We start from the raw sequence: 57671 nt of genomic DNA on the forward strand, positions 1-57671 counted from the left end.
ACAGTCAGAGGACTCGCCGCTGGCGCATGGCGAGCAGGGGGTTGCCCCATTCGGGGTGGCGAGTAGGACATTTTGCGCACAAAATGTCCGTCATGCCGCCAGTCGCGGCGGCATAGGTTAGTTTAAAATCGAATCTACTGCATATGAAGTCCAGAATATGATGCCCATAGTGTGATGCCCATATTATGATACCCTTTACCCTGTGTTTGTATGCTTCACAACAACAATCTGCTTTGTCAATGAACGATGAATGTAGACCGTAAATCGTTGCTTACAATTTAAACGAAAAGAACTCCACAACTGTTGTAGATCAATGGTATGGGGGAGAACAACAACTGCCCTTTCAAGCAAAACATCCTGTAACCAACGGCCAACATTGAAGTACAGTTCAGATAATCCTTTTTTGCTGGTGTTTCTTCCGTACGGCAAATCCATGACAAGATAAGGAAATGGTGTGGTGAGTGTTAATGCATTTTGCACAAAAAGTTCATACTGTTGAATACCATAATGAAGAAGATTCTGTTCACATTTAGTAATCATTCGAGGGTCAAGATCATACCCTTTTACCTGAAACCCCATCAATCCTGCTTCGATAAGAAACCCACCTGTCCCACAAAAAGGATCAACAAGTATTGCATGATGTCCATAGGGAATTTGGGTAAGATTGACAACAGCTCGTGCTAGTTTTGGATGTAAGGAGACAGGAGAAAAACCTGGACGGAGATGTGCCTTCCGTTCCGCAAATCCCTTGCTCCCTTCATGAATAAGGACAGTAACCCATACAAAAGTTTCACTGCCAAAAGTGCCATTTCCAAAGGTTTCATCCATAAATAAAACAAATGCTGTTTGTGGATTGCGTAGTTGGACAGGAGCATGATTAAGGGATTTCCAAAATAACTTCCCGAGTTCAGATACAGATATCGATACTGAAGAAGGCGAAGAAAGATTGCTTCCTTGTTTCTTTTCCTTATCCCCTAGTCGTATACAACGGACAGAGAATGATTTCCCCTGATAAGGATTGTTGTTCCAGACAGAAAGATTTTTTTCTAAAGTGGAGAGTGGACAGGAAAAAAGTATCTGATAAACTGCTTTGGTATAAGCTAAACGCGAAAAGGTCTGAGATGAAATTTGCTTGTTCACCTTACTCCAAAGATAACATCCCCTCACGTTTACTTGTTCAGGACTACAGACTGCTTCAATTTCAGCCTTTGCAAGTTCTCGTTGTTCTCCGGAGAGGTGAAAGATCGTATTCATGGAATTCACGAAATTCATGGAGTGTAATACTTATTGTTGACGGTATTTACGGAAAAAACCCATAAGGACAAAGGCCTCTCGTTTTGTCAGCAATCCTTTGTTAATCAAGCGTTTCCATACTCGTTGCTGTGATGCTTGTTTATCTTCACTTTCAAAACGCAATTGATGAAGACACTCGTCAATATAGTTAAGGAGTACCTCTTTCTCTTTCTTTGATGCAAATGGATGCGGAGAAGCTTTCGAACTGTGAAGAGATGTATGAAGAAACAGCTCATAGAAAAGAATACCTGCTGCATGACTAATGTTAAGGGCAGCGTAATCGCTGGTCGTAGGAATAGTAACCATAAAATCACACGCTCTAATCTCTGCAAGGGTTAGCCCATTTCCCTCTCTGCCAAAGAGAATACCAATGTTTTGGGTCGCTGCAAGTTTGGCAATACGTTCTGCCATCTGTTGTGGTGTTAATGGATGTCGTGAAAGATTATAGGAAGTTCCACGAATAGCGGTCGTACCAACAAGATAGTCAAAGCTCTTGAGAACAGTTTTATCAGTTCGTGTCGCTTTCTTGAGAAGATCCTTTGCATGTTTTGCTCGACAAAAAGCCTCATCACACAAGTAATCACATTTTGGTTCAATCAGTACTAATGAAGACAAGTTAAAGTTTTTCATAGCACGAGCAATAGCACCAATATTGCCTGGTTCCTCTGGTTCGAGAAGGATAACCGTAATCATACAGTAGGAGTAGAATTTCTCTTTATAAGAATTACGCAAATTAAGGTTTTGTTGAGTAAACACACGCTTATAGCTTCTCCGCTTTCTTCCAGACATAATCGAAATAGTGTTCAAGAGCTTTCGTTAGCTCTCGAGATTCAATAATAAGTGAAACTCGATCCAAGAGATCTTTAGGATTAACAATCATTTGACACGATTCCTTACCGTCAATAATCCCTAACCGTAATTCTGTTACTGGATAATATCTCACGTGAACACCAAGTTTCTTAACTTCTCGGATTAGTTTTAGATTTCCCTTCTCTTTCTGCGTAGCTAACATGTAAATGTTCACACCTCTCTGAATACACTTTTTAATTTCTCTCTGGACAGAAGCTGGTACATAGTCAAATGTAAGCATATCTTTAACGTACTTATTCGCTGCTTGAAACCGATGAATAACTAGGGGATGAGTTTCTTTTCTCCCTCGGTAAACAGTTATTAATTCTTCTGTTTTAGGTTGACTTTTTTTCCATACTCGTGCTGATATTTTTTTAGGAAGCATTATCTCAAATTGTTCTAGTTCTTCCTTTTTAAAACGTAGATAACTTTTGAGAGCTAATCCTGGTTCTACCGCTTTAAATATTTTAGGTCTTACTTCTAGAATTGAGACAAAGTTCTTATTTGATAATTTATACAAGGTATCATAAATCTTACTTTGTGGAACACTACTTAATTTAGCAAGCTTGCTTCCGGTTAGAGAACTATAATCTAAGAGTGTTAAATATACTTTAATCTCATACTCGCTTAAGCCGATCTTTTTTAGTTCTTCATTCATTTTAACTAAGATCAGTGAAATTAACCACTAATAGTGGTAAGTCATATTTAAATTTTTCTTTTATTTACCTCCATTTATGCAAGAAAAACCTAAAGCACCCGTAGGGATAAAATATGCACTCAGCGTGTCACAATCTGTTCTTTTTACAGATTTGAGCCTTCAAGGTAATTTAAGGAATTATTTCAAAAGAACGATGGACATAGATTATGGGCCAATCTATATTTCTGTTGATGCTGGAGCAATAAGCTGGAATTATGATTCTGATAACCTCTTTCTCAAGAAAATGAACGCACGTGAAGACACACAGCTTTCTATAATTCGATTCATTGATACAATGAATAGAACATCGCGCTTACTCAACTCCGTTTCAATGGTTTTATCTCATTCAAGCCGTCGTTTAAATGTCCCCCAGGATTTAATTCAAGATTTAGAAACCTATTGGGAGACGTACAAATTACACATGACTTCGCTCTTCACCTTTTGGAATATAGAGAATCTTCTTATTCAAGAGCTGAAGAAGAGAATGCATGAACATAAGGATGATGTAAACAAGATTTTTAATACTATCTTTCAACCAAATGAAGCTAATGCATTTGTTTGGGAAAAGTGGCATTTGAAAAGAGTAGTAGATAGGTTTACAAAAAAAGAATTACTAAAAGAAGCAATGCAAAATCATCTCAGAACATTTAGCTTCATTCTAACACCTTTTAATTTAGGAGAGTTTCCAGATATTAATCAGCAATTAAAACGTGTTGAAGAAGTAAAAGATCTGCAACAGAGTCTTCTACCTGAAAAATACCTCATACCTCTTCAGTTAAATCTTCCAGATGAGCTAAAGGTATGGGGTAATCTCGCTCAGCAAATGACATTCTGGAGGACAGAACGTCTTGATATCTTATCATTATGCGACTCCAGAATGAAAGAGCTGTATCAACAAACAGCAGATTTTCTTAAAATTACAAAAGAGCATTTGTTTTCTATGACCAGTAGAGAGATATTGGAGTCATTACAACATCAAAAAGTAGTTATTAGTATCGAAGAAAGCCAGCGAAGAAGAAATGCATTTTGTTTAGTGCTTTATAATGGGATTATTGATTTCTATACACCGACATTAAAAGAAAATAATAGACAAGAAATTTTAAAAGTTGGAGAAACTATTAACGGGACGTGTGTTTCTCAGGGAAACGTCAAAGGAAAAGTCCGAATCTTAGATGACCCTGAACGATTTGAAGAGCTGAGGCCAGGAGAAATACTTGTTGCTACAATGACAAGACCTGAAATGGGAGTTGCTTTAGAAAAAGCTGCTGCGTTTGTAACGAATCAAGGAGGATTACTTTGTCATGCAGCTATTCTTTCAAGAGAGATGAAAAAACCGTGTGTTGTTGGTACGAATAATGCAACGCAAATTCTTAAAGATGGAACATTTATAGAAGTCAATGCAACTAAGGGGATTATTAAAGTCCTTGAAATTCTGTAATTCAGCGTTGCAGCACAATACTATTCCCTGTTTGCATAACAAGGGTGCTCTTGGTAACGTTGCGTAACTGTTCCATAATCTGATGCTTTTCCTCTCTGGATTTCCCTTCAATAAAGCTTTGCAACAATTTAATCTTAATAAGATGACGTTTACGGAGCTGCTTGATCATCTCACTAATTTGTGCCTGCGTAATTCCTTGTTTGCCAATTCTTACCGTTGGTTCCAGTGTATGGATGTTCTGCTCGACCATGGTTAAAAGAACTGAAATCCTCCTCGTTCTTGATCATGACCCAGTTTTCTGCGATGGTGGAGCTCCTTAATATGCTTTACCTTTTTATGGAGGATTTTCTTAAAGTCAGTGCTTACCTCTTCAAGGATCAATGAAACATGATCTCCACCCAGGAAGTGTGGCAGGATAACATAGTCAGCCCCGGCCTCATAGAGGAGAAGCGCTTCATCAACTTGTTGTGCAGTCACAAAAACCACTACCTCAGGATGAAGAGACTTTGCCTGGCGGATCAAAAGCATATTGGCGTGCATATCAGTTGCCGTTGAAATCAGTAACTTTACTTGCTTGAGATGAATCCGGTGGAGAATTTCAGGGTCTGCAACATCACCATACAGACAAGGAACTTTTTTTGCGACCAAATGGCGAATAACCTCTGGATTAAAATCGACAATTAGGGTTGCTTTGCGCAAACTTTTGAGCTTTTGAAAAAGTGCATAACCAATGCGATGGTATCCAACAAGGACTACTTCCCTTGTTCCTTTTTGTGGAAGATACTCAAGTTCTTTTTCTAAAAAAGCAATTTTATCAAAGTACCGTAAGATCGGAGAAAAAAACAGATACAGTTGTTGGTCATACTTTACGGCATAGGTAGTAATCACAATAGTAACTATAGCAAGCAAGGTAACGAGAGTGAAAAGGCCATCATCCACAACACCTAAACCTTTTCCGAGTGCAACCAAGATCAGAGAAAACTCTGAGATCTGACAGAGTGCAATACCGCTCAAAAAGGCAGTACGCTTTTTGTATCCAAAAAGAATCGTCAGTATAAAAATAAGCAATGGCTTAAAGAGGACTATAATTGCGGTGAAAATCAAAAATGGGATAATTAATGAAGAGATAGAGCCTAAGTTAAGCTGCATTCCTAACGAGACAAAAAATAAAATAGTAAAAAAGTCTCTTAATGGTGTTATTCTCCCAATTATTTCATAACTATACGGAAGGGTTCCCAAGGCAAGCCCGGCCAAAAATGCACCAATCGCAATCGAAAACCCAAGAAAGTTCGCGAGGAGAGAGAACAAAAAGCACATCGAAAGAGCAATCAGAAATAAGAGCTCAGGAGTTCGAGCAGCGAACCGAAACAAGGGAGGAAAAAGAATCATGCTACATAAAGAAACAATAGCAAATAAGAAAGCTGCCTTCAAGAGCGCAACCAAAAAAATAAAAGAGCTAAAGGTTGAAAGTGTTGTCAAAAAAGAAAGCACAAAGATAACGATGATATCTTCGACAAGCAAGATGCCTACCACAATACGAGAATGCAATGCATCAAGTTCTCGCTTATCTGAGAAGAGCTTAACAACAACCATGGTTGAACTGAAGGAAAGAGCAAGTCCGAGATAGAGTGCCTCAATTGATGAAAAACCAAAATAAGGAGCAAGCAACCATACCAGCAGATACATAATTCCTGTTTTGATAATGCCTCCAAGAACCGTAACAAGACTCACATCTCGCAGCAGTTTCAGGTTAATCTCAAGACCAACAATAAAAAGTAAAAAAGCAATGCCAATTTCTGAAAGTGTAGCAATCAAGGTTGGATTAGTAAGTACAGGAAAGCCTAATTGGGAGATATACCCTGCAATACTCCAAGAGAAATGTGGAGCAAGAAAAAGTCCAGCAAGAACATACGCAGGAATAAGGGGTTGTTTGAGAAGACGTGCAAGAAGGGCAATGAGTGAGGCAACAATAATCAACAGTGCAATATCAAAAAAAATATTTTCCATGATCTACCTCTTTTTATACTTTTTTATCTCTTTCTCCTTCTCACGATTTCGACATCTTGATGACGAGGGACTGAAGTAGCAATAGCTTTTATAGCTTTTGGTATCCAGGGTAAAAAATCACTGGCAATAAAGCCATAACCTAGTTCTTCTTTCAACAGATCGCCAATCCATCCGTTGAGATATGCTGCACAACAAGCGCTTGAGAAAGGATCATTTGTTCGACAGAGAAAACCTGCGCATATCCCTGCAAGGACATCACCAGTACCACCAACCGTCATTCCCGGATTACCGGTATGATTGTAGCAAATGTTGTTACTTGAGACAATAGTATCCACTGATCCTTTCAGTAAAAGAACATTTGTTCCAAGCAATTCTTGAAATTTTTTTTGCATGAAAATGGTTGCATAGGCCTCTTGAGAAACATACTGCTCAAGAATCCCTGAATGGTTGAGGAGGATTTGTAATTCTGCAGCATGAGGAGTGAGAATTGCATGCTTGATTTCTTGGAGGGAAACAACTTTAAGAGCATCTGCATCAATAACAAGGGATTTGTTGCGTATGACTAGTTCTCTTACTACCTTTGTCACAAACCGTTGTGTCTCTAGATGTAATCCTAATCCAGGGCCAATAAGGACAACATCGTGCTTTTCGCTCAATTGAAGAATACGGTACACATGATCTGTCGTGAGATGAGGCCAGTTAAGTTTAACAGTTATGAGATCAGGCGTTAAGGTGTTCATGGCCCAGGCAACCTTGCTCGGACTGGCTACGGTAACAATATCAATACCAACACGAAGCGCACTTAAACTTTTGACAGCAAGACTCCCGAGTGCAATGGCACCAATATACTGTTCTGATCCACCAACCACAAGAACGCGGCCAAAATCCCCTTTATGAGCTGTTTTTTTTCTGCGAAGCAATTGCTTGAGAAATCGCTGAGCCTCTTTATGAGTAATGACCTTTTTTCCCATGAAAGAGCATCCAGCATAACGAAGTTAAAAATCTTTCGCTAGATCACAGAAAAACAACGTCAAAAAAGCTGGTTATTGTGATCAAGAAAAATCTTTGTGCTGCCAAATTTATTCTTCATAAATACTTTGTATTCTTCACTGACTGGATCAATGTATTTTTTAGGAAGTAATTCCTCAGTGCTTGGCCTAGCTGAAGAGCCCCCAGTACCGGGAAGGCTGGTTTGAGGATGTGCATTTTCAAGGAGTAGAGGATTATGATGTTGGGGTAGACGTGCAGTTGGTCGATGATCTAATCCACTCATAACAGGGATATTTTCACGAGTAGTAGTAGGAAGAGGGACGAACTTCTCGGCCATTACCGCCTGCTCTAAATCTTTGGGCTTCTGTGGAGAGCTATCTACCTGTTTAACGGTTGTAATACTCGGTTTCTCAGCGGATTTTTCATCAGATGCCTGCTGCGGTGCTTCATCAGCCATGACGCTGAACATAAGAGGGGGTTTATAAACCTATTGACAAAAGAAGGGATTCTGTTGACAAGATATGTTCACTGCCAGCATAAACCGTTCTGAGAAGAGAAAAAATGCCCATGGGCGGTCATACAGGCGTTCAAATTTTGTAAAAATTATGCCCATCCCGTATTTGTAGGGTCTCTTCCTCGAGGAGGTCCTCGGTCGATAGAAGCATAGCTAAACTGTTTTTTGTACTTTCCCAGATGAATCTCATGGGTATAACCATCTTTAAGCGCATACCAACAGAGAATCTGGAAATCTGGACTTTTTTTATCAAGCAGAATGTCATGACTGTAGATCATTTTTACTTTTTTCTCGAGGGGATCAAGCTGAAGCATCAAGACATAGGTCATTTGGCCAATCACATACTTTAGTCGGGCTGTAGTTGTCATGTGCTTGATGGTTCGCTCGATAATCTCTGGAGAGACACCTTTCATTGATGTTTCGCCGAGAGCGACAAGTCCAGGAAGATTTACTGCATGTCTCACGATTTCCTGAAGTGCATCGCCCTTGAAATAGAGGGTAATACTAAAGGTTTCACGCAAAAATGCACGAACAAAGAGGTTATGAGAATATTTTTTATTGAATTCTTCAATAAAAGACTTAAAGGTAGGAAGGTTTTCGTACACATTCGTTGAGAGGTTCCCTACTTCTTGATCAATCTCATAGGCAACGCTCACTAGAATACGCAAATCATCGTAAAATTCATTTATTTCTGCAGCAGAGAATTTCTTGAGGAGCATACTACACTCATATTCCTCGCCACTATATTAATTTTCTGGTGATTTTCTGATATAATGCTGTTTTTGGTTATGCAGCCAGTCGCTCAATGCCACTTCCAAACGATCCTTCAAGACGATCATCAAGTGAAGCAGGTTGTTGAACAACACGGGATCTGGGAGAATGTAATCGTGGAACGGTCCTTCTGTGAGCGGTATAAGGAATTGTTGAGGATGAACTATCTAGATAGATGGGAAGTAAAATAACACCATACACGACTGGTTGATTGGTACTTTTCGGTTGTCCATCCTGATTCCTCCCTTGATGGTTTTGACTATTAAAATTATGCTTTGCTGGATCAGAGGATGGATTTCCTAGAACAAGAACATAGTTAGGTTGTCCGTCAGGTTCATAATGCTGTGTCCTTGAATGGACCGTATTATAGGCTGCTGATCCCGGGCTCGAAGTAGGCTCATACAGTGGTAATCCTCTCGAGTTATGCTCATAAGGCATTTGAGGAGAAGCAACATACGAAGAGCCAAAACTAGCTTCAAGGTTGCCATAGGTTGGTGAGGGAGAATGTTGGGAAGCATGTACAAGAGCATGGGCTATCAAATCGCTCATGTTTCCTCTTACCTGTGTTGTTCCTGGTTGAAGAGGAGAGAGGACATCAGAACAACACGTTTGTCTGTTTGAAGGGGGAAATAAGCTCTGATAGACAGGATGCATAGTTTACCTCGCTTTACCGTAAGAGTATTAGGATACTCTTTAGGTCATCTTAGTCATAACTGTGCTATCAACGTAAGGCTAGTTTATAAATAAGAGTGAGGAAGAAACACTAAAAGTGCGACAAAAAAGTCATAGTCCCCCATTTATAAGTATTCATAGAATTCACGATGAATTCTAGGACAAATCAGGAATTACTTAGCAACTTGCTTTGCATACAAGGGTGCTTCCACAGGCTGTGGATCTTTGTGCATATGTTGAACCCAGACAACATCGTCAACAATCCGAGAAACTGATACACGATTAGAATTCTCTGGAACGACTCTATCGAACATCCCTTCGAGTCCATTTTTATGCCCATGTTTATCTAAAAGGGATTGAAAGATACGATATTCGTTACATGCAACATTAAGTTTTCCGATGAGTTCTACTGTGTCTCCCTCTGCAATCTCACTCCATCTTGTTTCGTCTCCTGTTCCTACATGATAATATCTCTCCGGGGAGAAGGCGTATGTTCTACCCTCAAACTCGTATTCACCAGGAAGAGGACGAATGAGAAAATCCCGCATATCACGAGGAGAACCATTGGGATAAGCACCTCGTGGGGCTTCTACTTTTTCGACAACCGTACCTTTGACACGAAACTCATCACTGTAGTGAGGATGATCAGGAGCACTCGATAAAGAATAAACAAGTCCTGTCAAAGCTCCTACGAGGGCCGCACCCATCAGTTTAGGGTTGTTCATGGTAATCTTACCGAGTAAACAGGAACTACTATTTAAATCTTTTGCTTTTGGTACTACTTATTAGTGACCAAAAAATGTTTGAGCTTTCGATGGAGAGTTTCAAAACGTACTCCAATTGCTCGTGCTGTTTGGGCAGTATTTCCGCTATGCTCCTGCAAAGCCCGTGAAAGGAATCTTCGTTCAAACTCTGCTTCAGCTTGAGCAAAGGACAAAAACGGTTCGGGAAGTTCTTTGACAAGGTTCTTGGTAACATCAGGAACATGGTGGTACATCCTGTCAAAGCGCTGGGGATGAATGACTCCTTCAAAATCACGAAGACTATCCTGAATGATGCGGGTAACGGTTTCCTGCTTGATATAATCTGGCTTAATCATCTCATGCCGGATCTTCTGAATATCAATGCCAAGACCATTTATTGCCCGATGAATGGTTCTGCGTTCAAGGCCTGTTTGCTGTGCAGTACGCTGAACATTACCATAATTAAGTAAAAGTATTTTACGGAGATATTCACGTTTAAACTGTTGTTTAGCTTTTTTGAAGGGAAGACTTGTATCAATGGTATAAGGAAAAGGCCGCTCTAATTTATCAGCAATACTTTTATTGAGCTCAGCAATAGTAACACCTAAGAATTTTAAAGTTGCCTCCTCCACTAATGGCTCGATCTTTTTTTTGATGAGTAATTCAAGATCATTCGGATCTGAGCTCATGCCGGTCTTAACTTCTCTATTATTTAAATATCTTTGTTAATCTGGAGAGATCGACGTAACATTTTTATAACAGAACAGAAGCAACGCTGCATCAGTGATATGATTGTGGCAATAGTGCACAAAAAAGGTAAAAAAAGAATGCAAATAAGGTGAGTGCTATGAACATTGGCGTGGTAAAAGAGATTAAGGATAAAGAAAACAGAGTTTCTGTTACCCCTGATGGGGTCAAGATATTAACCAAAGCTGGTCATATGGTTTTTGTTGAGGAAAACGCAGGTGCAAATTCTGGTTTCAGTAATGAAGAATACCACGTTGCGGGAGCAAAGATAGTAGACACGGCAACAGTGTGGAGCGCAGCACTTGTCGTCAAAGTAAAAGAACCTATGGAAAGAGAATATCAGTATTTCAAACCAGGCAAACTGGTCTTCACGTATTTTCATCTTGCCGGTGTGACCAAGAGCTTAACTGATGCATTACTCAAGAACAAGGTAACGGCAATTGCCTATGAAACTGTTGAAGACAACGCTGGCAGATTACCCTTATTAGCACCCATGTCAGCAGTTGCAGGGAATATGGCAGTGACCGTCGGCAGTTACTATCTCACCAAGTTTACCAATGGCAAGGGAATGCAGCTGGGAACCGTTATGGGAAAGCCCTATGGAAAGGTGATGGTTATCGGCGATGGTGTTGTCGGGAAACACGCTGCACGAACTGCACTTGGAATGGGAACCAATGTTTATCTCTTCACCAGACGCCAGGAACGGATTGCTCAGCTTAAACAAGAGCTTGGACAACAGCTCAATGTCGTGCTTTCAACACCAGAAAACATTGCCTCACACGTTACGGATACTGATCTTCTCATCGGTGGTGTCCTTCTGGAGGGAGCAAAAGCGCCATTCGTGGTAACAGAAAAAATGGTCATAACCATGCAGCCAGGAAGTGTCATTGTTGATGTCAGCATTGATCAGGGGGGTTGCATTGAGACATCAAAACCAACATCACATTCGAATCCAGTATATACCCTTCACGGAGTTACCCATTATTGTGTAACCAATATGCCCGGAGCATATCCACGTACCTCAACCTTTGCCTTGACAGATGCAACCTTTGCTTATCTTCTGAAACTCGCAAATCTAGAATTCATGAAAGCAATGAGCAGTGACAAAGGATTTGCAAAGGGAATCAACACACACGAAGGCAAGATCACCTACAAACCCGTAGCAGAAGCATTAGGTATGCTGGATCACTACAATAAGCTAGAAAATAGGGTGTAAAATAACGAAAAGAATAAGTCCCACATTTTTCGTAGATAATATCTAAAGAACAGCATAAAACATCTGTCCATGGATAACTCATTATATCAAGGATTTTTACAAGTGAAATTCAAGAAAGTCTCGAGGTTCTTGCTAATTCAGAACCAAATACTGAGATTGATATCCCATCTCCTATAGTTGGAGAGGTCGTATGGGGTTTAGGTTATGGTAATTGTAGAATTGATTTTGATGGAACAGTTAAAGCACAAAGACACCCTAGTTTCAATGAAGCGTATGATCAATTAAAAGAAACTCAATTTTGGAGTGATATTTTGAGCAGAAGAGCTGAAGCTTCAGTCGGAATTGAAGAAGTAGTGGGTTCTGAATTATATGGTCGTTTTATTTCACGTTTTGCTAAATCAATATACAGAATAATAGAAACTTTGAATGAAGGTTTAAATGTTGTTGATGGTGATCCTGCTATTGTTGATGTATTACAAAAGATGGGTTATGCAAGTATGCTCCCATATTCTGTTAAAGGAGAAATAGGTTTTGTGAAAACAGAATCTTTTGATGAATTCTATCAACGGTTTAAGCAAACTACATTCTTTAAGGATGTTGAGAAAAAGGTGGGACGAAAAGAGGATACGGTTCCACCGTCATAAAAACACGAGAAAAATTGCACATAACTAAGGTTATATGTACTGATGAACTCATATTGTAATTACCTTATCCCCCCTAACTCGTCTTCCTCAAACACCCCAAACAGGATTTTGCTTTCGCATCATTTCAGCGACTTCCTTCATTATTTCGATTTCAGCTGCTGAAAGATATTGCCGCAGCCGTTTCAGTTGCCTGAAGTCATTTTCTGGAATGGCAGCGTAGAATACATCACCCTCAAAAATCTGTCTCCCGATCGTAACATGGGGAAGGGATATGGCTACTTGCTTTCCCTTTTCCACAATCGTAAGACTTTCCTTTTCAGCCTGGATGCTCTTGATGACCGTTATTATTTTCCCGTCTTTCATAAGCGGAGTTCCTACCTTGATTTTACCTTCAAGAACTTCCACGCCAACAACAGCTGGATTATTCTGGCGAAAAACATAGCCACGTAAAAATTCAATCTTTGCAGGTCTAATCAGTGTTTCTAACTCCCTTGCTTCTACGGCCTTCTTCTGCTCAATCTGCCACTGTTCAAACTGCTCAAGGAGTCTATAGATAACATCACTGGTAATAACTTTGACGTATTCATGACGCATACCAGCATTATCAGGAACATTAAATCCCATGACAACGGCAGTAAGGGGATCCTTTTCAAAATTACTCTCTGCATCAATGATATCTTTTTTAGTAATAGGACCAATCGATGCCTTCCGTACAGGAATCTTTTTTTCTTGTAATAATTTTACTAATGCTTCGATACTTCCTAAGGTATCTGCCTTAATGACAATACCTTCTTGGTCAGTGGTAACCAGTGCTTCCTTTACTTCACGTTGGACATCACGCTTCACTTTTTCAAGATTTTCTTTGGAACACGCCCGTAAAGGCATACCTGCAATAGCTGCTTCAAGTTCTGGAGCTGCAATCTTTACGCCTGTAGCAGCATTGACTTTCTTAACCGTTATAAACTTACTTTTTTTATCCCGCATCTCAGCGAGAGGAGCTGGCTCAAATAAGGCTCTTACTTTAGTAACTAGTGGTTCGTCTAAGGTTCCAATAACAATCACATCGTTTACCTTCAAAGAACCATCATAAATGATTACATCAAGCGTTGTTCCTAAACCCGTCTCTTCCTTAACTTCCAAAAGAGTTCCTTTTGCATACCCCTTGACATCACATGCTAAGCAATTTTCCAAAAACTTCTGGGTTAATCCAGTGAGAACCATTAATACTTCTGGTAATCCTTCGGTGGTCTTTGCACTACAAGGGACAATAGCAATCTGTTTGGTATAATCAACAACTCGATCAAAGCGTTCTGCCTGAAATCCTAATTCATAGAGTTTTCCCACCAGTTCATAGAGCTTCTCATCAAATTTTCTTTGTACTTCTTTTGGCTGTGCTTGCATTCTTTGTAATAAAAATCCTTCTCCCTGTTTCCATCCGGGGATGAGATCTATTTTATTCGCTGCAATAATAAAAGGAGTTTTATATGCCTTAAGAATATCTAAAGCTTCAAGTGTTTGTGGCATAAATCCTTCATTGATGTCAACAACCAAGATAGCGATGTCTGCTAAATTCCCCCCTCGTTTTCGTAAGGTTGTAAACGCAGCATGACCTGGCGTGTCAATAAACAATAATCCAGGAATACTGAAGGTAAATTTCATTACGGTAACAAGGTTGCCGCATTTCTGCTTAATGGTTTCCAAAGGGATAAGCGAAGCGCCTATGGCTTGGGTAATTGCACCTGCTTCGCTGGCAACAATATTTGTCCCGCGAATAGCATCTAGAATACTTGATTTTCCATGGTCAACATGACCTAAGACACAAATGATCGGGCTCCGTAAGACAGATGCATTTTCCATACGGCTCAAGAATGAGGCGTCCTTTTTAAGCTTTGCTTTGAGCAACATTTATATCATAAATAGAAATTTTAAATGCACAAAGACAGGTAAAGAGCATGAGAACCGTTTTTATTTTCCATGGAGTCTACGGACATCCAAAAGAAAATTGGTTTGATTGGCTGAAGCTGCAATTAGAACGTGAAGGATGGAACGTCATTGTTCCGCAATTTCCGACGCCAAAGGATCAAACACTAGAAAACTGGCTCAGGGTTTTTGAAGATTACCGTAATCTACTGACGCAAGAAAGTATCATCATTGCTCATAGTTTAGGAGTTGCCTTCGCACTACAGATTATTGAACAATATCCGGTGAAGGCTGCTTTCTTTGTCGCCGGGTTTACTAGTAGCACAGGAAACAAATTCGATGAAAGTATGAAGAGCTTTACTCAAAGAACTTTCGCTTGGGAGGCCATACAGCGTCACTGTCCAAGGTTTTATGTTTTTCACGCAGATAACGATCCCTATGTGCCGCTCAAGAAAGCAACGGAATTAGCAAACCATCTCAATGTCCAGGTTACGCTGGTCAACAATGCAGGTCACTTTAATGAAGCCTCTGGCTACACAACATTTCCACTTTTGCTTGAAAGCATATTGAAAGCATAGTCAGTGTAAAGTAAGTAGGTGAACCTTTACCATTACAGCGCCACTGAAGGCGGTGCTACGGTCATTTTGCTCTGCAAAATGCCCTACTCGCCACCCCGAAGGGGTCCTGGCTCGCCGCACGCCATGGTGGCGCTGATGGCTAGGGGGTAGGCCCCTCCGGGGTGAGCCATAGGGCAGCTGTTTTGCAGCTGCCCGTCAGCCGCCACTAACGTAGCGTGCGTAGTCTTTTTTGTCCAGTTAAACACTTGACGTCATACTAAAGGAGCTTTTTTAAATGCTGCTTATTTTCTTTAATTATGCCTCTGATACATGAAGGAAAAGCAACCATAACATACTATGAAGGAAAGATCTCTAAAAAACTTCCTGTGTTTTATAACCCGATCATGAAGCTCAATAGGGATATTTCTATACTTCTTCTGAATACCATTGAAAAAACACAACTCCAGATAGGGTTACCATTAGCCGGTACGGGCATACGGGGAATACGATTTTTGCTTGAGCTTCAGCAGGGGAAGATCAAATATATTCACTTTAATGACATTAACCCTCAAGCAGTGCAGGCAATTAAAGAAAATCTCGCACGCAATATCCCCCAAAATAGCGAGAACATTGAGAGAGAAGAACGTGAGAAGGGAAACAGAGAAATAAAAGTCACGCAAGAAGATGCCTCATTAGTGCTGTTACAGAGTAATGGTTTTGACTATATTGATATTGATCCATTCGGAGATCCCTGTCCCTTTCTCGATGCTGCCATGGTACGCATTGCACGAAAAGGCATTGTTGCGGTAACTGCAACAGATACTGGTGCACTTTGTGGAACCTTTCCTCTGGCATGCCAACGAAAGTATTGGTCCAAGCCATTGCATAATGAACAAATGCACGAGTTTGGGCTTCGCATTCTCATTCGCAGGGTTCAGCTGGTTGCTGCATCCTATGAGAAAGCACTCACCCCTATCTTTTCTTATGCAAAAGATCATTATATGCGAGTTTTTTTTTCTGTAGAAAAAGGACGGCAGAAAGTTGATGTAATACTTGCCCAGCACGGTCCTGTAGATGAGGGAGGCCCGTTTTGGCTCGGTCAATTATGGGATGATGCACTCCTTAAGAAAATGATTACCCTTCCCCTGGAAGAAAATATTCGCGATTGGCTTAGTATTCTCCAAAAGGAATCTGACGTCAAAACCGTTGGATTTTACGAGCTCCCTGTTCTTGCAAAGAAATTCAAGAAACAGTTGATAAAAAAGAAAGAGCTCATCCAACGCATAGAGGCAAAAGGGTATAAAGCAGCACCAACCCACTTCTCTGGGCAAGGGATACGAAGTACGATTCCTCTCAAAGAATTGGTAGAACTTCTTCCTTAAATTATACGAGAGCTAACCAACTGCTCTTCGCACATCAACAACAGAAACTGATTGGACCTCGTCAAGCTGTTCAATAGTATGCTCGAGATCTTCAGTATCTCCGAGGGATTCATCAATCACAAAAATTAATTTTATGGCCTTTAAGCCAAAAGCAATAGGCTCAAGCTCTGTTTGGAGATCAGTTTTTCCAGCAAAGTCATAAATCATGACTTTGATCTGTTCAGTAAGCGCAAGAAGGTCAACATCAACAGACTCAGGCATGACTTTTAAGGTAACAACAACCCGTGCCATGGTATTTTTCCTCTTAACCTATTAATTTGGCCCTACAAAACCACAGGATGGACACTGGTACTTCGCAACAATCTCTCGACAGTGTTTACATCTCACCATGGTTGATTTGGCACACTTAGGACAGGGAAAAGCAGTAGTCCCTTGAACATTGGTTATTCTTCGATTACAGGATGTACAAAACTCTTTCTCAGTCATGGTAATTTCCTCCGTAAGTAGGGAATTGTGACGGTACTTAAAAAGATTTTGTTTTCTCATTTCAAGAGATGTTTTATTTGCCATTTTGAAGATACGACAAAAGTATATAAAGGAGAAAACCTCCCAAAACGAGGTAAAAGCGCGGGGAAGAGGTATGAAAAAAGATGAATTGAAGGATGCACTGCTCAAAGCTCCACCAAAGCCTCCCGAAGAGTTGTTAGTACCACAGAAAAAAGGTATCTTTGGCGGTTTTTTTATCCAAGATAAGGGTTACGCATCCTCACTTGAGGAAATAAAGGAATATAAAGAACGGCTCAAGAACAGTCAGCTACGTGAAACGGCGCTACAAAAGAGAATAGATGAGCTTGAGAGTACCATTACAGCGAATTCTACAAAGTCCACGCAGACCTCACTGTCAACGCAACAAACCTTACAGCAAAATGAGCAAAATATGAGGCAAAAAGGACTCGATCTTGAAAAAAGATTTCGTGAGCTGTATGAAGAGAAAAAACTGCTCCAGACAAAAGAGGAGGAACTAGAAAAGCTCAGACAAAGTCTGGATAACAGAACAAAAGAACTGCAGCAAAAACAAGAAACTGTCGAGCGAGAAGAACAGGAATGGGAAGTAAAAGCAAAGACAATTGCACAAAAACAGCAACAGTTGATAGAAACCATGGGTCAGCTTCACCGTGAAGAAGATGCCATTATTGCAAAGATCAATGTGCTTGAACAAAAGCAAGAAGAAAACCAAAAGAGTAGACAATTAGAAGGAACCATAGAGGAAAGACAAAGCCAATTAACAAAACTAGAGCAACAGATTCATGATCTTACACCGTTGAAAGAAAAGCTTGAAACAAGCATTAGTGAGGATCATCGTAAGTTTAAAGAAGAAACAAAATCAGTTCTTGCACGATTAAATCAGCTCCACATCCTCGAGCAAAAACTTACTGAAAAAGAAGCGTTCCTTGCCAAGAAGGAACAAGCAGCAAAAGCATTGCTTGCTGAGGTTGAACATAAGGGGATACAGCAGCCAGTTTATGGTCAGCCGTTGCGTGAGGAGTCCGTGAAGCCAGCTATAGATCTCCAACAGAGGATGGTTCAAGCAAAAAATCCTCAGGTATTTGATACCTATGCTGCAGTTGCCGCTATTAAAAAGAAACTGCAAGAACGAAATATTGATACAGCATCAGCGATGATGAACGAACTACGCCAAAAGATTGCTTTGACCAAGGATAAAAAAATAAAAGAAGAGATGGATCCTTTATTACTTGAACTAAACACTGATCTTGAATTAGCTAAACTCTCATAAGACAATAACCAATACAATATAATCTCGAAGGCTAACGATATGTCTCCGCTTCACCAACAAAAAAACAGGGAATACTTGCAACTCTATATCCCTCACGCATTAGCAAAAGGGATAAAATCAGAAATCGTGAAAGAATTACTATTACGAATGGGCTATCAGGAAGACCTTGTGCAAGAAGTAATGGTTGAGAGTTTAACAAATCAACAAAAACATCTGAACAGTTTACCTTAAATGAGAAGATTGCTCGCTGACTTCGGTCGCTCGGTCGGGTTTCTCTTGAATCGCATTGACTTGTATTACTGGATCATGAACTTCCATAGTAACAGGTAAGAATTTTTCTAAGACATAGTTGTTGGTTATCATGTGATTGGTTACAGCAGAGGTTTTAAGCTTACTTCCTGGTAAGAGGGCCATGAGCATCAAGAGTTGATCTGCCAAGTGAACATCAACGCCAGCATGCATTTCTATTTCATAGAGTAATTGTCGAGCTGCATTCTCTCCGACAACCTCAGCTGGTGTTTTTTGCTTGCCTAAAGCATCGCTCCCTAATGAACCCTGTTGAGATTCTGTCCATAAGGTAATACTTGAACCAGGAGAAAGACTTTGATGATAACTCGCTTGAATGTTAATCGGAACAGAAAGATTTTTCTCAAGAACTAGTTGCGCTGCTGTTCCTTGTCGCTCTGCAACCTGAGCAGCTTGCAAGTGCGTTGAGGCAAGAGAGTTTCCCTGAACCATCTGCACTTGAACAGGCAAGGTGAGATCAAACGGTTGGTAGCTTTGTTGTAATGCACGAAGGAAATCCTCAAACGAGGAGAAGTATCTTCGATTATGTCGAGGAATAATATGTATCAAGACATTACCACCACCTTTAGGATAAAAGCCACGCTTTAGCAAGGAACATTCAATGGTTGCAAAGCGGGAATAGTAAGGTAAGCAGACATAGTGAAAATAATCAAAGGTTGGGCTCCAGGGTACATCAGTTCCACCAGAAAGTTCTATCTGTAGAGGAGCATCAGCAAAACAACAAGGAAGCAAAAGAGATTGGAGTGCCAAAGTAACAGATCCAGCAGTTCCTATGTCAACCGTATAGGTCCCTCCTTGAATCGAACCCGGAACATAGGTCAGGTTCATGGATCCCAATGCTGCTCCACTAACTTCTGCATGACACATTTTTTGCAAGGCAAGAACACTCTGCAGATGCTGGGCCTTTAGCCCTGGCTCAGACCTTCCTTTTCGGATGTCAGTAACAGAAAATCCTTTTCCGGTGATGGTGGAAATCGCCAAAGCTGTTCGTACTAATGAACCACCTCCTTCACCAGAGGTACCATCCAACTGAATCAAGTTTGTCATTCATCCCCAAAATTCCTCATTCCCACAGGTAAATCCTGTAAAGAAAGAATAAAAAAGAAAGCTTAAAGAGATTTAATAAGCTTACTCCACAACATAATCAACACTGGCATCACTGTCAGCGTCACTATCTAAGGAATCTGCATCATCTAATCCACCTGAAACATCATTCAACAAAGACTCATCAAAGAGATCAGCTCCTTCATATTGAGTTCCATCAAAATCGTTAGGATCAATATTATAGTCAACATCTTGCCCATCACTAATATCTGCATCTGGATCACTATCATCAAGATCGTCAACATTATCGATCTGGCCATTTTCTTTTGGTTGTTGCTTGTTCCCACGGCATCCTACCAGTAACACAGCAATAAGAAGGACCAGCACCAAGGTCATTATTTTTTTCATACAAACACCTCCTGGGATTGTCATTGAATTGGTGAATATTGTCAGCTACAAAAATTTCATCTTATATAAACTTTTGTATTGTGAAATTCTTCATCCATAACTCAACGAGTTTATGGAAGATCTAGGCTATAAACCATTATGGTCTTGAGCAGTCAAAAATAAGAGATAAAAAGAAAAAAAGCTGAGAAATTTACTCAGCAGGTATTTCAACGCTTACTGGACCAGTGAAGGTAATGGTTTGTCCTTTTCCCTTCTTGTAGGTTCCTGTCCCGTCAAGGTTGACCTCTCCTGTACCCTTTGCATAGAACTTGGTAACGGTTCCATCAAGGCTTACGTCGAGGTTACTTCCGGTAACCATGGCAGATCCAGCTCCTGTGTACTGGTAGTGGTTGGCTGCAAGTTCTGTTTTGTTACCAAAACCATCTACAATAGTCACTGAAAGAGTGTCGTCTCCTTTAACGGTTAAAACTCCATCTCCCTCAACCTCAACCTTTCCACCAACAACAGTAAGGGTTGATCCTGTTACACTGATGGTACCTTCGCCACTTGCCTCAATCCAGCCAGTTCCTTCCGCGGTAGTCGATCCGTTTTTAGGACCAATTGTTCCTCCTCCTGTAGTGGTATAACTGTTATACTGCTTAACGAGCTTTTGAGCAGTTGCGTAGAAGGTTCGAATATCACGGTTGATATCTTTAAGTTCCTTCATAACAACCAACACATCACTCGATGCCTTAGGCAAGTTGTTGATATTTTTGTACTTAGCCTGAGCAGTTGCATAATCAGCCTCGATTGCATCAAGGTCTGCACGCAAGGTAGTCATGGTAGCACGCATCTCAGCAAGTGTAGGGTCGCTTGGCTTCAAGGTTTCTTGCTTGACAAGCTTTTCATCAAGCTTTGCATACACCTTGTTGAGTTTGTCAACTAATTCGCCTGCTTTTCTGTTCAGGACACTTGCAACACCCCATTTTAAGAGTGCTTTATCATCATTCCATTCATTCATGACTTTGTTCTTGACAGCCACAAGATCGCTGATGGTTGTTGCAGCTTCTATCTCCTGATAGAGGCTACTTCCCTCTGCAGTATCAGCCAAGTGCTTCTGAACCTCTGCCATTAAAGCAGCTTCCTCTGGGTCATCAGCAACGCCGTAAAGTTCAAGGGCTTTATTCAAAAATTCAAGATGACCATGTATTCGGTTAAGGGTTTTTCTTCCATACTCTTGAGCTGTTGTAAAAGCCTCTTCGAGATTCTGAGCGTTCTTTGCTTTCTGCAATAGTTCTTTTGCTTTTAAATAATCGCTTCGTGCTTTGTTGTACTCAGCAACACCCTGTTGGTATCGTTGCTTATACGTATTGTACTGGTTTCGTGCATTTGCATCCATACTTGCAAGGCTTTGTGCCAAAGCCATAGGCACTATACTTATGATAAACAGTGCCAGAACCACCAATGTGGCAAATCGTTTCATTATTACACCTCCAATGCGGACTTGTTTACTTGTTACTGTGTTTCTGCTTCTCTTAGGAAAAGCATAGAGTCTTTTGAGAACCAGTCATTTATAAAATTGCTTGTTTTTAAGAGGCAAGTAAAACTTTAGGAACTAATTTAACCCTTTACGCAGATTGAAGAAAGTCTCTAAGGGTTTATTAAGCTGAGAAACAGCTTCGCTTCTTAAAATACGCCTTATTTAGTTTGATCCAGTTAGAAATTATCGAAAGGTATTTATAGGAAGGTAGGTTCATGGATGATATGAAGGGTTGCAAGTGCTTTCATGTTCATCAGAAGCAAACAGGAAAGACAAGAAGATGGGACGTTTTGGTTATATACGCTGCTTTCTCGCTACTACTTTTGTTCATTGGTTCTGCTCCTGAAGTCAGTGCAGCTACGATCTACGGAACGATCTATGATATCGGCTTTGAAGAATTTAAGAATGTTATTGTTGAGATCAATACCACGCCAAAGCAATACTTTGTTTCTAAAACCGGGAACTATTCGTTTAATGTGCCTGAGGGTAGCTATACCTTGGAGGGAAGCTATATCTTAGGGAATGAAACCTTAGCCTCGCATGAGGAGAGTATTGTCGTTGAGGGAGATGGGGAATATGTCCTCGACATGATTCTTTTCATTGATATTGATGTTGGTAAAGATATCGAGCAAGATAATGAAACCATTGACTTTACTCTTGACCCTAATGATAATACAAAACCACAGCCTTTTGTAAGTAGATCTTTTTTGTTGGGGATAATGATCTTTATCGTTGTAGGAGGATTAGGCTACGGCCTCTTTCGCTTTCTCAAAAAGCCACTGCATGAAACAGAAGGGACGGAAAAAGAAACTGACGTTGAACTTCAGCAAAAGAATGCACGAACAGATATAAGTAAGGTTATCGAAACCGTGGAGCTTCCTGACGATGCAAAAGAGGTATTGAAGATCATCAAGGAAAAAGAGGGAAGAGTGACACAGAAAGAGATTCGCAAAGAGATCCCTCTTTCAGAGGCAAAGATAAGTTTGATTCTGACCGAGCTAGAACAGCGTGGATTTGTCCGAAAAATAAAAAAAGGAAGAGGTAATATCGTCATTCTTAATGCATAAACCGCTTCTCATTATGGGGATTGATCCTGGCACAACACTTGGGTATGCGCTCATTGATCTTGAAGGAAATCCTGTCCAGATTGCATCATCAAAAGAACTCGATCTTAGTCTTCTCCTCGCTACAGCTATAGAATGGGGAAGAATTATTATTGTCGGCTGTGATAAACGACCTGTTCCTACATTCGTTGAAAAATTTAGCACAAAAATTGGTGCACGCCTTGTTTGTCCAAAACATGATCTTAAAGTAGCAGACAAGAAAGAAATGACCCAAGGCTTTAATTTTCGTAATAATCATGAGATGGATGCGCTTGCTGCTGCCTTACTGGCCTATAAGGAATATCGTTCTCTGTTTCAGAAGATTAAGGCGTATGTCACAAGAATTGGAAAACAAGATGATAAAGAACTGTTTGATAGCATTGTTGAACGACTGGTGAAGGGAAAGATGAACATTCATGAGGCTCATCAGCAAATAGAACAGCTAGAAATAACAGAACCAAAGGCACCAATAACAGCAGTAAAAGCACCAGCAGCACGAACGCATGCTGTTGATCCCACCATAAGAAATCTCGTGGACAGAATCAAAAGACTCAAGAAAGAAAATAAACTGATACGCGAACAAAATAAAATCCTTGTGCAACGGACACAAAACCTCTTGAAACAGCGAAAACAAGAATGGGCAAAAGACGTACAAAAAATACCTGAAGAAAAAGTGAAACAATTACTTTCCCACAAGGAAAAAAATATCTACCATCTTGAACATGATGTTGAGGAGCGAGAACAAACAATAAAAAGATTACAAGAATCTCTTACGAACATTGCTGCTCTGCTTACCCATCTTCCTGAATACCGGCTTGCAAAAAGAATGCGTAGCTTAAGTTTGCGAGAATATACAAGCGTCGCTGAAAAGCTCTCGCTCAGAAAAGATGATATCCTTGTTGTGAAGGACGCAAGCATCATCAGTAGAGAAGTTCTCGAAAAATTAGAAGGAACAGTAAGCGTCATTCTGTATGAGGAAAGAGTGAGCAAGGAAGTCCAACAACGATTTACCGCAATTCCTCTCAAAGGATTATCCACCATTCTCTTTGATCCACTCATCTTTATACCCAAGAAAGAACTTGATGAGATTATTAGTCGTTACACCTTACCTAAAAACCTCGTGAAAAATATTGTTACGCAATATCAGAAAGAACGACAGCAAGAGGAGAACTGAAAAAGAGGACATCAGGAACCCGCCTCTGGGGGTGATTGGTAGAAACATGGTTCCTGATGCCAATGATCAACAATGTGATAGGAATAAGGAGATTATAAAAAAGAAAAAAAGCTAAGCAGAGCTTAGCTCATGGAAACCTCAACTGCACTGCTGCTATTGAAGACGACTGATGGGGATTTACCTTTTCGGTAGCCACCATCTCCTTCAAGGTTGACGGTTCCAATGCCCTTTGCATAGAATCGATCAACGGTTCCGCTCACCATAACGGTAAGGTTTTCTCCCTTGATAACAGCAGTACCATCTCCGGTGTACTGGTATCCTCCTGGAACAGCAGTCTTATTACCAAAACCATCAATGTCAAGTGAGGTGGTATTCCCAATAATGGTTAAGGTTCCATTACCATCAACCTCGACTCTTCCGTTCGAAACGCCAAAGGTTGTTCCTACAGCCGTAATGTTCCCTACACCCCATGCTTCGACATAACCAGTACCATTCAACTCTTTCTCACCACTAACACTTCTGGCAAAACTGTTGTACTGATTAACAAGTTCAACAGCATCCTTGTGGAAGGCTCGTAGTTTCTGGTTAATGATTCTGGCCTTGCTGATCATCTCTTGTGCTAAACGATCAGCATCCTTGAGGTCCTTTATCTGTGTGTAGCTTTGCTTTGCTTCTTCATACTCTGCTTCAAGTTGGTCAAGGTCAGCACGTGCTTGAGTCAGGGTTGTACGCATAGCGCTAACGGTTGGGTCTTGAGGGTACAAGGTTTCTTGCTTGGTAACTTTTTCATCAAGCTTTGCATACACATTGTTCATCTTCTCAAGAGCAATGTCAGCTTTTCTGTTCAAGACACTTGCAACACCCCATTTTAAGAGTGCCTTATCATTGTTCCACTCGTTCATAATGTCATTCTTTACGGCAACAAGATCTGCAATGGTCTGTGCGCTGTCAACTCGTTGCTGTAATATTCCGTTTTCTGCAGTAGCAGCCAAATGTTTCTCAACTTCAGCCATTAAAGCAGCTTCTTTGGAATCATCAGCAACCCCGTAAAGCTCAAGGGCCTTGTCTAAAAATGCAAGGTGGCTGTGTATTCGGTTAATGGTTTTTCTCCCATATTCCTGAGCTACTGGAAAAGCCTCTGAAAGATTTTCCTTGTTTTTTGCTTTGCCCAATAGTTCCTTTGCTTTCATATAATCAGCTCGTGCGTCTTCATATTCCTCCACGCTCTGATGATACCTCTCTTTATAGGTTTGGTACTGGTTTTTTGCATGCTGGTCTAAACCAGCAAGATTTGCTACGGCGCCTGGCACCATACTTACCATAAGCACGGCCATCAGCACCAGTGCAATCAATTGTTTCATGCTTCACACCTCGTTGTGTTTTATGTTCTCTATCTATTTATTTAACATTCATCTCCTTGCTAACTGGGTTTTTCCCAATGAACTAGGATATAAGGATGAAAGCAGGTATTGTTTATAAACAAACTTGTTTTAAATAGGAAAAGAAGCTTTATTAAAGGAGATTAAACTTTAAAAAGGTTTAAAATGCTTTATTTTTATTTATGGACCGTAAAAACTTATTATTTAGGTGAAATAATTCTTCAAAGTGCTCTTTTTTATTGAAAGCTTTAGTAAGCCTCAAAGCAGTACAGAAGATTGCGCAGTAGTTAGATTAAGAAGAACTCGAAAGGCTTTTTTAGTTCTGGTAATAGTTCTGGTAAGATTGTTAAGATAAATAATTCTACTGTTACAACGCCGTTATAGGCGGTGCGACGGCTGCTCTGCAGCCTACGAGCCACTCCGTAGGAGCCTCGGCTCGCCGCACGCCACCAAACGTTACCAAAGTTTGATCAAATGGGTGCAATATGAGTTGCACATCGCGGCCTGCCTGCTGGTAGGATAGCCGCGTCGAAACACTTCATGCGCTTCCTTCCGTGTCAACTGAGCGTAACCAGTTGTGGCGCTGACGAAGCGGGTCCCCTTCGGGGTGCTTCGTAGGATTTGCTCGTCAAGCAAATCCGTCAGCCGCCATCGGCGTGGTATGCATAAACTCTGACGTTTATCTACTGCTAACCAAAGCATGACCTATATGCGCGACAGGCTTTCCTTGTTGGGCTTGTGCATACGCTTCTCGAGCAGAAATTCGTGCTGGTCTAAGTATTTCTTTTAATTCCGCATCTGTTTTTGTTGAAATCCCCGGCATTGGTAACTGCTGTGCTTCCATTAATGAGTGAGCTTTCTGATAATGATAAAAATCAAAAGTATCTCCGTGAAGAAATGTTGCTTCATACTGGGCGTAGTGCTGTAAATAAAGAGGATCCTGTTGTTTCTTAACAATGGAATAGGCAACGTCAAGCGCCAAGTTTGCTCGTGCATGTGCTTCAGCAATAACCGGAAAAGGAATGCGGCCTGAATAAAGGCCAACAATTTTTCCATGAGCTGTTAACTTCTGTTTCACCGCTGTTAGAAAACAATACCACGGAAGCACTGACCATTTCAGGAGGGGATCATCCTCTCCTTGTGCATATCGTGCATAATAGTCACGTTCAATTAAGGTAGTCCGAGCAAGACCATGTTCAAGAGCATGGGCATCATCAACCATCAACGGTGGTGGGCTAAACGTCACCAGATCAAGGCCATAATCTGGAAGTGGCTCAGCATCTCTTCCCATGGAAAGGACAAGATCGGGTACATAACCTTGATCAAGAAGAGGGATGCTATTCATCATAATATTTTGTCTGCTTGGCTCTAAAACCTCTTCAATAATATCAGTCAGATAAATAGTTGTTGGCTTAAACAGATATGCCATTCCGAGAGCAAGGATACCATTACCTGTTCCTACATCGGCAACTCGCTGTGGAGAAAATTCTTGCTCACCGAGTTTTCGTAAGGTTGCGAGTCCGAGGGTAATCCACTCATCATAAGGATTTTCCTCTGGAATCTCCATACGATCATATAATGTTACACATCCAGGTTCTGGAGGAATAATACCAGCAGCTCTAAATAAAGGTTTAAGGTCATAGACTACAGGGTTGTAATGCGAGTTGTGGGTGTGATAATCCATTGTAATCACTAAAGAAGAGCTACATTATCCCATAAATATTTTTGTTGTACTTTTAAAGTACGAAAGATTTAAATAGAATGAGCCCTTATCAAAAGTATGTACGAGTGTGAAACAATATTGATGAGAGCGGGTTTGTCGTTACGGGAAGTAAAAATCTATCTTGCCCTGCTTACTGAAGGCGAGCTCATGGCGAGTGAGCTGTCAAAAAAGACAGGCATTATTCGAACAAATGTTTATGACATCCTGCACACACTCCTCAAGAAAGGAACTGCTTCCTCAGTTATTCGCAGTGGTAAACAATATTTCCGTGCAGCTCCGTTAGACAAGGTCATTGATTACATAGACACTCAACAAAAAAATCTTGAAGAGGTAAAGGGGGAAATAAATACCATCATGCCTCAGCTACATCCCCTTCGAGAGAAATCAACAGAACCTATTATCGAGGTTTACGAGGGCAGAGAAGGTCTTAAGACTATTCTCGCACGATCAGTAAAAGAATCATTGAAGACAGGGAAAGAGATATTAGGCATCTCCGTGCAGCAACAAAAATGTCGAGAGCTTGCTGGCCCTTACCATGTGCGGTGGTACACTGACCGTGGAAAATATAAAATAAAAAGCAGGTATCTCATGTCGGCTGAAGAGGATATCATCCCCGTTAACTACACGGAGTTTAAAGTCCTTCCCCCCGATGCCAAGAACCCCAATGAAATATTTGTTTTCGGGGACATTACTTCCCAATTCCTCTTTGTAAGAAATTGTTTTAGCGCAATTGTCATTGACAATGCAGAAATCACCAGAAGGTACCGAGAATATTTTGAATTCCTCTGGAACATTGTTCCGAGTCCTGAAAGGAAAACGTAAAAATCCTCAAAAGGAGTTTTCATAATCATCAAAAAAGGCATTTGTCGTATAACACAAGCTTTAAATATAAGTTAGTTTTACACAATCCTTTTGTTGTGTACTGTGTACACAAATCATCTCCAACGATTCTCTTGGTTTTTATCAAGATGTCATTTTCATATGTATGCTCAATTATGCAATTGAGTATGAAAGATATTTTTGGTAAGTGCTCGAATGCCAAGTTAAAAGTTAAGTTTCTTACGTAAAGCGACCACTTTATAATTCCCGTTGATCCTGCGGGAGATTGCTGCTATTGGGATTCGACTAAGCCATGCAAGTCTGGAATCCTCGTGGTTCCAGGCAGAATGCTCAGTAACACGTCGTTAACCTACCCTTAGGTTCGGCATAACCTCGGGAAACTGAGGATAATACCGAATAGGAGATTTGGTCTGGAAGGATATTTCTCTGAAAAGTAATGCCCAAGGATGGGACGGCGGCTGATTAGGTAGTTGGCGGGGTAATGGCCCACCAAGCCTTTGATCAGTAGGGGCCTTGAGAGAGGTAGCCCCGAGAAGGGCACTGAGATACGGGCCCTAGCCCTACGGGGTGCAGCAGGCGCGAAAACTCTACAATGCACGAAAGTGTGATAGGGGAATCCCAAGTGCTTATACACTGTATAGGCTTTTTGTAAGGGTAGACACCTTGCAGAATAAGTGGTGGGCAAGACTGGTGCCAGCCGCCGCGGTAACACCAGCGCCACAAGTGGGAATCGCATTTATTGGGCCTAAAGCGTCTGTAGCCGGTCCTGCAAATCTTCTGTGAAATCGTTACGCTTAACGTAATGGCGCGCAGGAGAAACTACAAGACTTGGAACCGGTGATGGGTCAGAAGTATTTCTTGGGGAGCGGTAAAATGCTATAATCCAAGAAAGACTACCAGTGGCGAAGGCGTCTGACTAGAACGGTTTCGACGGTGAGGGACGAAAGCTGGGGGAGCGAACCGGATTAGATACCCGAGTAGTCCCAGCTGTAAACGCTGCGAGCTAGGTGTTGCACATTCTTCGGGAATGTGCAGTGTCGAAGCGAAGGTGCTAAGCTCGCCGCCTGGGAAGTACGGTCGCAAGACTGAAACTTAAAGGAATTGGCGGGGGAGCACTACAAGGGGTGCGGCGTGCGGTTTAATCCAATTCAACGCGGAGAATCTCACCAGGGGCGACGGCAGGATGAAAGTCAGGTTGAAGGCCTTACTTGACGAGCCGAGAGGTAGTGCATGGCCGTCGTCAGCTCGTGCCGTGAGGTGTCCTGTTAAGTCAGGCAACGAGCGAGACCTGTATCTACAATTGCTACCAGCCAAATTTTGGGACTGAGCACATTGTGGGAACTGCCTTGGAAACAAGGAGGAAGGTGCAGGCAACGGTAGGTCTGTATGCTCCGAATCCTCTGGGCTACACGCGCGCAACAATGGTTGGGACAATGGGATGCGACTCCGAAAGGAGAAGCTAATCCTCGAAACCCAATCTTAGTCCGGATTGAGGGTTGTAACTCACCCTCATGACGATGGAATCCCTAGTAATCATGGTTCATCATACCATGGTGAATGTGTCCCTGCTCCTTGCACACACCGCCCGTCAAACCATCCGAGCAGGGTCTAGGTGAGCGTTAATCTTCTTGATTACTGCGAACCTAAGCTCAGTGAGGAGGGTTAAGTCGTCACAAGGTAGCCGTAGGGGAACCTGCGGCTGGATCACCTCCTTTTTTTTTCCTTTGATTGGACGTAAAGCACTTACCAAGAATATTTTTATGATCATTGTGGGCCCGTAGCTCAGCCTGGGAGAGCATCGCCCTTGCATGGACATGAGCTTTGCTTTGTCTCGAGAGAGGCGGGGGCCTCGGGTTCAAATCATTTTTGATTATGCGAAAAGTAATCAAAAGGTGAAGGTCCCGACGGGTCCATTTTCACTTCATAATCATTCCTGAGGGTATCCAATAGACTATTGGATATCTATGTCTGAATAACGATATTCCTTATCGTTGTAATGAGACTATGTACACGAACGAGGAGAAAGACGCTACGAGGTGGATGACTCGGCTCTAGAACCGAAGAAGGACGTGACAAGCGACGATATGTAGTGGCGAGTGGCATGTACACTTTGAACCACTAATGTCCGAATGAGACTTCTCATTAGATCCGAAAGGATAGGGAACGCAGGGGATTGAAACGTCTTAGTACCTGCAGGAAAAGAAATCAATTGAGATGCTGTTAGTAAGAGCGACCGAACACAGCGTAAGGCAAACTGAATCTCTTATTGAAAGATAAGAGAGATGTGGTGTGCAAGGACCATCTTTTATCCGACTCATTGAATCCTAAATTGATTTGAAACAATCAGCCATAGAGGGTGATAGCCCCGTAGGAATTTGGTGAAGGATTTTGATGGTATCCTGAGTAGCGCATATCGGATATTATGCGTGAATACGGGAGGCATCAACTCCCAACCTTAAATATTCCTAGAGTCCGATAGCGAAATACGTACCGCGAGGGAAAGTTGAAAAGAACCCTTAACAGGGAGCGAAAAGAATCTGAAATCTCGTAGCAATAGTAAGGCAGGGTCTTTCGGGATTCTGCCGTGCGTTTTGAATAACGTGCCAGGGAGTGTAAGTCAGTGGCAAGGGTAATTCATGAAATGAAGCACCCAAAGGGAAACCAAAAGCCCGCAAGTAATGAGGGGCGGCGTATGAAAGTGCGCTGAAGTCACTGGCTTACGACCCGAAACTGGGCGATCTAACCCTTAGTAAGGTGAAGCGAGGGTAAAACCTTGTGGAGGCCTGCAGAGGTTCTACGTGCAAGTGTTCTTCTAACTTGGGGTTAGGGGTGAAAAGCCAATCGAGCCCAGTGATAGCTGGTTCCTACCGAAGTTGGCTGTAGTCAAGCATTGGAGGAGATCATGGGGAAGGTAGAGATACGGATTAGGAATTAAGGCTCCGAAAGGGGTCGGTTCTTCGTCCAACTCCGAATGTTCTCATATCATAGATTCCAAGCGACGGGGGCCCGGGGTAAACTTGGGTTCCGATAGCGGAACAACGCTTACTATGGTTAAGGTCCCAAAATACTGATTAAGTGTTAAAGGGTGAAAAGTGTCCGTAGCCTCAGACAGCGAGGAGGTTGGCTTAGAAGCAGCCATCCTATAATAAGTGCGTAACAGCTTACTCGTCAAGGTTACGGGCCTTGAAAATGGACGGGACTAAATCAGTTACCGATACCATAGACCTCAGCAATGAGTGTGGTAGGTAGGCGTTCTGTGAGGGCAGAAGCGTCTCTGAGAAGGGATGTGGACCTCATAGAAATGAAAATCCTGGCGAGAGTAGGAACATAGTAGTGTGAGAATCACTACCGCTGAAGGGGCAAGGGTTCCTTGACAATGCAGTTCAGTCAAGGGTAAGTTGATCCTAACTGTTGCATTACCATTCCAACGGGAAAGGGAAACAGGTTAATATTCCTGTACTTTCTCAGTATGCGTGGCAACACAAGTCCTCTGACCGACACTTTGGGTTAGACCAACACAATAAGTCAGTTATGCTAATTGGGTCAAGTCTACGGAGTATCATAACGATGAGAAGTTGACTAAACCCAAGATGGGTACTTCTTATGAAGTATTTGGTCAATACCTGGAGTCCATGAAAAGGGCAGAGGAAAAAATCTGAGAAAACCATACCAAGAACCAGCACAGGTGCCCCTAGGTGAGAAGCCTAAAGCGTGAAGGGGTTAACCTCGTTGAGGGAATTCGGCAAATTAGCCCCGTGCCTTCGGCATAAGGGGTCCCTGCATTTGTAGATGTATGTCTGCAATTGCAGGGTGCAATATCTAAGGAGGTCCGACTGTTTAACAAAAACGTAGCCTTCTGCTAGCTCGAAAGGGTGCGTACAGGAGGTGACGTCTGCCCAGTGCCAGTACTTGAAACTCCTTTCCAAGGGAGCTAAGAGCTGGTAAACGGCGGGGGTAACTATAACTCTCTTAAGGTGGATTCGCTGCCTTAAGACCTGCTGTTAAACAGAGTCAAATCAACGCGGGATAATAATCTGGCTATATGCTGGAACATCTCAAAGAAGCAATGTAGGCTACCATTGTGGCAACATAATGGCGAACCCTAAAAATCATTGCGAAGAGACAATCAGCAGGAAAGACTTCTCAAAGAGAAGTATCCTCAGAGACTGTATGCCAGAGACAAAAGTCAAGAGACAGTCCGAACCGTACAGTGATGTATGGAGGTACTGGGAAATCAGTACCCGCCATTGCAAAATGGTCCGTAACGTTAACGTGAAAGTAACAGAAGATCGAGCGAAATGCCTTGCCGTTTGAATGACGGCCTGCATGAATGACGTAACGAGATCTCCACTGTCCCCAATGAGGCCCCTCCGAACACTCTTTTCTGGTGCAAAGGCCAGAGTTCTCCAGTGGGAAGCGAAGACCCCGTGAAACTTTACTGTAGCCTGTTGCTGCGACGTGGGTTCTGTTGTGCAGCGTAGATGGGAGTCGCTAAAGCGTAATCGCTAGATTGCGTGTAGACGTCGATGAAACACCATCCTTCAGGTCCTACGTTGCTAACTTGGAGCAATCCAAGGACACCAGTAGGTGGACAGTTTGGCTGGGGTGGCACGCCGTTGAAACGATATCAACGGCGCCCAAAGGTTGGCTCAAGCGGGTCAGAAATCCGCTGTAGAGTGCAAGGGCAAAAGCCAGCCTGATTGGATTTCCAAAAGTCCGAAATCCAAACACGAAAGTGTGGCCTAGCGAACTCCTATGCCTCCTTGATGGGGGTTAGGAATGACAGAAAAGTTACTCCGGGGATAACAGAGTTGTCGCGCCCGAGAGCTCATATCGACGGCGCGGTTTGCTACATCGATGTCGGCTCTTCCTATCCTGGCTGTGCAGAAGCAGCCAAGGGTGGGGGTGTTCACCCATTAAAAGGGATCGTGAGCTGGGTTCAGAACGTTGTGAGACAGTTTGTTTGATATCTACTGGAGATGCATGGTGTCTGCGAGGAAGGATCTTCTAGTACGAGAGGAACGAAGGTTCGGCGCCTCTGGTCGACCGGTTATCTGGCAAGGTAAGCCGGGCAGCTACGCGCTACGTGATAAAAGCTGAAAGCATCTAAGCTTGAAGCACCCCTCAAAAAGAGACACCGTAGAACTCCCATAAAACATGGGCTTAATGGAGCTGGTGTGTACAGCGGAAGGTAACGACCGCTTCAGCATGCAGCACCCAACCGTTCATCCTCTTTGTTCGTGTACATAGTCTCTTCTTTTTTTTTATCTTTCTTTTTTCCTGAAAGTGACCAAAACCTTTTTATAGTTCTCTTCCATGAAGGAGGTAATTGTGTTAGAATCTTTATACAATTATTAATCAAAAATAGAGTCAAACCTTACGGAGATGATACTATGGATGTAGAGCATGCCATTCACCGACCATTTTCTGATGCAAAAAAACTGGGTATTGGTGTCCTTCTTTCGGTGATTCCTCTTGTCAATATCATTACGAGCATCTTTGTTTCAGGATACCTCTTCTATTGTGCACAAACAGCCATGAAAAAGAAAAAGCCACTCCCTGAATGGAAAGATTGGGGTGATTTAGCTGTTAAGGGTATTCTTGTCTTCTTGATATGGATAATCTACATGCTACCCTTAGTTGTTGTTGCGATTATCCTGCTTGGATCTACCCTTCTAAAAATAGGTAGTATGATGGTTTCTCCAGCACAGGAGGCAATGCCCATGGTTGCGCAGGTACTGGGAACAATTGGTTTTGCTCTTGTCTTCCTTATCCTTCTCTTGCTGCTCACGTTCTATATAATACCTGCTGCTATTCTTCGTTTCGTTGCATACGGAAATTGGAAAAGTGCTTTTGCTATTCCCGAAGTCTTTAAAGAAGCATTTACCGGAACCTATGCTAGCGCATGGTTCATGGCAGCATTCATCACCCTTGTGTTAGGAGTCATCAATGGGTTGCTCAATTTCGCACTGATGATAACCATGGTTTTGCCCTTTGTTGTTACTGCTTTTATCAGTACAGTAAGTGGTATTATCACCATGACCTTATTCGGACAGGCATACGCAGAAATAAAAAAACGCTAAGCAAACTTACGATGGATAAAAGGTAATTTTATTCTGGTTGTAGATGCCTTTCTTTAATGGTACTGGTCGCCAGGTATCTTCCACAAGTTTGGCTTCTAACCAGGTGGCTAATTCTTGAGGATTCCCTATGGTCGCAGATAATCCGATAATCTGTGCCTTGGGAATAAGTTGTTTCAAGAGGGTTATTAACAGCTCTAAGGTTGGTCCTCTACTCGGATCATTTAACAGATGGATCTCATCAATAACAATGACCTTAATCTCAGTAATCCAAGGGGTATGATGACGCAAGAGCGAATCAATTTTTTCTGGAACTGATACAATCAAATCATAGGTGTGGAGATAACCGTCACGCGCATCAAGATCTGCAATGGAAAGTGCAATTCTTACTAATGCTTGATATCGTGCCTGAAACTGTTTGTACTTCTCGCTTGCCAGCGCTTTCAAGGGAACTAAATAAAGTACTTTTCCCTTATGCTGGAGTAATGTCGTCATCATGGCAAGTTCTGCAATAAGCGTCTTTCCACTTGCTGTTGGCGTGCACACCAGAAGGTTTTTTCCATTGAGTAACCCTGCATCAATTGCTTTGGCCTGTGCAGGTCTCAGCTCTTGAACCTCTTTTTCCAAAATGCAGTATAATGCAGGAGGAAGTACTGTTTGAAGGGTGGTAAATTTCATGTGATTCATGGCCGAGGAAAACATCGTGTCCATATAAACTTTATTCACTCCCCTGCCTAAATTTAACGACTAACCTTTCTAATTCTTTCAAATCTCTTGGGGAAATATCTCCATGACCGTGATAATATTGTGCAGCTAATAACGCAAGCCGATAGTTCTCTCCGAGGACAGGAGCCAGCTCAGATTCTCTGTTTTTCATTTCTCTTTCAAAGTGAGTTTACTCTTTTAACGACATCGACAGGAGGTGCATAGGTAACAATCCCACCAATACCCTCTACTTCAGTGAGATTTCCTCTGAGGGCATATGCCTCTTGTCCAGATCCTATTTCCTTCCAAAGTGGATTCATGGTTTTCCGTACCAACTCTTTCTGTTTGGTTCAATATGAATAAGCACGTTGGCAATTCTTTCATTTGCATGGCGAAGAGTATCTTTAACTCTGTGTGAGATTGCATGGCCTTTTGAGACTGATATCCTCCCATCAACAATCACATGCAGATCAACGTAATAATCAAAACCAATTTTACGGACAAAACATTTTTCTATAGCAACAACACCCAATACAGATTTTGCGACTCTTCGTACCTCGTGATTTATTTCAGAAGAAGGAGAGGCGTCCATTAATTCGCCAATCGCTGGCGTCAGAAGTTTCCATGCATTGTAGACAATAATAAATGAAGCCAACAATGCAGCCCAATCATCGGCACTTTCATAACCCTTCCCGCCTATCAACGCAACCGAAATTCCCACAAATGCAGCAGCAGAAGTAAGAGCATCACTTCGATGGTGCCATGCATCGGTCTTAACTGCAATGCTATTTACGGTATTCCCAACATGCTGAACAAAACGAAATAACGCTTCTTTGGTGATAACAACAACAGCTAATACCAGAAGAGTAAAGGGAGCTGGAGCATGGTGCGGCGTGATTATTTCTTTGATGCTTTGGATAGCGATTATAATTGCAGCTCCCACCAACACAAGAGCAACAATGGTTGCTGTCAATGGTTCTGCTTTTCCATGACCATACGGATGATCCTCATCAGGAGGCTTTGACGCTATTTTAAGGCCATTCCAGACAATAAACGACGTCAAAACATCTAACGATGATTCGATAGCATCAGCAATCAAGGCATATGAATTACCCAAGAACCCTGCTACTCCTTTGATGATTGCCAGAATTCCATTAACAAAGATTCCAATAATTATCGAGCGCATCCCTTTCTGCGAAGGATGTCCTGTTGGCACACGAAGGGCTTTTGTTTTAACAGCACTCTTTTTACGATTAGTCTTTCTCATCGAGCGTAGAGGATAGATAAAGAAAGATATAATAATTTATCTTATTTTGTGAGAACACATGATTAGCTGTAATACTTTTGTGATAATCCTTAAAGTCTTTCCCTGTGCATCAAGAGAAGGAAGATAGTTTCCTATGCTCAATGTAATGATATCAAAATGCTGTTGGATATGTTCTATAAAGGAATAAAACTCTGCATCGGTAATGCCGCCTGACTCTCGGCAGAGAGAAGCACCACTCAACAAAGGATCAACAACATCCTGATCAAAGTGAATATAGACGGTTGTTATTTTTTGCTTTTTGAACATATGGGTTATCTGCCGTACTATGAATGAAAGAGAATCATGAATCTTTTGGGGAGTAAAGACAGCTATCTTTTTCTCTTTAATCAATGCCATTTCACCAGGATCAAGATTTCGCTGCCCAATCATAATAAGGTGCCGAGGATCAACTGCAGGTAGATGTTTATTCAACGCCAACAGTTCAGGATGCCCTCTTCCGAGAAGATGGGTTAGTCCCTGCCCATAGAGATAGCCGCTTATGGTTGTTTCCGGAGTGTTCAGATCTCCGTGTGCATCACAGTAAATAACCCCAAATGGCTCGTACACTTTTTGCATTTCTTGGAGCGATTGATAGATCCCATAGCCAACACCAATTACGGAAGAATCATCTCCTTGAAGAATAATAGGCACATCTCCCTGTGTAACGACCTTTTTGATTACCTTCAGTAGTGCATCATTGATCTGTTTTATTTCTGGGAGATGCTTAGCTTTTTCATATTTTCCCAAGCGATGTCTCTTATTTTCTTTTGGAATGTCTATTTCAATGACATTCTTCAATCCCAGTGATGTTATAATAGTATCAGGTCCTTGATCCGTGCCCTTATGTGGAGCACCGAGATGATTTGCAACCTTGATTATTTGGTACATGTTCATACCTCAGTTATGGGGAACATACAGTGAGTCATAGTGGTAAGATTTGAATGTATAACTGTTCGGAATCAATTCTTGCAAAAGTTCAAATGATAATGACGTTTGAAATGCTTCCTCAATACATCGGTCAACAAATGCCTCATCCCAATCTTTCTTCTTAATTTCATGCATGAATGCCTTACGGTATGCTCCATACAGAGAACTATTTTTTCGATAATATGCTGCTAACATCGTATGCATTTCAGCTTTGCTTTTTCCTTTTCCATCAATATAATCCACAAAAGGAAGACTTGTCTTTATGAGTTCAAGAAACGCATCGATGGTAAAGTGTCGTATTTCCTCATGAGTTTCAGGAATCTTTCGTAAGGTAAAGGTATCAAAATCACCGAGTGAGGAGAGTTTTTCATTCTGTACAACATCATTGCCAATATTGCTATTTAATATCCCCCTAAATCCACCATGAAAGTTGAACACCATGAGTAATGTTACTTTTGTATGTATATAGAGATCTTTATCCATGCTGATTAAATCCGTTTCTCTTCCCTCCAAGCCTTTTCTTGTAAGCCTAACAAGATCATGAACAGTATAACCTGAATAATCAACAAAACTTTCTATTCTTGTATCGTTCCTGCTATTATCCCCTGTAGCATTCACTAATTTCTGGACTAATGCATAGCCAAGATCTTTTCCTGTGGGTTTATAGTGAAATACAGACACTGGCTTAGAAGAAGGATTAATACCCAATTGTCTCATGAAAAGAAATCCAAGTATCTCCCCGATTACTGCTCTTTTTGATAACACACCAAAAGGAATTTGCTCAATAACAAGATTAAAGTTGTTGTCAACCCGCCAATGAGGAAAGGTTATGCCTTCAGGTCTGCATCCTTTTAGTTTGAGGAAAGTGCCTTTCACATAGGCAGATCGTATTCCTCCACGTAATGCAGATACGGTTTTTTTCCCATTGAAATATTTTTTTGTTCTCGCTAAGGGAAGGTCTATCAAAAACGTTTCTTCCTCAAAATAAAACAGCTGTTTTTCAACAGTTTCAACAAATGCTCGCTCAACATCGGTGAGTAAATCAAGATGATTTTTGAGAAACGTTGTTATGGGAATTACCTCTCCGTCGATACTATACAAAGTAAGTTCTTTTTCTTCTTTGAGGTTTATGTTGCCTGATTTTTTTGATTGCATATTATCGTAACCCCTCAAAATATTGCTGCAATGAAATATCTTTACGAAACTCGGGTACGAGATTTTCTTTTCGTGGTACAAGGTAATCTCCTATAATCAAAAAGTCAATATCACTCTTGAGAAATGTTGCTACAGCCTCTTCAGGCCCGGAGATAATGGGTTCTTGAACATTAAATGAGGTGTTCAATACTAAAGGAACCCCCGTTATTTTTTTAAATGCAACAAGCAGCTTATGAAATCTCGGATTTATTGTTGCAGAAACAATCTGTATCCTACTCGTGCCATCTTCATGAACTACTGCTGGAATTATTTTTCTCTTTTCTTCATTGACATGATGTGCTACTACCATGTATTGAGAAGCATTTGTTAGGTTTCCCTCAAACCAATCTTTTACATCTTCTGCCAAAATCGAAGGACAAAATGGCCGAAAGGGTTCTCTAAATTTTACTTTGTGATTCAGAATGTTTCTGACTTTTTTCTGTCGTGGATCTGCAAGAATGCTCCTATTTCCCAAAGCTCGAGGGCCTACTTCCATCCTCCCTTGATGCCAAGCAATAATGTTACCTTGAGCAATAAGCAAAGCAGCAGCTTTTTCTGGTTCTGAGGAGGAGGTGTAGGTTAATCCTTTTTTATCCAAGAAAGTTTTTATTTCATCAGATGAATGCGTAATGCCAAGATACGGACTTTCTTGGACATACCGTCGTGATTTACCGAGTATAATGTTCCAAATAACGTATGCCGCTCCGATTGCAGTTCCTGCATCATGGGCAGCTGGCTGAATAAAAATATCATCAAAAAGATTTTGCTCAACGAGTTTTCCATTTGCTGCACAATTTAAAGCAACGCCACCAGCAAGACAGAGATATTTTTCTTTTGTTTCTTCTTTAAGATATTTTGCTAATCTGATCATTATTGTTTCAGTAACCTCCTGCAATGCAGCTGCAAGATCTGCATATCTCTTGGTTTTTTCAGTAACTTGTCTGATTGGTTTATTTCTTTTTGGTAAGCCGAAAAGGTTTATTATTTCAGTATAATCCTCTATTCTGAATTTCATGATTGCATCATCAACCGTAAAAACGCCATGGTTATCAACAGTTACAATTTCAGCAAACTGATTTCGATAAATTGAAGCGTCACCATACGCTGCAAGCCCCATTACTTTACATGCGTCATACTCACTGAATCCTAAAAACGTTGAAAACTTCTCCCAGAGGAATCCTAAAGAATGAGGGTAATCTATTGACAGGATCTTCTTCATACTGTTATTTCTGCCATGATAGAGTGTTGTTGATTCGTATTCACCAATTCCATCAATGACCATAATGGCAGCAGTGCCAAAGGGAGAAACAAAAAAAGTGCTTGCTGCGTGACAATCGTGATGATCAAGAAAAAAAAATTCTCCTCTAAACCCCTGCTTGCGTAGCTTCATTTCAACACTCATTGCCTTTTCACAGAAAAGTTCCTCTGCTTTTGCTTCTCCAAAATCATTAGTAATGGTGTAAGGATGTACATGATGAAGATGAAAGTCAAGTCTCTTTTGAGGATTAAAAGAAAACCCAATAGAATCTATATCTCCAAGACTTATTTTTCTCTTTTCGTGTTTACTTGCTTCTTCGAGACAATACCGAATAGCCTGCTCAGGTAATTGGTCAGGATTATCTATGCGTGCTTTTTTTCCGTGTTTGATTCTATTAAGCCGTTCTTCTTCTATAGCTGCAATTATTTTTCCATTGTTGATCAAACATGCAGCTGATTCATGATAGACTGCATTGACGCCGAGAATTAACATCTTTGCCTCCGCAATTCATATATCTTGAATAGTGCCTGCTGTATACCTTGAGATACAGGTGTCTGTTCAACAACCCGGATAATCTCGTAACCATGTTCAATTGCTCTTTTTCCTGGATCGTTATCTCGTACATCTTCATTTTCTGCAAGAGTTAGCCATGGAAGAAGGTAATGTGCATCATGAGTAGCATATGTAGATACTTGGGTAAAGTATTGTCCAAGTAACTCTGTTCCACCCAACATCATTCTTGTCCAATCCTTCCCCGCAACAGGATCTGCTGCAAAGAAAGGATGATTGAAGATATGAACCTCTGATAGAGGTCGTTCACCATAATGTTGAAACAGATCACTTTGAAAAACATCACAGATATGATCTAAACTATTAGATCTCACATTTCGCCGTGCATTGTTGACTGCACGTTCATCAATATCAGGCATGTACACTTTTCGTGCACCAAGTAAAGCAGCGGCTATACCCACAATTCCCGAACCTGTTCCCATATCAGTGACTCTTTTATCTCTCACAAGATCAAGAAAATCGCAGAGATAATTGACCATCTGCATTCCAGAATTCATAATCATAGGATTGGCAACATAGGGATCGACATCTAATAGTAACGTACCACCCCTCAAAGGGAGAACGATGGTTTCAGTCTGATGCTGTTGTTCATACGCTGTGATTTGTTTCCTGACTTGTTCTTCTTGTGCTTGAGTAAGCATGTTTCTCATGATATGACCCCCTCAATTGTTACTACCTAGTTGGGACTCTTTTGATATAAATATTATTGTCCCCTTAGGGGGTCGTAAATAGAAAGATTTATAACAAAGCGCCCATAATGGACATGTATGGATCAAAAATTACTCCAAGAAATTGGTCTTACCACTGGAGAAACAAAGGTATACCTTGCACTCCTCCACCTAGGAGAGACAAAAACAGGACCACTAGCAAAAGAAGCACAGGTATCATCCTCCAAGGTCTATAAAATTCTGGATAGGCTTATGAAAAAGGGTCTGGCTGGGTATATGACGAAAGGCAAGATAAAATATTTTACCGGTGTTGAGCCAAAAAGGATTTTGGATTATATAGAAGAACGAGAAAAGGAACTACAAAGAAAGAAAGAGCTCGTGAAGCAGATCATTCCCCAACTGGAAATAGAACAACAACTAGCAGATAAGAGAACAAAAGCAACGCTCTATGAAGGATTCAAAGCAATAAGTAATTTTTATCGTCAGATTCTTTCTGAACTCAAGGCTAGTGATCACTACTTTGTTCTTGGTGCCCAGTATGGAGAAGAAATGCCAGGTGTGCGTGCGTTTTTTCATAATTATCACACCCAACGGATAAAAAAGAAGATCAAGGTAAAGATGCTCGCAAATTTCGGAACAAGAGATAACTTGGAACCACCAACGTTTGTCTATGCTGATGTCCGATTTCTGCCTGAATATTTAGTCCCAAAAATGACAGTTGTGTTCTACCGCAATAAAACATTCATTTTCTTTTTAACCAAGAATCCACAGGGATTCCTCTTAGAAAGTGAAGAAGTTACCAAGAGTTTTAAGATCTACTTTGAAACACTTTGGAAAATGAGCACAAAAACAAGGTAACACATTTATAGAATGCTATAATAGAAAACCTAAATTTTTAATATTATAAAATTGTAGGGCGAATACCCACTGATTCACTAAAAAATTTCTTTGAAATTTTTGGTGTCCCAGAAATTGCTTTGCAATTTCTTAGGATATCTGTGGGATGAAGCCCGTCGCCTCCTTCTCGTGTTTGTGCAAAAAGCAGGAGAAGCTCTGAGCGAAGCAAAAGCAGATTTTCTTTGAGATTCTTCTCAAACTCAATAATATAAGGTTTTGTCGTCTTGCGCTTTCTTGCTTTTTTGTAAGCGAGAAAAAGATTATCGTAAGAGCATAATGCGCCATATAAATCCATAATGAAAATCCTCGACAAAAGGTCATTCCGAAAGCGCCATTGTTGTTGTCGAGGTTCCTGTTGTTGCCATTGACATTGAAGCCGTTGTCAGGGCCATAGACACGCAACCCAAGCGCTAGCCATTTTACTTATCTCTCACCGCAGGTTCAGCCGTATAACCCTAGGATTATGTGTCCCTGCTGAATTTCATAGCTTCCAATGGACAGCCTTAGTAAAATGGCGTGTGGCCTTTAAACCATTGTTCATGGCTGTCGAGGCAAAAATAAAATAAGAAGGATTATATTTAATTCTTTCTACTTTTTTGCGCCGCCTCCGGCGGTTTTTTCAAAACGCACCCCGAAAGCGCCACCGTCGTTGCAGTCGAGGAACCTGACGTCGCCATCGACATTGACGCCGAAGTCAGGGCCAAAGACACGCAACCTATTTACATACGGACCTCCTTGAAATTTAGCATAATCCTTATTGCCAAAAACCATTGATTGGGAGCCTCTTCCTTGTTCTTTTAGCCAATCGCCATAATCCTGAGCTTTGATTCTCAAACTTTCATCAGAAAACAATCTAGATGTTAATTCAAACTGACCAAATTCAGAAACGAGTATGTCTGTTTGTCCATGATTAGCAGTAAATGCAGTGCCTTTTCCTAGCATTTCATCAACAATACCATAAACCGAATCTCTTTGATTATTAGGAAGAACACATTCTCTGCCTTGCTTATGTGCTTCAACTAAATTAGGTATGCCGACGAGGTTGCTTATTGCTCCATCTGGGACTATAACAACCTGATTGGTTCTATCATCATAAAATACATCAGCATTTGTCCTGCTGTAAGGGTTAAATGTATCTTTTGGTCCTTGTACTCGAAGAAAACCTAATTCTGCTGGGGAAACCATATGCATGCCATGAACTGCAAAAGCCGCTTCCTGGACATCCAATGGCGCTTCTTTGTAGCCATAAGTAACAGTGTATAATCCTGCTTGCGTTTTACTGACCTTCATTTCCAGATTAGGATTCATTTTGTTAAGCCTCCAATAAGAGTATGTAAGACTAGAAAAATGCTTTGATATATAAATCTTTCTTTTTTGATGTTACTACAAAGTGGCTAATGCTCTTGTGTGAAGCCGCCTATTTTAAGCTGCCCTTTCAATTCTTGCGGGCATCCATAAATATCAAACTCAAAAACAGATTTGCCCATCTGCTCCTGAATATATCTCTTGACTTGCTCTTGCGAAACGTGTCCAGCAGAGCCGCAGTAACAACCTCTTGCCCAGAGAGCATCAAATCCTTTTCCAAAATCTGCTTGTATCCCAAGTATTTCAAATCTGGAAATACCCGCCTTAATTGAATTGAAGTATTACCCTTTAACTTATGAATGATTTTGAAAGGTGTTACTGTCGGTTTTGTGCCTACAAACAAGTGCAAATGGTCTGGCATTATCTCCAGAGCAAGATTGTTTAAGCTCAATTCTTGGCATTGTCCGTCAATAATTGTTTTTAAGACTTCTCTTACTTTGCCTATCAAAATTGGTTTCCTGTACTTTGGAATCCAAATAATATGATAATTGATATTGTGCACAAAAATCGGAGATTTTTGGCATCCCAGAAATCATTGATTTCTGTGATATTTGCAATGATGAGAAGTTCTCACCGTTGCTATTTTACTCTCGATTTTGTACACTTCAGGATTGAAGTGCGGATATTTGTTTTTAGTCATTGCGACCACCTCACTTTGAAGGTGGTTGCTTGTATCAAGAGGGAAAAGTTTAAGTAAAATGGTTTGCGTGAGAAACCCCCAGCTTTAGCTGGATTTATTTTGGGAGTATGTTATTTGTTAGGTTTTCTAGTATATAATAGAGGAAAAAACATAGTAAATACTATTATCCTCTATTATAGTTCCCGAATGATTTAGGTTATGAACTCCTTTGTGATTTCTACAAATATTTCTTTATTTCGCTCAGATTTATAATTTTTGGTAAGTTTAAGTACACGCTCATCATTGATCTGAAATCCTTTTTGAGAGAGCATTTTCCTAAGCTTTTTTCCCAGTAAAAATTGGCAAAATTGGGTAACATTCTGTGGCTTTTCAGTGTACCTGCAACGCTCAAAATCAATCATTATGGGCTTTCCTTCGTGAGTAACAAGAATGTGTTTTACTGGATGATGCATCTCTTCTTTGGTTAAGCCATGCTGGTCAAGAAGATAACATTGATCAAAAATATCTTTCAAGACATTACCGATCTGTGCCTTGGTTGCAGAAGCAATGAAATCAAGGATTGCGACACCATCAACAAACTCGTAGATAAGTTCATGCTCCGACGAAGCAATCAGTCGAGGACCAATGCCATACTGATTTACCTTTTGAAGCATTTTTCCTTCATACTCAATACGAAAGTATGCATGACTGTGTGGATTCTTCTGCTTAATACAGACTTTTCTATCCTCTAATTCAGCAGTGTAAACAACTCCACGTTTTCCTTTGGCAAGAAAGGTTTTATTGGTAAGCTGGTCAGTAAGCTGCATCGAAAAAAATAAAATACACCAGGCTATAAAAGTGTTGCGGAAAACCGAGATAAACTAAATTACTGCATGTTCAATCTGAGGAAGGCTCCGAGATTGTAGTCAAACTTATTCGTTTCAGTCATGTCAAGGGCAACACCTAACTCAAAGGGATCTTTACCTAAACCAGCTCTCAGTCTTTGCAGACTGAAATTATGTTGCCTTCCCACATTGGAAATACCCTCTGCATTCAGAACTAAGTGTACATCCCCCCTCAAAAAAGGACGATAACCTGCATTAACAAGCATCTCAGCATTTGTTTCTCCTTTAAGGCTACCAGTACCTAACACATAAGCGGTTAGGTCTCCATGTTTCTTAAAGTATTCAAACCCTAACCGCGGAACAACGCCCATGCCTGGAGCAGCTTGTGTTTCTAAAACAAGAGCAGATCCAACAAGAGATCCAACAGGAAGATCATAGCTAAGGTCAGCTAAACCGAAGTAGCGTACTTGATTATGATAATCAACGGTTGTTCTATTTCGAGCAAAGAGATCCAGATGTGGTAAAATCTCGCTACTGGTCTTAAGATCTACGGTGGTATGCTGAGGAGTACTCATTACCTCTGCTGACCCTGCATTGGTGCCATATGGTGTTCCTGCAATCAACGATGTTACTATTCCTGTACTGCATATTATGTTTTTTGCTTTTTGTTTTATCATCGTAATCAACCTCTGTCTATCTTGTTACTTAGGTAATATGACCGTACTCACGCCACTTGGTGCATTTCCTCCTCCATCATATCTTGCACCTTCTATTTCGTCGTTTTCTATTTCCATTACCATAGTTCACACCTCACTTACATTCACTTAAATTTTGAATGTTGTGTAAGATCTTAACCAAGCAGTAGCAAAAGGAAACTATTAAAATATTTATAACCACAATTGTGATCACAAATAGGAATGTTTAAATAGACAAGGGTATTGGATACCACTATGGATACCTCAATCCTTAAAGAGATCGGATTAACCGGGGCTGAAATCACTGTTTTTTTGACATCTATAGAACTCGGTTTATCATCTGCCGGTCCGCTTGTCGAAAAATCAGGGTTACAAAATGCAGTTGTCCACAGAACCCTTCACAGCATGATTGAAAAGGGACTGATGACCTATATTCTTGAAGGGAAACGACGATATTATCAAACAGTAAAACCCGAGGTGTTGCTCACCGTTTTAGAAGAAAAAAAAGAGCGCTTGCAGAAAATTCTTCCTGAACTCAAAACAAAATACCACTTTGCAAAGAAAAAATCTCAGGCAACAATCTATCAAGGGATTAAGGGAGTAAAGGAAATACTCTATCAAATGCTGGATACTCATGCAAAACAATACACAGCCTATGGAGGTGCACAAATTTCAGATGATATGCTCGGTACTTATTTTTGGGAATCATTCCATAAAAGACGAATGAAAAAACATATCCATGCGAAACTCGTGTTTCATCATTCATTGCGATGGTGGGGTAAGGAACTCATGAAAAAAGGCATCAGTAAAGTGAGATACACATCTAAGGATTTTGAAGAGCTTACCGAAACAGTTATCTGCGGTGATCGTGTTGGGATCATTATTTACACAGAAAAGCCCTTTGGTTTTCTTCTTGAAGAAAAAGCTGCAGCGAATTCGTATAACAAATTCTTTGAGATTCTATGGAAAAATAGTAAAGCAGAATGATAAACAAAAGTATGCTGCGAATATAAAGGATTTGTACCTATACCTTTCTATGAGAAACAATGCTTGTGAATGTATTGTTCAAGAATATGGTAGTAAGGAGCAATGCTTTTGATCTCAAGATATTCGTTGCTTTGATGATGGTTCTTGCCAACAGGACCAAAATTAACACCAGCTATTCCTTGAGTAGTAAAATATCTCGTATCAGAACCTCCTGAACTCCTTATCAAGCTTACTTTTGTGCCAAGGATTTTTGTTGCTATTTTTTGTAAAGAAGTGATGTGATGATCATGCTCATCATTGATCATCAAAGAGCTATCTTGAAGAACTGCAACCGTGAAGCCAATCTCTTTCATGAGTTGCATCATCTGCTTATTCGTAACGTTTTCTGTTGTCCTGATATCAAGAATCATTTCTGCTTTTTCAGGAGTTACATTAACTGGACCTTGTGCAAAAATGTTTGTTACATTGACCGAGGGTAACCATTCATTAGCTTGGTGTGCAGTTGTACCTACGCGTTTGCAAAAAGTAGAGTACTGAAAAAAGAGTTTTTCAATCGCATTTTCACCCAGCCAAGGACGGCATGCATGGCAAGATCTTCCACAGGCAGTTACTTTCACTTGAAGAATGCCTTTATGCCTTGTCTCTATCCCCAGACTGGTTGGTTCTCCAGTAATAACAAAATCTCCTGCATATCCTTTGTTTAGCAGATACTCAGTACCGTGATGACCACCAATCTCTTCGTCGGAAACAATCATTAAACCTACCTTCGGATGTTTTTGTTGCTGTGCCATTGTTTTAAGAAGAACAACCATAATAGCGAGCGCTGCCTTCATATCAGAACTTCCTCTTCCCCAGAGTTTTCCATTGCTAACCGTAGGGAGAAATTGGGTATCATCTCCTGCAACAACATCAAGATGACCATTCAAGAGAAGTTTTTGGTGTTTTTTTCCATCGAAACTTATAAAGAGGGACGGTTTTTTGTTTGAGTGAAATTCCTTGACAACAAGAGGAGTTGCAGCAAAATACTGTTTAAGAAAGGTAATGCAATGGGTAAACTCATCATGCTGTTCTTCAGTAGTCTGATAATGCATCAATTTCTTTGTTAATGCTACACATTCTTCAACAGGAGTTTTGTCCATATTTTTCCCTTGTCTCAGATGTTGCTCTTGAGAGTTATTCGCTGCAGAAAAAATCATGCCAATCGCTGAGTAAATGGTTTTGTGCTCATGAGCTGTCGTCCAAGCTTGATAAACTGTTTTCCAAGCTCATTTGCGTGGATTTGGTACGATTGATGGCAATGACGCAAGGAATGGAGGTGTTTTTGGTACGTACCCTCTCCAACGTGAAGCTTTGTTTCAAGAGGGGCAATACTATGGAAATGGTTCTCCAATTTCCAACATCCCTGCTCAAGTGATCCAAGGCTTTTCTTCATTGTTTCAAGTTGTTCCATGACATCAACCAACCTGAGATCTTTTTGCTGGGTAAACCGTCTTGTTAGTCGAGAACAGGTTGCATAATCCTGCTGAAAACTGGCAATCTTTAAGCGAACAAGAGAATCAGTCAGAATATCAAGACGCTCATGAATATTATGAGTCTGGTAGAGAGCATTGTATGCCTCGCTAAACTGTTTGATATCCTCCTTTACCCCTTTTCCTTTATGTTCTCGTAAGGGGTGAGCAAAATTTTCCTTAAGAGTAGTATAGACCGGAACAAACCAAGAGGTACGAAGCTGGATCAATGAGGGTTTCATACTCTTCAGTACAAGAAGATTCTCCTGCAATGCCCGTAATCCCATTTCGTTCAATAGTGACTTATCCTGAAATTTATCCTCTTTTTTCATCGCATCACCCATCATGGGCAAAATAGGTAACTCTGAGCGTAAAGTGTTTATATAGTTTTCGCTAAGAAACATTTATTAAGATGCATTCTTTAAATTTGTCTACAAAGAGAAAAAGGATGAACTCATGCGTATTGTTTATATTACCTGTAAAAACAAGAATGAAGCAAAGCACATTGTTACTCAGCTTCTCGAGCAACGATTAATCGCTTGTGCTACTATGATCCGTGCAAAAAGCATGTACTGGTGGCAGCAGAAGAAAGAAACAACAAGTGAAGTCATTATCTTTGCTAAAACCACTGAAAAAAGAGTTTCAGCAGTGATGAGAGAAGTTAAGAAGATCCACAGTTATAAGATCCCCTGCATCATCAGTTGGAAGCCAACTCTGGTAGATAAATCCTATCTGCAGTGGGTAGGTAAAGAAACAACAACAAAACCAGATAAAAGAACATAAGAAAGATCAAATAGCAAATGGTATTGAATTATTGTCCAAACCTCCGTTGACGTTTGCTGTATTCTGCCAAACAATCCATAAGATGTTCTTTGGTGAATTCTGGCCACATAATATCAAGAAAGATATATTCAGCATAGGCTCCCTGAAAACTCAGGAAGTTTGAGATACGATGTTCACCGCTGGTTCTAATGATAAGCTCTGGTTCATCAGGCAGATAAAGATACTGGCGAAAGGTTTCTTTATCAATGGACTCTGGTTCAAGAACTCCTTGTTTCACCTGTTCTGCAATTCGCTTTGTGGCATCTATGATCTCTTCTTGGCCGCCATAGGCCATGGCAAAATTAACACAATACTGGTCGTAGTATTTTGTCCGTTCCATAATCGCAAAAAGCTTTTGCTGAAGATCTTCAGGAAACAGAGATAATCTACCAATAACACGAATCCGTGCTTGGTATTCATCAATTCTTGTATCCTTCATCAGTTTATCAAAACTTTCTTTAAAGATCTTCATGAGATACAGAAACTCCTCACGAGGGCGGTTAAAGTTTTGAACAGAAAAACAATAAAGCGTCAATTCACGGATACCAAGCTCTTTACACCACATAAACAGTTCTTCGACCTTCTTTGCGCCCCATTCATGACCTTTCCATGGTTCGAGCAGCAATCGCTTTGCAAATCTTCTATTACCATCTAGGATAATACCTACGTGGTGGGGAATAGATGTCATAAGGATGGAAGGCTCAAAAGGCTATAAAAATCTTTGCTCAAGAAAGATGAGACAAGATTATTACTCACTTTTTCTTTGGGGATTTCCTTGCTTTGCGTTTTATGTTTTTGTTTTTTCGTTGATTTCCCCGAGCATAGCGTGAGAATGTTGCAGATCTTTTTTGCAGATCTTTGGCTACTTTCTCCAGTGTCTTCAGAGCTTCAGCTCTTCCCTCCTGAACCACTTCTTTTTCTGTCTGACGAAATCTCGTGACAAGAGCACGCACCTTTCTCTTTGTCTCAGCATCAATCTTCTTTGCAAGCCTAACCTGTTCACGCTTTGCCTTTGTTACCATTGTTTTCAGCAAAACTTTTCCCTCTTTACTCGTGATATGGTTGTCCTTCACCAATGTTTTGATTCGCTTCTGTGCAGCCTCTCGGGTTAAATCAGCTAATCCAACACCAAGAAGAAGTCCCTTTTTCAATTGACGTAACATATAATCACCTCTGTAAATAGTTCTAGGATCACTGCATTATTAAATATTTCGGTTTAGAAAGCTTCATCGAAGAAAAAGAGTAATTAGAAGGTAAATCTCTTTTCACGAACAATAGAAATACAAAGCAGAAGAAAAAAGAGAAGAGCAACAGTAAAAAAGATGACTGAAAGAAAAGGAAATCCAAACAACTGTTGCTGATCAAAAGGGTAGAGATATGCACCTGCAATAATAAACGCTGCACTTAAAACAACCAGAGCGATTCTATTACTCGATTTGTCAAGTTCAATGGTTAAGATTTTAATATCCGTATCCATCTGCTTGAGATCCTTGTCAGTTTCTCGTATTTTGCTGATGAATTCTGATGCTTGTCGAGGAACGCTTGCAACAAAATACCTAATCTCTTGAGCTGCTTTCTTGAGTTTCGCCCATTTTTCCCGAGGATCATATTGTTTTTTGACCAATTGGTTGAGATACGGTTTACCCACAGCAACCAGATTAAAGTGTGGGTTTAATTCCATACCCAAACCTTGAAGGGTAATGATTGCCTTACAAAGCAAGATAAGATTGATGGGCAATACAATTGCATGCCGCTTTGCAATGCCGACAACTTTCGTAAGTACTTGTGCAAGATCGATCTGATGGAGCTCTGCACCATAGTAGCTGCCAAACTCATGTTTAAGATCTTCAATAAAACGTTGACGATCAACATCAGGAGGAACAGCACCTAATCCCAACAATGCGTCTGCCATTCCCTCAACATTTTTTTCCATCATTGCGATAAATAATTGAGACAAGGTTTCTTTGGTAGGAGAGTCCAGCATACCTACAATGCCATAATCAAGAAGCCCTATACGTCTCTTCCTGAGCACAAAGATATTTCCTGGATGAGGATCAGCATGGAAAAATCCCTCTTCAAAGATCTGTCGAAAGATCATATCAGCAATAACCACTGAAATCTCTTTCTTCTGTTCAGGTGAAAGATCTGCATGCGTAATATTTTTTCCGTCGAGATACTCAAGCACTAAAACCCTTGTAGTGGTAAGATTGAGGTAAGGCTTGGGAATGGTAATTTTCCGGTCGCCCTGAAAAAAGGCATAAAACTTTTCTGCATTCTTTGCTTCATGGTTATAATCCAGTTCGTTCTTCGTATATGCCTCAAATTCCTGAATGATCTTTGTTGGTTGGATAAAATCCTGAGGAAATTTTTTTTCAAACAACGATGCCAACCGATAGAGAATATCAATATCAGTCTGCATAATTTCTTGGATATGTGGACGTTGTACCTTGACCACAACTTTTGTTCCATCCCGTAATGTTGCTCGATGAACTTGTCCAATAGAGGCTGCAGCAAGAGGTTTGTCATCGAATGAAGAAAAAAGTAGGTGGATGGGCTTGCCCAATTCTTGCTCAATAATTTTCTTTGCTTCTGAAGACGGAAAGGGTTTTACCTGATCCTGTAGTTTACTGAACTCGTCGCAATATTCCTTTGGAATGAGATCTGGTCGTAGACTTAACAGTTGACCAAGTTTGATAAACGTTCCACCAAGTTCCTCAAAGATAGTTCGTAGGACAACCGGACGTGTTTTCTGCAGCTTAAATTTTACCGGTGACAAACGTTCTTTTAACGGCAGATATCGTTTCAGATTTGCCTCCTCAATGAAATAACCAAGTCCATGCTTAGCAAAGACTGTCAGAATCTTTTCAAACCGCTGCATATCCCTTATTTCACGCATAAAATGCATTACTTGCATAAACGCACCCAAAACAGCGAGATATTTAAATGTTTGGAAAGACAAAATTTACTTCGAAATAATCGTGCCCTTGAAGGGTTTGCCATAGAGTGCGTTTTTCAAGTTTGCTAAATCTTGACCACCACAGATGTAAACGGTTAATCCTAATGCTTGTGCTTTCTTGCTGGCAACAGGATCAAAGGGCATGTTTAAGCCTGGAGACCAACGCTGGCCAACTAACGTTGTAAAGGTTGACCAACTCATTTGTTTTAAGGGTTTTGCATGGTGATATATTTTGGGATCTTTATCATAAACATAGGCTACATTTGTTGCATTGATAATCGTTTTTGCTTTAACATTTGCGGCAAGGAGAACAGCATCATAATCAGTAGAGCATCCGGGCTTCCATCCCGAGGCAATGAAGAGTTTTTCCTTTCCTTTGAGAGGTTGTGTTGGATTGTGGATAACCTCTTTTGCAGCAATACTTGAGAAAAGAACACGCAAGAGTTCTGCGTTAAGGCGCGTTGCCATAATCCCAATCCAGTCTAACTCTTCCTCAGAAATAAAGGTAACCTGGGTAGCTGCATGATGATAATGACGAGCAAGAGAACCCCCACCAACCACAATGACCAGACGATGTTCTGGATAGTCTTTTCCATAGCGTATAATCATCCCGGTAAAGTCTTTCAAAAAAGAAACATTTACTTGATCTTGGATAACCATAGATCCACCCAACGAAAGAATGACGGTTTGCATTACCCTTGCACCCCAATAAGAATAACGCCGATGATGATGCTGATGATGCCTAACCAACGGTAGATATTCAGCCGTTCTTTAAGATAAATCAGAGAAAGTATCACAATCCAGATATACGTTAAGGATGTTACTGGATAGAGGACAGAAAGCGGTCCCCCCTTTAATCCGAGGATGAAAAATGCTGTTGCGATACCAAAGAAAAAGAATCCAAGAATCAGTTTGGTGTTCTGCATAAGAACCTTTAGCTTCAATTGCACGTTCTGTGCGCCTAATTTGAGATAGAGAGAGCCAATAGCACCAAATATCGTTGATACAACAATCAATCCAAATCCCCACCAGGTTGTTTCCATTGTCATTCCTTTTTTATGTTATTTTGTGCTCTCTTGTTTTATTTTTTTTATTTTTTTGTTTTTCTTTGTTTTCCCTTAAACTTGTTGGCTTCCGTAACTGATAAGGAAAACGCCAACAATGATCAATCCAATACCAAACCATTTGGTTGTGCTCATGGAATCCTGAAAGAATCGCATGGATAAAAAACTTACCCAGACAAAACTGAGTGATACCAGTGGATATAACACCGAAAGCTCTCCGCCTTTAAGGGCAATAACTAACAGGACTGCTGCACTGAAGTAAGCAAGCAACCCAAAGATAAGATAACCATTCAGAAGAATTTGAACAACATCGCTCGTTAAGGTTACTGCAGCATATTTATACAGGATTTGGCCAGTTGAGGTAAGAATCGTTGAGAACAACATCAGACCAATTGCCCAGAGCTTGGTCTTTGCTTGTGTTTGTGCCACTCCATTAACCTCACTTACTTTAACCTCTTAATTAATCGCTTGATATCTGCATCAAGCATACTACCCGTTCGATAATGAACTAGTTTTTTGCGCACAAACTTTAAGACCTGATCATACCGTGTACTCAACCCTCCTTGGATTAAGATCTGTCCGGTTGTTACTCGCTCACAGAGGGTTAAAATCTCCTCTTTTGTTGCCTTTCTGTCTTTTCCTGCCAGAAATTTTTGAAACAGCAAGGTGACCTTACGCTTAAATTCTAGATTCGTTATGTCCTTAAGACAGAGAATGTGAAGAGGGATGTTCTCAATCTGTTCACGACACGTACATCGTAATGTCCCTGTATAATCCTTATCGATCTTTTTATAGTTTACACGTAAAAGTATCTCTTTAGTCTGCCCCTTCTGAAGAATTACTTTAGGAGGAACCTTGACGACCTCATGCTTAGCAAAGGAGAGGGAAATTGAACGAGGAACAAGATTTTCGAGTCGTAAGGTATATCTCCCAATAGCATTGGCAAATGCCTTGACTTCAAGCGAATTTCGTGCAACAAGCCCTTTATCCTTCTCTTCCAAGAGAATAACATATCTAAAGTACTTCTTAGCTCCAGAAGAGCGTCCTACTGCACGTTTTTTTAACGATTGGCGCTTTCTTGCCGCTTTGGTGGGCATATCCGTCCTCTGGGAAGAAATAGTTTATATGCTTTGCGCTTTTGAGAGCTTTCACAAGCATTTGCATAAAAGGAGTTTGTTTTCAAGCGTCAGATTCATCTTTAAAGATGTTTTCCATCAAGGCTGCATAGGCAGGTCGTGTGATAAAAACTCCAAACGTAACGCCAAAGATAGTGGTAATGGCAAATCCTCGAAGAAGACCGGCACCAGCAAACCACAGTGGGAGCATGGAAACAACCGCTGTCAGATAAGCGCCCATAATGATGAAGAACGCCCGCTTAATCCGTTCTCTGAATGTCCCACTCGTACTTCGGTCTCCGCGCAAGAGTTCATCAGTTATAACTATTTGATCATCAACGCCAGTACCAATAGCAACAATAATTCCTGCAATAGCAGCAATATCAATATTCCAACCAATAAATGCCGCAAGCCCTAGCAGGAGAATAAGCTCAGAGAGCATGGTGATGATAATCGGGACAGAAATAATCAGTTTTCCATAACGAAAGACAATAACCGCAGTTACGCCAAGTATAGCAACAAATCCCATAATAAATGCGCTCTTGACAAATTCCTTTCCGAGAGACGGAGAAATGGTATCGGTCTGGACAACCTCTACTTTTGCTGGAAGTGAACCAGTAACGAGGATGGTCTGCAGGCGTTTCATGTTTTGGAGCGCATCAAAAATAGCATCTTGTTGGGTAGCTCCAATGCCACTCCCAGAGATTTGGATGTCTGTTACCGCTCTTCCTTGTAAATCTTCCCCAATAAGGAGCGAGTCTACCTCTTCATCATCAAGATAGAGATAAATTCGTTCGCTCAAATACTGCTCATTGTTTTCGGTAACTATTTCAAGATCTTTGGTGAGTTCAGCCTGACGCTCAGCAGCCTCTTGACGTAAGGTAATACTAAAACGGAAACGGCAGGTCCATCCATTGCCAATAGGGCCGCATCCTCCACTCGGGTCAATACCAGAACAATCTGCACTTCTGCAGACATAGGTAATGTCTTGTCCTCCGCGGAAGACCGTTTCATTCGTTATTTTTGCTTCAAATTTTCCCTGATTTCCCAGCAGTTGGCGGACTTCCTCTTCATTAACACCGGCAATTTCAACTCTGACATACTGACCACCAGACAGATCTCCTGCTTTACTAACAACCACATCACTCAAACCATAGACATTTAAGCGCTCCTTCATATTATCGATGAGGAGATCCATATCCTCATCTGACAGAGCCCGATCTGGCTGTAACAGGACTCGAGTACCACCCTCCAAATCAAGGCCTTTGCGAATATTTGTTTTTGGAGCAGGATATACCTTAATACCAATATCCTCAGTACCGAGCATTTCAGTTTTTGTTTTAGCACGAGGAACAAGGCTATAACTCTGCTTATTGGTTTGGATAAGATAAGACATCTGGGGTTGCATCTTCCCGACTTCACGATAGAAATCTGCTTCACTTCGGATAGGTATGTCATTAATAGTTAGGATTCGTTCTCTACTCATCGGCAGATCGGTTGGTTTTGGACTGGTAAAGCCAGCCCATTGTGCTGAACTGTTTCTCGCAACACTTCGAATTGCTACGCCGTCTGCAAAGGGATTTGGCTGAATGGCAACCAATGCAATAATAAGGAACACCGCTAAGATAATAATACGAGGATTGGTGAACAATTTTTTTGCATTCATTTCCTTTCCCTCGTTGCCTGCTTTTCAGCATACCACCGTAAAATACCCGCATTCTGGAGCCAGGTATTGATAATGTCAAAGATAAGACCAATGAACAAGACAATCATAATCTGACGTAAGACCTCTGAAGGGGTTAAGATCATAGCAGCAAGAACAGCAACCATGGTTGTAACGGTCATAGTAAGCCCTGTTTTCATGGCATCTATCGTGCGTTGAAACACGGTTCCTTTGGTTCTCTTTAAGACTCGGGTAGTGAGTAAGATATCAGTATCAACAGAATAACCAATGAGCATCAGGAATGCTGCTATCCCTGCCGAAGAAAGCTTCAGCCCCAGAAGATTAAAGACCGCTAAGGTCATGACGATGTCAGAAAAGGCCGCGAGAATAACCGCAATAGAGGGAACCCATAAACGAAAATACAACGTAACAACAATGGCCATGAATAAGAATGCAAGGCCCAGGGCAATAAGAATTTCCTTAAAAAAGCTCTGTCCTAAACTGCTTCCCATGACCGCCACATTATAGTAGTCTGGAGAGCTAATGCCTGTTTTTTCCTGAATTTTAGCTAATAGCTCATCAAATCCCTCTTTGGTTTGGATGTCTGCATCAACGATAAATCCAGAAGCAGCTCCTGCGGTTGAAAGAGAACGGACCTCAATGTCATTGCCGGGAAACTGTTCGAGCAGATATTCCCGTAATTCTGGCGCATCTATCGGAGCACCAGATACCGTAACCGTAATGCCGCCCTTTAAGGAGACTCCCCGATTGACAAAATCTCCGGTAAACGCAAACTTCAAGGCAATGCTGAAAAGAGCCAATGCCAAAAGAATTAACGGAAGAATAGTCAGGATTTTATAGTGACGATAATAGACTCCTTTAAGCCCGGTATAATGCTCAGTCTCTTCAGGCTGTGCTTCCTGCTGTACCCCTGGCTGTTCTGTTTCCTGTTGGAGTCGCCAGAGTTTTTTTCGTCTACTCCTTTTCGACATAACACGAGGAACCCCTGTTTATTAATAAATCTTACGCTAAAATTAGGGGGAGTTCTTACCGTAGAATTTTGTTAATGTTTTTGAAAAAGAAAGAAGCGTTGGTTAGTGATTCTTGAGCTGGTTTTTTGTTTGCTTGGGGAAGTTTCTGGTACGTAAATTCTCCTCGCTTTCGTTTTTCCAGGGAGAAGATTCCCAAAAGAGCATCGGCGCGGACAATCATCTTCTTATAGACGGTGAGCAGTTCAATATCTAATTTTCCTGTGTTTACCAAATGCTGTTCAAATGCGTCGAGTGTTTTCTTATGGACTTCTGGCGCTTCGGTTTTAACTCCATTTTTGATTAAAATTGCCTTTGCCGAATAGAAGATAGAATAATAGGAATGACCAATAACTGTACTGTAAAAGGTGAAGCCTTTCTCTAGTTTAAACTGTTCTTTCTGAAGTTTTGGGTTACTGGAAACCTCAAACAGCACTTGTGCCGCTATCAATTCGTTCTCTGCTCTTTGAAGATAAAGTTCTGCTTCATCACTCATTTTTTCTTCCCCGTATCAGGTTACAATACTCAATAAATCCATAATAAATAAGGTTGTTTTTATAAATCTGTTTACCAACGTTTTCATAATCAACGGTGAGCATCTCTAAAAACTCGTTTCTCGTAAAGATATGATAATCTATTGGTTTTATTTCTCTTCGTTTGACTGTTTCCAAAAGTGGAGCTATTTCTTTTTTGTTTTGTTCAGATTCAACAATAACTGCTATATCTAAATCTGATTTTTCAGTCGCTTTGTTTTTTGCATAACTACCAAATATGATTAAAATAAAGAAATTAGTCTGTTTCGAAATTCTCTTTTGAATTTCTCTTATTATTTCTTTTTGGAATTTTCTTTTTTTTGTTTCTAAGTCATTAATTAAATTAAGGTAGGATAAGGTTACATTATTATCAAGATTCAAAGAATAGGTTGTTACATCACCGGTTAGGTTAGTCTTTACTAAATTCTGTTTCTTGAACTCTTGTAACGCAATCTGAACAATATTATTTGATTTTTGGTTGCTTTGTTCTTTTATCTGCTTAAATGTCAAACTGGTAAAAATGTCTTTGTTAAAGACACCTAAAATCGTCTGTTGTTGTTTGGTGAGCATTCTACCTAATCTTCGGTAATGTTTCACCTAAAAATAGGTAGCCACTATATAAAACTTGCTATTTTTAAAGTTGATTAGCGAAAACATAACATTTTTATACTATTGGTAATTATTCATACCATATGGTCGATAAAGCAACCGATATTAAACTAAGGATTTTGAATCTTTACTGCTCAGATTACTTGGTCCAACATCATATCCGAGAGATGGCTACATTAATTAAAAAAAGCCATGTTACGCTTCTTTCTCACCTGAGTGCGTTGGAGAAAGACAAAGTTCTGAATGCTAAGACCATAGGCAAAAACAAAGTTTATACCTTAAATCTTGAGAATACCCTCACCAAACATTATCTGATAATGAGCGAAGTTTTTGAATCAATACGTTATCAAGAACAACTATTTCTGATTAAGAGAATAACCACGGAAATTGCTAACCATAATATTCCTGGCTCAGTCATCTTGTTTGGTTCTTATGCTAAAAAAACGTTCACCGGAGATAGTGATATAGATCTCTTTTATTTGGGCGATAGTAACGAGAAAGATATCAGCAAAATAAAAACCATTGG

The 57671-nt window shown here is 40.8% G+C and carries 60 protein-coding genes, 1 tRNA gene and 2 rRNA genes (1 of these 63 running past the window's edge); 18 read left to right on the forward strand and 45 right to left on the reverse strand.

The window, feature by feature from the left end:
* Positions 1-195: 195 nt before the first annotated feature.
* The 3 genes from HYW21_09025 to HYW21_09035 all read right to left on the reverse strand — a co-directional run bounded on the left by HYW21_09025 (position 196) and on the right by HYW21_09035 (position 2800).
* On the reverse strand, positions 196-1254 hold the full coding sequence (locus HYW21_09025) for a hypothetical protein (protein MBI2549462.1): 1059 nt from the start codon (positions 1252-1254) through the stop codon (positions 196-198).
* Between the two features lie 30 nt (positions 1255-1284).
* A complete protein-coding gene (locus tag HYW21_09030; GenBank protein MBI2549463.1) occupies positions 1285-1986 on the reverse strand; it encodes an RNA methyltransferase in 702 nt (233 codons plus the stop codon).
* A 67-nt stretch (positions 1987-2053) separates the two neighbouring features.
* Positions 2054-2800: a TrmB family transcriptional regulator gene (locus HYW21_09035; GenBank protein MBI2549464.1), complete on the reverse strand. Its 747-nt coding sequence runs from the start codon at positions 2798-2800 to the stop codon at positions 2054-2056.
* 76 nt (positions 2801-2876) lie between these two features.
* Between HYW21_09035 and HYW21_09040 the strand changes: the two genes are divergently transcribed.
* On the forward strand, positions 2877-4277 hold the full coding sequence (locus tag HYW21_09040) for a hypothetical protein (GenBank protein MBI2549465.1): 1401 nt from the start codon (positions 2877-2879) through the stop codon (positions 4275-4277).
* A gap of 1 nt (position 4278) precedes the next feature.
* On the opposite strand, the gene HYW21_09045 is transcribed toward HYW21_09040, so the two are convergent.
* From HYW21_09045 to HYW21_09080, 8 genes are all read right to left on the reverse strand, one after another.
* Complete coding sequence (locus HYW21_09045) at positions 4279-4527, reverse strand: YhbY family RNA-binding protein (protein MBI2549466.1); 249 nt, start codon at positions 4525-4527, stop codon at positions 4279-4281.
* 2 nt (positions 4528-4529) lie between these two features.
* The gene (locus HYW21_09050; protein ID MBI2549467.1) at positions 4530-6284 is read right to left on the reverse strand and encodes a cation:proton antiporter; all 1755 of its coding nucleotides are present in this window, start codon (positions 6282-6284) and stop codon (positions 4530-4532) included.
* A gap of 23 nt (positions 6285-6307) precedes the next feature.
* Positions 6308-7255, reverse strand: coding sequence for an NAD(P)H-hydrate dehydratase (locus HYW21_09055; protein MBI2549468.1), 948 nt, complete (start codon positions 7253-7255; stop codon positions 6308-6310).
* Between the two features lie 59 nt (positions 7256-7314).
* The gene (locus tag HYW21_09060; GenBank protein ID MBI2549469.1) at positions 7315-7731 is read right to left on the reverse strand and encodes a hypothetical protein; all 417 of its coding nucleotides are present in this window, start codon (positions 7729-7731) and stop codon (positions 7315-7317) included.
* Positions 7732-7877: 146 nt separating this feature from the next.
* Positions 7878-8507 (reverse strand): hypothetical protein, encoded by a 630-nt coding sequence (locus tag HYW21_09065; GenBank protein ID MBI2549470.1) that lies wholly within the window; start codon positions 8505-8507, stop codon positions 7878-7880.
* Between the two features lie 67 nt (positions 8508-8574).
* Entirely contained in the window at positions 8575-9213 is a 639-nt protein-coding gene (locus HYW21_09070; GenBank protein MBI2549471.1) for a hypothetical protein, read from the reverse strand.
* 191 nt (positions 9214-9404) lie between these two features.
* Complete coding sequence (locus HYW21_09075) at positions 9405-9956, reverse strand: hypothetical protein (protein ID MBI2549472.1); 552 nt, start codon at positions 9954-9956, stop codon at positions 9405-9407.
* A 53-nt stretch (positions 9957-10009) separates the two neighbouring features.
* On the reverse strand, positions 10010-10663 hold the full coding sequence (locus HYW21_09080; GenBank protein ID MBI2549473.1) for a hypothetical protein: 654 nt from the start codon (positions 10661-10663) through the stop codon (positions 10010-10012).
* Positions 10664-10821: 158 nt separating this feature from the next.
* Here HYW21_09080 and ald point away from each other — a divergent pair, with 158 nt between their 5' ends.
* A complete protein-coding gene (gene ald, locus HYW21_09085; GenBank protein MBI2549474.1) occupies positions 10822-11937 on the forward strand; it encodes an alanine dehydrogenase in 1116 nt (371 codons plus the stop codon).
* A gap of 311 nt (positions 11938-12248) precedes the next feature.
* Positions 12249-12581: a hypothetical protein gene (locus tag HYW21_09090; protein MBI2549475.1), complete on the forward strand. Its 333-nt coding sequence runs from the start codon at positions 12249-12251 to the stop codon at positions 12579-12581.
* Positions 12582-12668: 87 nt separating this feature from the next.
* Here HYW21_09090 and infB read toward each other — a convergent pair whose 3' ends face one another.
* Positions 12669-14438, reverse strand: coding sequence for a translation initiation factor IF-2 (gene infB, locus HYW21_09095; GenBank protein MBI2549476.1), 1770 nt, complete (start codon positions 14436-14438; stop codon positions 12669-12671).
* A gap of 95 nt (positions 14439-14533) precedes the next feature.
* Here infB and HYW21_09100 point away from each other — a divergent pair, with 95 nt between their 5' ends.
* Positions 14534-15079: a serine hydrolase family protein gene (locus tag HYW21_09100; protein MBI2549477.1), complete on the forward strand. Its 546-nt coding sequence runs from the start codon at positions 14534-14536 to the stop codon at positions 15077-15079.
* Positions 15080-15375: 296 nt separating this feature from the next.
* Positions 15376-16440, forward strand: coding sequence for a hypothetical protein (locus HYW21_09105; protein MBI2549478.1), 1065 nt, complete (start codon positions 15376-15378; stop codon positions 16438-16440).
* A 12-nt stretch (positions 16441-16452) separates the two neighbouring features.
* Here the strand turns inward: HYW21_09105 and HYW21_09110 are convergent, their stop codons facing one another.
* Entirely contained in the window at positions 16453-16731 is a 279-nt protein-coding gene (locus tag HYW21_09110; GenBank protein MBI2549479.1) for an elongation factor 1-beta, read from the reverse strand.
* Between the two features lie 21 nt (positions 16732-16752).
* Complete coding sequence (locus tag HYW21_09115; protein MBI2549480.1) at positions 16753-16926, reverse strand: DUF1610 domain-containing protein; 174 nt, start codon at positions 16924-16926, stop codon at positions 16753-16755.
* A 154-nt stretch (positions 16927-17080) separates the two neighbouring features.
* On the opposite strand from HYW21_09115, the gene HYW21_09120 reads away from it, so the two are divergent.
* Positions 17081-18235 carry a hypothetical protein gene (locus HYW21_09120; GenBank protein ID MBI2549481.1) on the forward strand — a complete coding sequence of 385 codons (1155 nt, stop codon included), beginning with the start codon at positions 17081-17083 and terminating at the stop codon, positions 18233-18235.
* Between the two features lie 39 nt (positions 18236-18274).
* Complete coding sequence (locus HYW21_09125; protein MBI2549482.1) at positions 18275-18466, forward strand: hypothetical protein; 192 nt, start codon at positions 18275-18277, stop codon at positions 18464-18466.
* On the opposite strand, the gene HYW21_09130 is transcribed toward HYW21_09125, so the two are convergent.
* From HYW21_09130 to HYW21_09140, 3 genes are all read right to left on the reverse strand, one after another.
* The gene (locus HYW21_09130) at positions 18458-19588 is read right to left on the reverse strand and encodes an RNA 3'-terminal phosphate cyclase (GenBank protein ID MBI2549483.1); all 1131 of its coding nucleotides are present in this window, start codon (positions 19586-19588) and stop codon (positions 18458-18460) included. The genes HYW21_09125 and HYW21_09130 overlap by 9 nt on opposite strands.
* Before the next feature lie 81 nt (positions 19589-19669).
* On the reverse strand, positions 19670-19993 hold the full coding sequence (locus HYW21_09135; protein ID MBI2549484.1) for a hypothetical protein: 324 nt from the start codon (positions 19991-19993) through the stop codon (positions 19670-19672).
* A gap of 190 nt (positions 19994-20183) precedes the next feature.
* Entirely contained in the window at positions 20184-21455 is a 1272-nt protein-coding gene (locus tag HYW21_09140; protein ID MBI2549485.1) for a hypothetical protein, read from the reverse strand.
* Positions 21456-21727: 272 nt separating this feature from the next.
* Here HYW21_09140 and HYW21_09145 point away from each other — a divergent pair, with 272 nt between their 5' ends.
* Positions 21728-22579: a hypothetical protein gene (locus tag HYW21_09145; protein ID MBI2549486.1), complete on the forward strand. Its 852-nt coding sequence runs from the start codon at positions 21728-21730 to the stop codon at positions 22577-22579.
* Positions 22572-23789 carry a DUF460 domain-containing protein gene (locus HYW21_09150; GenBank protein ID MBI2549487.1) on the forward strand — a complete coding sequence of 406 codons (1218 nt, stop codon included), beginning with the start codon at positions 22572-22574 and terminating at the stop codon, positions 23787-23789. The genes HYW21_09145 and HYW21_09150 overlap by 8 nt, the downstream gene beginning before the upstream one ends.
* Positions 23790-23911: 122 nt before the next feature.
* Here HYW21_09150 and HYW21_09155 read toward each other — a convergent pair whose 3' ends face one another.
* Both HYW21_09155 and HYW21_09160 read right to left on the reverse strand, forming a co-directional pair.
* The gene (locus HYW21_09155; GenBank protein MBI2549488.1) at positions 23912-25150 is read right to left on the reverse strand and encodes a hypothetical protein; all 1239 of its coding nucleotides are present in this window, start codon (positions 25148-25150) and stop codon (positions 23912-23914) included.
* 697 nt (positions 25151-25847) lie between these two features.
* The gene (locus HYW21_09160) at positions 25848-26861 is read right to left on the reverse strand and encodes a 50S ribosomal protein L11 methyltransferase (protein ID MBI2549489.1); all 1014 of its coding nucleotides are present in this window, start codon (positions 26859-26861) and stop codon (positions 25848-25850) included.
* Positions 26862-26948: 87 nt separating this feature from the next.
* On the opposite strand from HYW21_09160, the gene HYW21_09165 reads away from it, so the two are divergent.
* The 5 genes from HYW21_09165 (at position 26949) to HYW21_09185 (ending at position 33814) form a co-directional block, all read left to right on the forward strand.
* Positions 26949-27713 (forward strand): hypothetical protein, encoded by a 765-nt coding sequence (locus HYW21_09165; GenBank protein ID MBI2549490.1) that lies wholly within the window; start codon positions 26949-26951, stop codon positions 27711-27713.
* A gap of 258 nt (positions 27714-27971) precedes the next feature.
* A 16S ribosomal RNA gene (locus tag HYW21_09170) occupies positions 27972-29445 on the forward strand.
* Between the two features lie 57 nt (positions 29446-29502).
* Positions 29503-29644: transfer RNA gene (locus HYW21_09175), tRNA-Ala, on the forward strand.
* A gap of 122 nt (positions 29645-29766) precedes the next feature.
* Positions 29767-32875: ribosomal RNA gene (locus tag HYW21_09180) — 23S ribosomal RNA — on the forward strand.
* Together the 16S and 23S rRNA genes with 1 tRNA gene alongside form the textbook arrangement of a ribosomal RNA operon.
* Positions 32876-33124: 249 nt before the next feature.
* The gene (locus HYW21_09185) at positions 33125-33814 is read left to right on the forward strand and encodes a DUF4013 domain-containing protein (GenBank protein ID MBI2549491.1); all 690 of its coding nucleotides are present in this window, start codon (positions 33125-33127) and stop codon (positions 33812-33814) included.
* Positions 33815-33820: 6 nt separating this feature from the next.
* Here the strand turns inward: HYW21_09185 and HYW21_09190 are convergent, their stop codons facing one another.
* From HYW21_09190 to HYW21_09225, 8 genes are read right to left on the reverse strand one after another with little or no spacing between them, the layout of a single operon-like run.
* Positions 33821-34498, reverse strand: a complete 678-nt coding sequence (locus HYW21_09190) for a DEAD/DEAH box helicase (GenBank protein MBI2549492.1) — start codon at positions 34496-34498, stop codon at positions 33821-33823.
* 31 nt (positions 34499-34529) lie between these two features.
* Positions 34530-34688 carry a hypothetical protein gene (locus tag HYW21_09195; protein ID MBI2549493.1) on the reverse strand — a complete coding sequence of 53 codons (159 nt, stop codon included), beginning with the start codon at positions 34686-34688 and terminating at the stop codon, positions 34530-34532.
* Between the two features lie 7 nt (positions 34689-34695).
* A complete protein-coding gene (locus HYW21_09200) occupies positions 34696-34836 on the reverse strand; it encodes a hypothetical protein (protein MBI2549494.1) in 141 nt (46 codons plus the stop codon).
* Complete coding sequence (locus tag HYW21_09205; GenBank protein ID MBI2549495.1) at positions 34833-35783, reverse strand: cation transporter; 951 nt, start codon at positions 35781-35783, stop codon at positions 34833-34835. The genes HYW21_09200 and HYW21_09205 overlap by 4 nt, the downstream gene beginning before the upstream one ends.
* A 36-nt stretch (positions 35784-35819) precedes the next feature.
* Complete coding sequence (locus HYW21_09210; GenBank protein MBI2549496.1) at positions 35820-36710, reverse strand: arginase family protein; 891 nt, start codon at positions 36708-36710, stop codon at positions 35820-35822.
* A 9-nt stretch (positions 36711-36719) separates the two neighbouring features.
* Positions 36720-37904 (reverse strand): hypothetical protein, encoded by a 1185-nt coding sequence (locus HYW21_09215; protein ID MBI2549497.1) that lies wholly within the window; start codon positions 37902-37904, stop codon positions 36720-36722.
* Between the two features lies 1 nt (position 37905).
* Complete coding sequence (locus tag HYW21_09220) at positions 37906-39693, reverse strand: carbamoyl transferase (protein MBI2549498.1); 1788 nt, start codon at positions 39691-39693, stop codon at positions 37906-37908.
* Complete coding sequence (locus tag HYW21_09225) at positions 39687-40421, reverse strand: 50S ribosomal protein L11 methyltransferase (GenBank protein ID MBI2549499.1); 735 nt, start codon at positions 40419-40421, stop codon at positions 39687-39689. The genes HYW21_09220 and HYW21_09225 overlap by 7 nt, the downstream gene beginning before the upstream one ends.
* A gap of 117 nt (positions 40422-40538) precedes the next feature.
* Here HYW21_09225 and HYW21_09230 point away from each other — a divergent pair, with 117 nt between their 5' ends.
* A complete protein-coding gene (locus HYW21_09230; GenBank protein MBI2549500.1) occupies positions 40539-41297 on the forward strand; it encodes a hypothetical protein in 759 nt (252 codons plus the stop codon).
* 43 nt (positions 41298-41340) lie between these two features.
* Here HYW21_09230 and HYW21_09235 read toward each other — a convergent pair whose 3' ends face one another.
* The 5 genes from HYW21_09235 to HYW21_09255 form a co-directional block, all read right to left on the reverse strand.
* Positions 41341-41631 carry a hypothetical protein gene (locus HYW21_09235; GenBank protein MBI2549501.1) on the reverse strand — a complete coding sequence of 97 codons (291 nt, stop codon included), beginning with the start codon at positions 41629-41631 and terminating at the stop codon, positions 41341-41343.
* Between the two features lie 293 nt (positions 41632-41924).
* Positions 41925-42644, reverse strand: coding sequence for a hypothetical protein (locus tag HYW21_09240; GenBank protein ID MBI2549502.1), 720 nt, complete (start codon positions 42642-42644; stop codon positions 41925-41927).
* Between the two features lie 127 nt (positions 42645-42771).
* Positions 42772-43203, reverse strand: coding sequence for an IS200/IS605 family transposase (tnpA, locus tag HYW21_09245; protein MBI2549503.1), 432 nt, complete (start codon positions 43201-43203; stop codon positions 42772-42774).
* Positions 43204-43532: 329 nt separating this feature from the next.
* Entirely contained in the window at positions 43533-44147 is a 615-nt protein-coding gene (locus HYW21_09250) for a hypothetical protein (protein ID MBI2549504.1), read from the reverse strand.
* Positions 44148-44206: 59 nt separating this feature from the next.
* Entirely contained in the window at positions 44207-44842 is a 636-nt protein-coding gene (locus HYW21_09255; protein MBI2549505.1) for a hypothetical protein, read from the reverse strand.
* Positions 44843-45115: 273 nt separating this feature from the next.
* Here HYW21_09255 and HYW21_09260 point away from each other — a divergent pair, with 273 nt between their 5' ends.
* Positions 45116-45847, forward strand: a complete 732-nt coding sequence (locus tag HYW21_09260; protein ID MBI2549506.1) for a hypothetical protein — start codon at positions 45116-45118, stop codon at positions 45845-45847.
* 47 nt (positions 45848-45894) lie between these two features.
* On the opposite strand, the gene HYW21_09265 is transcribed toward HYW21_09260, so the two are convergent.
* Positions 45895-46986 carry a M20/M25/M40 family metallo-hydrolase gene (locus tag HYW21_09265; GenBank protein MBI2549507.1) on the reverse strand — a complete coding sequence of 364 codons (1092 nt, stop codon included), beginning with the start codon at positions 46984-46986 and terminating at the stop codon, positions 45895-45897.
* A 53-nt stretch (positions 46987-47039) separates the two neighbouring features.
* The gene (locus tag HYW21_09270) at positions 47040-47708 is read right to left on the reverse strand and encodes a hypothetical protein (GenBank protein ID MBI2549508.1); all 669 of its coding nucleotides are present in this window, start codon (positions 47706-47708) and stop codon (positions 47040-47042) included.
* Between the two features lie 103 nt (positions 47709-47811).
* Between HYW21_09270 and HYW21_09275 the strand changes: the two genes are divergently transcribed.
* Complete coding sequence (locus tag HYW21_09275; protein ID MBI2549509.1) at positions 47812-48138, forward strand: divalent-cation tolerance protein CutA; 327 nt, start codon at positions 47812-47814, stop codon at positions 48136-48138.
* Between the two features lie 28 nt (positions 48139-48166).
* On the opposite strand, the gene uppS is transcribed toward HYW21_09275, so the two are convergent.
* The 11 genes from uppS to HYW21_09330 form a co-directional block, all read right to left on the reverse strand.
* On the reverse strand, positions 48167-48865 hold the full coding sequence (gene uppS, locus HYW21_09280) for a di-trans,poly-cis-decaprenylcistransferase (GenBank protein MBI2549510.1): 699 nt from the start codon (positions 48863-48865) through the stop codon (positions 48167-48169).
* A 64-nt stretch (positions 48866-48929) separates the two neighbouring features.
* Positions 48930-49340: a hypothetical protein gene (locus tag HYW21_09285; protein MBI2549511.1), complete on the reverse strand. Its 411-nt coding sequence runs from the start codon at positions 49338-49340 to the stop codon at positions 48930-48932.
* Positions 49341-49423: 83 nt separating this feature from the next.
* Positions 49424-51091 carry an AarF/ABC1/UbiB kinase family protein gene (locus HYW21_09290; protein MBI2549512.1) on the reverse strand — a complete coding sequence of 556 codons (1668 nt, stop codon included), beginning with the start codon at positions 51089-51091 and terminating at the stop codon, positions 49424-49426.
* 48 nt (positions 51092-51139) lie between these two features.
* Positions 51140-51826 (reverse strand): UMP kinase, encoded by a 687-nt coding sequence (locus HYW21_09295; GenBank protein MBI2549513.1) that lies wholly within the window; start codon positions 51824-51826, stop codon positions 51140-51142.
* Positions 51826-52176 carry an EamA family transporter gene (locus tag HYW21_09300; protein ID MBI2549514.1) on the reverse strand — a complete coding sequence of 117 codons (351 nt, stop codon included), beginning with the start codon at positions 52174-52176 and terminating at the stop codon, positions 51826-51828. The genes HYW21_09295 and HYW21_09300 overlap by 1 nt, the downstream gene beginning before the upstream one ends.
* Positions 52177-52251: 75 nt before the next feature.
* Positions 52252-52626: an EamA family transporter gene (locus HYW21_09305; protein MBI2549515.1), complete on the reverse strand. Its 375-nt coding sequence runs from the start codon at positions 52624-52626 to the stop codon at positions 52252-52254.
* Positions 52627-52640: 14 nt separating this feature from the next.
* Entirely contained in the window at positions 52641-53294 is a 654-nt protein-coding gene (locus HYW21_09310; protein ID MBI2549516.1) for a hypothetical protein, read from the reverse strand.
* Positions 53295-53376: 82 nt separating this feature from the next.
* Positions 53377-54978: an MMPL family transporter gene (locus HYW21_09315; protein ID MBI2549517.1), complete on the reverse strand. Its 1602-nt coding sequence runs from the start codon at positions 54976-54978 to the stop codon at positions 53377-53379.
* Positions 54975-55967, reverse strand: coding sequence for a protein translocase subunit SecF (locus HYW21_09320; GenBank protein MBI2549518.1), 993 nt, complete (start codon positions 55965-55967; stop codon positions 54975-54977). The genes HYW21_09315 and HYW21_09320 overlap by 4 nt, the downstream gene beginning before the upstream one ends.
* A gap of 55 nt (positions 55968-56022) precedes the next feature.
* Positions 56023-56499, reverse strand: coding sequence for a HEPN domain-containing protein (locus HYW21_09325; GenBank protein ID MBI2549519.1), 477 nt, complete (start codon positions 56497-56499; stop codon positions 56023-56025).
* A complete protein-coding gene (locus HYW21_09330) occupies positions 56492-57133 on the reverse strand; it encodes a nucleotidyltransferase domain-containing protein (GenBank protein MBI2549520.1) in 642 nt (213 codons plus the stop codon). The genes HYW21_09325 and HYW21_09330 overlap by 8 nt, the downstream gene beginning before the upstream one ends.
* Positions 57134-57228: 95 nt before the next feature.
* On the opposite strand from HYW21_09330, the gene HYW21_09335 reads away from it, so the two are divergent.
* Positions 57229-57671, forward strand: partial view of a nucleotidyltransferase domain-containing protein gene (locus HYW21_09335; GenBank protein MBI2549521.1) — the 5' portion only. 172 nt of this gene lie beyond the right edge of the window; only the first 443 of its 615 coding nucleotides appear in the window; it begins with the start codon at positions 57229-57231; the stop codon falls past the right edge of the window.

It is taken from the genome of Candidatus Woesearchaeota archaeon (assembly GCA_016187565.1).
In the GTDB taxonomy this organism is placed as follows: Archaea; Nanobdellota; Nanobdellia; order Woesearchaeales; family JACPJR01; genus JACPJR01.

What these genes read in the sequence shown, in the direction of transcription:
- HYW21_09025 (MBI2549462.1), bottom strand. Translation starts at nt 1,254, where the DNA reads ATGAATACGATCTTTCACCTCTCCGGAGAACAACGAGAACTTGCAAAG.
- HYW21_09030 (MBI2549463.1), bottom strand. Translation starts at nt 1,986, where the DNA reads ATGATTACGGTTATCCTTCTCGAACCAGAGGAACCAGGCAATATTGGT.
- HYW21_09035 (MBI2549464.1), bottom strand. Translation starts at nt 2,800, where the DNA reads ATGAATGAAGAACTAAAAAAGATCGGCTTAAGCGAGTATGAGATTAAA.
- HYW21_09040 (MBI2549465.1), top strand. Translation starts at nt 2,877, where the DNA reads ATGCAAGAAAAACCTAAAGCACCCGTAGGGATAAAATATGCACTCAGC.
- HYW21_09045 (MBI2549466.1), bottom strand. Translation starts at nt 4,527, where the DNA reads ATGGTCGAGCAGAACATCCATACACTGGAACCAACGGTAAGAATTGGC.
- HYW21_09050 (MBI2549467.1), bottom strand. Translation starts at nt 6,284, where the DNA reads ATGGAAAATATTTTTTTTGATATTGCACTGTTGATTATTGTTGCCTCA.
- HYW21_09055 (MBI2549468.1), bottom strand. Translation starts at nt 7,255, where the DNA reads ATGGGAAAAAAGGTCATTACTCATAAAGAGGCTCAGCGATTTCTCAAG.
- HYW21_09060 (MBI2549469.1), bottom strand. Translation starts at nt 7,731, where the DNA reads ATGGCTGATGAAGCACCGCAGCAGGCATCTGATGAAAAATCCGCTGAG.
- HYW21_09065 (MBI2549470.1), bottom strand. Translation starts at nt 8,507, where the DNA reads ATGCTCCTCAAGAAATTCTCTGCTGCAGAAATAAATGAATTTTACGAT.
- HYW21_09070 (MBI2549471.1), bottom strand. Translation starts at nt 9,213, where the DNA reads ATGCATCCTGTCTATCAGAGCTTATTTCCCCCTTCAAACAGACAAACG.
- HYW21_09075 (MBI2549472.1), bottom strand. Translation starts at nt 9,956, where the DNA reads ATGAACAACCCTAAACTGATGGGTGCGGCCCTCGTAGGAGCTTTGACA.
- HYW21_09080 (MBI2549473.1), bottom strand. Translation starts at nt 10,663, where the DNA reads ATGAGCTCAGATCCGAATGATCTTGAATTACTCATCAAAAAAAAGATC.
- ald (MBI2549474.1), top strand. Translation starts at nt 10,822, where the DNA reads ATGAACATTGGCGTGGTAAAAGAGATTAAGGATAAAGAAAACAGAGTT.
- infB (MBI2549476.1), bottom strand. Translation starts at nt 14,438, where the DNA reads ATGGAAAATGCATCTGTCTTACGGAGCCCGATCATTTGTGTCTTAGGT.
- HYW21_09100 (MBI2549477.1), top strand. Translation starts at nt 14,534, where the DNA reads ATGAGAACCGTTTTTATTTTCCATGGAGTCTACGGACATCCAAAAGAA.
- HYW21_09105 (MBI2549478.1), top strand. Translation starts at nt 15,376, where the DNA reads ATGCCTCTGATACATGAAGGAAAAGCAACCATAACATACTATGAAGGA.
- HYW21_09110 (MBI2549479.1), bottom strand. Translation starts at nt 16,731, where the DNA reads ATGGCACGGGTTGTTGTTACCTTAAAAGTCATGCCTGAGTCTGTTGAT.
- HYW21_09115 (MBI2549480.1), bottom strand. Translation starts at nt 16,926, where the DNA reads ATGACTGAGAAAGAGTTTTGTACATCCTGTAATCGAAGAATAACCAAT.
- HYW21_09120 (MBI2549481.1), top strand. Translation starts at nt 17,081, where the DNA reads ATGAAAAAAGATGAATTGAAGGATGCACTGCTCAAAGCTCCACCAAAG.
- HYW21_09125 (MBI2549482.1), top strand. Translation starts at nt 18,275, where the DNA reads ATGTCTCCGCTTCACCAACAAAAAAACAGGGAATACTTGCAACTCTAT.
- HYW21_09130 (MBI2549483.1), bottom strand. Translation starts at nt 19,588, where the DNA reads ATGACAAACTTGATTCAGTTGGATGGTACCTCTGGTGAAGGAGGTGGT.
- HYW21_09135 (MBI2549484.1), bottom strand. Translation starts at nt 19,993, where the DNA reads ATGAAAAAAATAATGACCTTGGTGCTGGTCCTTCTTATTGCTGTGTTA.
- HYW21_09140 (MBI2549485.1), bottom strand. Translation starts at nt 21,455, where the DNA reads ATGAAACGATTTGCCACATTGGTGGTTCTGGCACTGTTTATCATAAGT.
- HYW21_09145 (MBI2549486.1), top strand. Translation starts at nt 21,728, where the DNA reads ATGGATGATATGAAGGGTTGCAAGTGCTTTCATGTTCATCAGAAGCAA.
- HYW21_09150 (MBI2549487.1), top strand. Translation starts at nt 22,572, where the DNA reads ATGCATAAACCGCTTCTCATTATGGGGATTGATCCTGGCACAACACTT.
- HYW21_09155 (MBI2549488.1), bottom strand. Translation starts at nt 25,150, where the DNA reads ATGAAACAATTGATTGCACTGGTGCTGATGGCCGTGCTTATGGTAAGT.
- HYW21_09165 (MBI2549490.1), top strand. Translation starts at nt 26,949, where the DNA reads ATGTACGAGTGTGAAACAATATTGATGAGAGCGGGTTTGTCGTTACGG.
- HYW21_09185 (MBI2549491.1), top strand. Translation starts at nt 33,125, where the DNA reads ATGGATGTAGAGCATGCCATTCACCGACCATTTTCTGATGCAAAAAAA.
- HYW21_09190 (MBI2549492.1), bottom strand. Translation starts at nt 34,498, where the DNA reads ATGAATCACATGAAATTTACCACCCTTCAAACAGTACTTCCTCCTGCA.
- HYW21_09195 (MBI2549493.1), bottom strand. Translation starts at nt 34,688, where the DNA reads ATGAAAAACAGAGAATCTGAGCTGGCTCCTGTCCTCGGAGAGAACTAT.
- HYW21_09200 (MBI2549494.1), bottom strand. Translation starts at nt 34,836, where the DNA reads ATGAATCCACTTTGGAAGGAAATAGGATCTGGACAAGAGGCATATGCC.
- HYW21_09205 (MBI2549495.1), bottom strand. Translation starts at nt 35,783, where the DNA reads ATGAGAAAGACTAATCGTAAAAAGAGTGCTGTTAAAACAAAAGCCCTT.
- HYW21_09210 (MBI2549496.1), bottom strand. Translation starts at nt 36,710, where the DNA reads ATGTACCAAATAATCAAGGTTGCAAATCATCTCGGTGCTCCACATAAG.
- HYW21_09215 (MBI2549497.1), bottom strand. Translation starts at nt 37,904, where the DNA reads ATGCAATCAAAAAAATCAGGCAACATAAACCTCAAAGAAGAAAAAGAA.
- HYW21_09220 (MBI2549498.1), bottom strand. Translation starts at nt 39,693, where the DNA reads ATGTTAATTCTCGGCGTCAATGCAGTCTATCATGAATCAGCTGCATGT.
- HYW21_09225 (MBI2549499.1), bottom strand. Translation starts at nt 40,421, where the DNA reads ATGAGAAACATGCTTACTCAAGCACAAGAAGAACAAGTCAGGAAACAA.
- HYW21_09230 (MBI2549500.1), top strand. Translation starts at nt 40,539, where the DNA reads ATGGATCAAAAATTACTCCAAGAAATTGGTCTTACCACTGGAGAAACA.
- HYW21_09235 (MBI2549501.1), bottom strand. Translation starts at nt 41,631, where the DNA reads ATGGATTTATATGGCGCATTATGCTCTTACGATAATCTTTTTCTCGCT.
- HYW21_09240 (MBI2549502.1), bottom strand. Translation starts at nt 42,644, where the DNA reads ATGAATCCTAATCTGGAAATGAAGGTCAGTAAAACGCAAGCAGGATTA.
- HYW21_09250 (MBI2549504.1), bottom strand. Translation starts at nt 44,147, where the DNA reads ATGCAGCTTACTGACCAGCTTACCAATAAAACCTTTCTTGCCAAAGGA.
- HYW21_09255 (MBI2549505.1), bottom strand. Translation starts at nt 44,842, where the DNA reads ATGATAAAACAAAAAGCAAAAAACATAATATGCAGTACAGGAATAGTA.
- HYW21_09260 (MBI2549506.1), top strand. Translation starts at nt 45,116, where the DNA reads ATGGATACCTCAATCCTTAAAGAGATCGGATTAACCGGGGCTGAAATC.
- HYW21_09265 (MBI2549507.1), bottom strand. Translation starts at nt 46,986, where the DNA reads ATGGACAAAACTCCTGTTGAAGAATGTGTAGCATTAACAAAGAAATTG.
- HYW21_09275 (MBI2549509.1), top strand. Translation starts at nt 47,812, where the DNA reads ATGCGTATTGTTTATATTACCTGTAAAAACAAGAATGAAGCAAAGCAC.
- uppS (MBI2549510.1), bottom strand. Translation starts at nt 48,865, where the DNA reads ATGACATCTATTCCCCACCACGTAGGTATTATCCTAGATGGTAATAGA.
- HYW21_09285 (MBI2549511.1), bottom strand. Translation starts at nt 49,340, where the DNA reads ATGTTACGTCAATTGAAAAAGGGACTTCTTCTTGGTGTTGGATTAGCT.
- HYW21_09290 (MBI2549512.1), bottom strand. Translation starts at nt 51,091, where the DNA reads ATGCAAGTAATGCATTTTATGCGTGAAATAAGGGATATGCAGCGGTTT.
- HYW21_09295 (MBI2549513.1), bottom strand. Translation starts at nt 51,826, where the DNA reads ATGCAAACCGTCATTCTTTCGTTGGGTGGATCTATGGTTATCCAAGAT.
- HYW21_09300 (MBI2549514.1), bottom strand. Translation starts at nt 52,176, where the DNA reads ATGGAAACAACCTGGTGGGGATTTGGATTGATTGTTGTATCAACGATA.
- HYW21_09310 (MBI2549516.1), bottom strand. Translation starts at nt 53,294, where the DNA reads ATGCCCACCAAAGCGGCAAGAAAGCGCCAATCGTTAAAAAAACGTGCA.
- HYW21_09315 (MBI2549517.1), bottom strand. Translation starts at nt 54,978, where the DNA reads ATGAATGCAAAAAAATTGTTCACCAATCCTCGTATTATTATCTTAGCG.
- HYW21_09320 (MBI2549518.1), bottom strand. Translation starts at nt 55,967, where the DNA reads ATGTCGAAAAGGAGTAGACGAAAAAAACTCTGGCGACTCCAACAGGAA.
- HYW21_09325 (MBI2549519.1), bottom strand. Translation starts at nt 56,499, where the DNA reads ATGAGTGATGAAGCAGAACTTTATCTTCAAAGAGCAGAGAACGAATTG.